The organism is Paraburkholderia sp. BL6665CI2N2 (genome assembly GCF_004366535.1).
Classification (GTDB): Bacteria; Pseudomonadota; Gammaproteobacteria; order Burkholderiales; family Burkholderiaceae; genus Paraburkholderia.
Map to the genome: position 1 here is coordinate 4,651,257 of NZ_SORC01000001.1, position 57,671 is coordinate 4,708,927.

The following is a 57,671-nucleotide window of genomic DNA, read 5'->3' on the forward strand; positions in this document are numbered from 1 at the left end:
CAAGAAAGAGCCCTTGCTTGCGTCGCGTGAGATGCACGAGCACGTGACGCTGCGGATCGAGCCAGCGCCGATACGCATCGGCGCATGCCGCACGAAACTCGCCGAGCGGCAAATGGAAGCCGGCCAGATCGCATTCACCGCGCGCAAGCGCGCTGACGGCGTCCGCGCTGTCGCGATACTTGATGTCGACCGGCAGCTCGTCGGCGACCAGCGCCGTCACGAGCGCGGCCACGGCGTAACCGTGCGACGCGAAAATCCGCACGTCGTCGGCGGGCGGCGCGAGCCAGCGGTTCAGATCGCTCGCCACTTCGCTGGCGAGCGCCTGCATATTGCCGTCGAGCCGCTCGCCGCAAAGACGCTGCGCACGCAAGACCGCTTGCCCGAGTTCGGACAGCACCGAGCCGCGGCCACGCTCTTTGGCGATCAGCGGACCGCCCAGACGCTCTTCGATGCTGCGCAGTAAACCCCACGCATGACGGTAGGACAAACCCTTAAGCGTCGCGGCCTGCGCGATGCTGCCGGATTCATTCACCAGCGCGAGCAACGGCACGACGTCCGACAGGCTTGCCTCGCGGCCGTCCGGACCCTTCACCACCAGTTGCGCCTGACACTCGATTCTGATCATATATGTTGAACTCTTTCCTATTGCAACGACCGAAATGCCCGCCTATTGTTCGGCTATCCCATATCGAATAAACGAAGCATAAGTGCACGCATTATGAATAACAAGTGCATATATGACTTTGGAGGAGCCCCCACTTGGACGATTCCATCGCCGTCGCGCCGGATCAACTCGTTGAGCGTCACGCGCAGCCGGGCGTGTCGCTGCTAGCGGTCTTGCACGCGATTCAGGACGAAGTCGGTTACGTGCCACCCGCCGCGGTCGCGCCGCTAGCGCGCGCCATGAACCTGTCGCGCGCGGAAGTGCACGGCGTCATCACCTACTACCACCACTTCCGCGCACAGCCGCCGGCGCCCGTCACGGTGCAGCTATGCCGCGCGGAAGCCTGCCGCAGCATGGGCACCGAAGCGCTCGCGCAACATATCGAGGCGCACACCGGTTGCCGCTTCGACGGCGAACATCAGCACGGCGCGACGGTGGAACTGGAATCGGTGTATTGCCTTGGCCAATGCGCGCTGTCGCCGGCGCTGATGCTCAACGGCACGCTGCACGCCAGAGTCACGCCGCAAAAGTTCGACGCGATCTTCGCGGCCGCCAGCAAGTGCGTGGAGGTGACGGCATGACGCGCATCTACGTTCCCCGCGATTCGTCGGCATTGGCACTCGGCGCTGACGCGCTCGCGCATGCAATCGAAGCCGAAGCGGCACGCCGCGGCGTCGCCGTCGAACTGGTTCGCAACGGTTCACGCGGCCTGCTGTGGCTCGAACCGCTCGTCGAAGTTCAGACACCTGAAGGCCGCATCGGCTACGCGAATGCCGAAGCCGGCGACGTCGCCGCTCTGTTCGACGCCGGCTTCCTCGAAGGGGGCGCACACGCAAACCGCGTCGGCGTGGTCGACGACATTCCGTATCTGAAGAAGCAGCAGCGCCTGACCTTCGCGCGCATCGGCATCACTGACCCGCTTTCAATCGACGACTACGTCGCTCACGGCGGCCTCGAAGGCTTGCGCCAGGCTCTGCAAACCGATGGCGACGCCGCCTGCGAAGCGTTGATCGAATCCGGCCTGCGCGGCCGCGGCGGCGCGGCCTTCCCCGCCGGCATCAAATGGCGCACGGTGCGTGGCGCCAAAGCGGCGCAAAAGTACATCGTCTGCAACGCGGACGAAGGCGATTCCGGCACCTTCTCCGATCGCCTCGTGATGGAAAGCGATCCGTACGTGCTGATCGAAGGGATGATCATCGCGGGCATCGTGACGGGCGCGACGGTCGGCCATATCTACGTGCGCAGCGAGTATCCGCATTCGATCGCCACGCTCGAAGCCGCCATCGCGAAAGCACGCGCCGCCGGCTGGCTCGGCGACAGCGTGCTCGGCTCAACGGCGCATCGCTTCGAACTGTTCGTCGCGAAAGGCGCCGGCGCCTATGTATGCGGCGAGGAAACGGCGTTGCTGGAATCGCTCGAAGGCAAGCGCGGCATTGTGCGCGCCAAGCCGCCGGTGCCGGCGCTCGTCGGCCTGTTCGGCCAGCCGACCGTGATCAACAACGTGATCACGCTCGCCACGGTGCCGATCATCTTCGCGCGCGGCGCGGCGTTCTACAAAGACTTCGGCATGGGCCGCTCGCGCGGCACGCTGCCGTTCCAGCTCGCGGGCAATGTGAAGCAAGGCGGCCTCGTCGAACTCGCGTTCGGCGTGACGCTGCGCGAATTGCTCTACGACTACGGCGGCGGCACGGCGAGCGGAAGGCCGGCGCGTGCGGTACAAGTGGGCGGCCCGCTCGGCACGTATCTGCCGGAAAGCCAATGGGACATTCCGATGGACTACGAGGCGTACGCGGCAGTCGGCGCGGTAGTGGGCCATGGCGGCCTGGTCGTACATGACGACACCTCGAATCTCGCCGAACTCGCGCAGTACGCCATGCACTTTTGCGCGCTCGAATCGTGCGGCAAATGCACGCCGTGCCGGATCGGCTCGACGCGCGGCGTCGAAGTGATCGGCCGGATTCGCAACGGCGACACGTCCACGCGGCAGGTGCAATTGCTGCGCGATCTGTGCGACACGATGGTGTCCGGTTCGCTTTGCGCGATGGGCGGCATGACGCCGTTCCCGGTGTTGTCCGCGCTCGATCATTTCCCCGAAGACTTCGGTCTCGCCGACGTATCTCATCACGCGCCGAAAGCGGCCTGACCCAGGAGCCCACCATGTCCGACGTGCTCAACTCTCCCACTGGCGGCTGCGGCTCCGGCAACTGCGCGTGCAAATCGCAAGCCCAGCAGCAACGCGCGCCCCGCTCCTTCTTCGACGACACCGATTTCGGCACGCCCGAGCGCCACGCCGATGTCGACGTCACGCTGGAAATCGACGGCCAGTGCGTCACGGTTCCCGCCGGCACCTCGGTGATGCGCGCCGCCGTCGAAGCGGGCGTCAACGTGCCGAAGCTCTGCGCGACCGATTCGCTGGAACCGTTCGGCTCGTGCCGTTTGTGTCTCGTGGAAATCGAAGGCAAGCGCGGTTATCCCGCGTCGTGCACGACGCCGGTCGAAGCCGGCATGAAGGTCCGCACGCAGACCGATCGTCTGCAGTCGCTGCGCCGCAACGTGATGGAGCTGTACATCTCCGATCACCCGCTCGACTGCCTCACCTGCCCCGCCAACGGCGACTGCGAACTGCAGGACATGGCGGGCGTGACGGGCTTGCGCGAAGTGCGTTATGGTTTCGACGGCGCGAATCACCTGAAGGACAAGAAAGACGAGTCGAATCCCTACTTCACTTACGACGCGTCCAAATGCATCGTCTGCAATCGCTGCGTGCGCGCGTGCGAAGAAACGCAGGGCACGTTCGCACTGACCATCGCCGGACGCGGTTTCGAATCACGCGTGGCCGCTAGCGAAAACGTGCCGTTCATGGAGTCGGAATGTGTATCGTGCGGCGCGTGCGTGGCCGCCTGCCCGACCGCGACCTTGCAGGAAAAGACCGTCATCATGCTTGGCCAGGCCGAGCATTCAGTGGTGACGACGTGCGCGTATTGCGGCGTCGGCTGCTCGTTCAAGGCGGAGATGAAGGGCAACGAAGTCGTGCGGATGGTGCCGCACAAGAACGGCCAGGCCAACGAAGGCCACGCTTGCGTGAAGGGCCGCTTTGCCTGGGGCTACGCAACGCACAAAGACCGCATCACCAAGCCGATGATCCGCGCGAAGATCACCGATCCGTGGCGCGAAGTCAGCTGGGAAGAAGCGCTCACGTATGCCGCATCGGAATTCCGCCGCATTCAGGCCAAACACGGGCGCGATTCGATCGGCGGCATCACGTCGTCGCGTTGCACGAACGAAGAAACGTATCTGGTGCAAAAGCTCGTGCGCGCCGCGTTCGGCAACAACAACGTCGACACCTGCGCGCGCGTTTGCCACTCGCCCACCGGCTATGGATTGAAGACCACGTTGGGCGAATCGGCGGGCACGCAGACTTTTGCATCCGTCGATAAAGCCGACGTGATCATGGTGATCGGCGCAAATCCGACCGACGGCCATCCGGTGTTCGGCTCGCGTCTGAAGCGTCGCGTGCGGGAAGGCGCGAAGCTGATCGTTGTGGATCCGCGCCGCATCGATATCGTCGATACGCCGCACGTGAAGGCGTCGCATCATCTGCAATTGCGGCCGGGCACCAACGTGGCTGTCGTCAACGCACTGGCGCATGTGATCGTCACGGAAGGTCTGGTCAACGAAGCGTTCGTAGCGGAGCGCTGCGAAACCCGCGCGTTCGAGCAATGGCGCGATTTCGTCGCGCTGCCCGAGAACGCGCCGGAAGCGACCGAAGCGCTGACCGGCGTGCCGGCTCAATCCGTGCGCGAAGCCGCCCGCATCTATGCGACCGGCGGCAACGCCGCGATCTACTACGGCCTCGGCGTCACCGAACACGCGCAAGGCTCGACCATGGTGATGGGCATCGCCAACCTCGCGATGGCGACGGGCAACATCGGCCGCGAAGGTGTGGGTGTCAATCCGCTGCGCGGCCAGAACAACGTGCAGGGTTCGTGCGACATGGGCTCGTTCCCGCACGAACTGCCGGGCTATCGCCACATCAGCGACACGGTCACGCGCACACTGTTCGAAGACGCCTGGAACGTCACGCTGCAACCGGAACCGGGCCTGCGCATTCCGAACATGTTCGACGCCGCCGTACACGGCACCTTCAAGGGTCTGTACTGCCAGGGCGAAGACATCGTGCAGTCGGATCCGAATACTCATCACGTGTCGGCCGCGTTGGCGTCGATGGAATGCATCGTCGTGCAGGACATTTTCCTGAACGAGACCGCCAAGTACGCGCACGTGTTGCTGCCGGGTTCGTCGTTCCTCGAAAAGGACGGCACGTTCACCAACGCGGAGCGCCGCATCTCGCGCGTGCGCAAGGTCATGCCGCCGGTGCCGGGCTACGCCGACTGGGAAGTCACGGTGATGCTCTCGCGCGCGCTCGGTTATGAAATGGACTACACGCACCCGTCGCAGATCATGGACGAGATCGCGCGTCTCACGCCGACCTTCCACGGTGTCTCGTACAGGAAGCTCGACGAGATGGGCAGCATTCAGTGGCCTTGCAACGAGAATGCGCCGGACGGCACGCCAACCATGCACATCGACAGCTTCGTGCGCGGCAAGGGCAAGTTCGTGATTACGAAGTTCATCGCGACGCCCGAGAAAGTCACGCGCAAATTTCCGATGCTGCTCACCACGGGCCGTATCCTGTCGCAGTACAACGTCGGCGCGCAGACACGCCGTACCGAGAACTCGCGCTGGCACGACGAGGATCGGCTGGAAATCCATCCGCACGACGCCGAAGAACGCGGCATCAAGACGGACGATTGGGTCGGCATCGAATCGCGCGCGGGACAGACCGTGTTGCGCGCGAAGGTGACCGAACGCATGCAGCCTGGCGTGGTCTATACGACGTTCCACTTCCCCGAGTCGGGCGCGAACGTGATAACCACCGATAGCTCGGACTGGGCCACCAACTGTCCGGAGTACAAGGTGACCGCGGTGCAGGTCATGCCGGTCGAACAGCCGTCGCAATGGCAGAAGGACTATTCGCGTTTCAACACCGAACAGCTCGATCTGCTGAAGCAGCGCGAGCTGGCCAACGCGACATCGGGCAAGTGAGGCCTGGCATGGACAATCAGAACCTGATCGACATGGCCAACCGGATCGGCGATTTTTTCGATTCGATGCCGGACCGCGAGGAAGCGCTCGCCGGCATCGCCGACCATATCCGCCGCTTCTGGGAGCCGCGCATGCGGCGCGCGCTGCTCGCTTCGCTCGATGAGCCGGATGCGAGCGGCATTGAGATGTCGGCTATCGTCGAGGAGGCGCTCGTTAAACATCGCGAGCAATTGACGCCGGCGGCGCCGACAACGGTGTAGCCGGGCGCAGCGGCTGCGGCTGCGGCTGCGGCTGCGGCTGCGGCTGTGCAGCCTGGCCGCTTGCTCCGCTGTCTCGCCATTCTCCGTGAACCGGTCGGCGGGCATCACTGCGCTTACCGTTCAAGGTCGGCAAGCCGCTCGCATCACAAAGCCGCCTGCTCCGGTATCTCACCATTCACCGTGAACCACGCTTCGCAATGCCGTAACAGGCCGTGCAGATCGGAACCGGTGCGTCCGCGCGCACTGATGTAACCGTCCGGCCGCACCAGATAGAACGACGGCCGCGTGCGCCCATACGATTCGGAGAGCGCTGGACCGCCATCGCCATTGGTATCCGTGATGCGCCAGATGCGCACCGCGCCCGGCAGCAATCGCTCGACTTCCGCCGCCACGCGCTCCATTTCCGCGTCCGGCGGCGGTTCATGCTTCGCTGCGGGATCGAGCGGCGTTTCGTCGACGGGCAACGGCGGCACCAGCAGGAACAGCGAGAAGAACGCCGGGTCGTGCAGATCGAAAACGCAGCCGACGCCGGGCGCGCGGCCCAGCGGTCCGTCCACCACATGCACCAGCGCATCGGGCGCGCGCTCGCCGGCACGCGGCCCGCCGTCGAGCACACGTTCGAGCGTCAGCGGACTGCGCCGGTACTGGATCGACAACTCGCTGATGGTGGCGCGCGCCGCGTCGCGCAGCGGACCCAGCGCGGCGAGCACCGGCATCACGCGTTCGCGCAGCAGCTTGAGCGGTCCGTGATCCGCCTCGGCCATATGCGTGATGAAACCGGTCTGCCGCAGCACGTCACGTTCGATCGGATGACGTTCGGTGTGGTAGGTGTCGAGCAGCCGGTCGGGCGCCGCGCTTTTCAGCACACGCGCCAGCTTCCAGCCGAGATTGAACGCTTCCTGAATGCCGGTGTTCATGCCTTGCGCGCCGGCCGGGCTGTGCACATGGGCGGCGTCGCCGGCGAGGAAGATGCGGCCGACGCGCAGCCGGTCCACCATACGGCTGTTCAGATGAAAATACGAGGACCACGCCAGGTCCGACACGTCGACCCGCTCGCGCACGCGCCGGGCGATCAGCGCCTTGCATTCCTCGAGCGACGGCGCCGGCACCTTGTTCAACGGCGGTTCACCCAGCACCGCAGGCGTCGCGGGCGGCGCGACGGCGGCAGGCTCGAGCGCATGATCCGCGATCAGGCGATGCCGGCCGTGGCCCATCGGAAATAGCGCCACCAGTCCTTCGCCAGACGCGAAGATATGAAATTCGTCTTCGGGCCAATCGGTTTCGGCGTGCAGATCGGCAAGCAGGAAAGTCTGCTCGAAGGTCTTACCTTCGAAGCCCAGACCCAGGCGATGACGGATCGCACTATGCGCGCCATCGGCGGCGATCATGTACGACGGACGCATCGTCTCCGTGTGACCGTCCGCGCGGCGCAGCGTCGCCTGAATGCTGGCGGAGCCTTGCGCGAACATGGTCAGTTCGACACCGCGCTCGACCGTCACGCCGAACGTGGCGAGATGCTCCGTCAGCAAGCGCTCGGTCACGGACTGATCGAGAAACAGCAGATAGGGATAGCGCGTGTGGAGAGGATCGAAATCGAGTTGCGCGAGGCGCATGCCGTTCGAAAACAGATTGGCGATGCGCGCGCGATGGCCGAGTTCGAGAAACGGTTCGACCAGCCGATGCTGCTCGAGCAACTCGAGCGTGCGCGCCTGGATGCCGATGGCCCGCGAATATGGGTTCGGCTGCATGGCTTTATCGATCAGGCGCACGGGGATGTGGGCACGCGCAAGACTCATCGCCGCGGCGAGCCCGGTGGGGCCGGCGCCCACGATCAGCACCGGCGACGCATCGTTTGCGGCAGCGTCCATGCGGAACTCCGGAAACAACAATGCGTTCTAGTGTACGCCCGGAGGAAGTCGGCCTGAAGCGCCGCTGGCGAGCCGCTGACGGTGCGCTGCATCAATCATGCGATTGGCCTGGGCTTACTGCGCACTCACGTTAGCCTCAATGCGCGTGCGGCGCATGATCCATTGCGCACCGATGATCCGTGGTGCCGAGGTCGACTTGCAGCGTGGCGTGATGCATCGAGAAATGTTCGCGCAGCGTGACGACGATCACGTCGAGCGACTCGTCGCCGGGGTGGCCGTCCGGCATCACCAGATGCGCGCTGAGCGCATTGCCGGTGGTCGATAAGGCCCACACATGCAGATCGTGCACATCGACGACGCCGGGCTGCTCCGCCAGATAATCGCGGATACTTTGCAGATCGACGCCGGGCGGCACGGCGTCGAGCGCAAGGCGCACCGAATCGCGTAACAGGCCCCACGTGCCGATCACCACGACCGCCACCACGAGCAGGCTCATGACCGGGTCGAGCCACGTCCAGTTGGTGTAGAGAATCACGAGGCCGCTCACCGCGACCGCCGCCGAGATGCCGGCATCCGCCGCCATGTGCAGGAAGGCGCCGCGAATGTTCAGGTCTTCCTTCTGCCCGCGCATGAAGAGCCACGCGGAAATCCCGTTGACCACCACACCGACCGTCGCGACGACGAACACCGCGAGCCCCGCCACCGGCGCAGGATTCATCAGCCGCCCGATTGCTTCGGCGACGATCACGCCGCACGCGAACAGCAGCAGCCCGGCATTGACGAGCGAGGCGAGAATCGACGAGCTGCCGTAACCGAACGTGTAGCGCGCCGACGGGCGACGGGTGGCGAGCCATGACGCGCCCCAAGCGAGCAGCAGTCCGAGCACATCGGAGAGATTGTGGCCGGCGTCGGCGAGCAGCGCGGTGGAATGCGCCAACACACCGTAGACGGCTTGCGCGATCACGATGGCGATGTTCAACACGACCGCGAGCGCGAACGCACGGCCGTGGCCTGCGACGGGAGCATGGGCGTGGTGATGGCCGGCGTGGCCGTGGGCGTGACTGTGGCCGCTATGACTGTGATCGTTGCCACTGTGATTGTGGCCGCTTTCACTGTGGCTGTGGGCGCCGTCCGCTTGACCGGCTTGGTCGGCGTGGCCCGAGGTGCGATCGTAACGGTCTGCAGCAACAGTGTTCGGAGTTTCCGGTTTCTTCATGACGGTTCCAGTGAATCATCGCCGGCCGGTTCGGCCACGTGTTCGAGCATGCCGGCCAGCATCGCGCTGATATGACGGTCGGCGGCGAGATAGAAGACCTGCTTGCCCTGTCGCTCCGCGCGCACGATCCGCGCCGCGCGAAGCAGCCGCAAATGATGGCTCACCAGCGACGGCGACAAACCCAGCGCCTCGGCAATCGCCCCGACCGCGCGCCGCTCGTCGAGGCACGCCAGTACGATGCGCAAGCGCGTGGGGTCGCCGAGAAGGCGAAACAGATCGGCAAGCGGCACGATCGTGTCCACCGAGCGATCGTCAACGCTCGCAGACGACGAGTTGGAAGCAAGGGAAGAAGCCATGGCAGGCGGCGCTGCGGAAGAACATATGAACACGTATTCATATGTTATAGATATCGAGACAATCGGTCAATTCGGAGCGCGGTCCGGCGAGTGTGGGAAAATGCGGCCTCTGCCTCACCCGAATGCCATCCCCCGTCATGCAACCTGTATTTGACCGCGCTTTCGCGGCGCATCGTGACGGCCGCCTCGACGACGCCGAACGCGGCTACCGCGCGACGCTCGACGGCAATCCCGCGCACGTCGATGCGTTGCACCTGCTGGGCGTTCTGCGCCACCAGCAGGGCCAGCACGCCGAAGCCGCCGAGCTCGTGCGGCGCGCGGTGAACCTGCGTCCGGAAGACGCCGCGCTGCAACTGAACCTGGGCAACGCGCTGAAAGCGCTGGGCCAGATCGACGACGCCATCGAACAGTTCCGCAATGCGCTGACGCTCGCGCCGTCGTTCCCGATGGCGCACTACAACCTCGGCAACGCGTACGCCGCCGCGGGCCGTCATGAAGACGCCGCCGACGCGTTCGAGAGGTCGTTGCGGCTGCAACCGGACGACGCTTCGTCGCACAACAATCTCGGCAATGCGCTGCACGCGCTCGGACGCCACACGGAAGCCATCGCCGCGTTCCGGCGCACGCTCGAACTGCGTCCCGGTCACGCCGGCGCGCTCAATAACATGGGCATGTCGCTGAACGCGCTCGGTCGCGCGGAAGAAGCGATCCCGTGTTTCGAGACGGCGTTGGCGGCCGAGCCGCGCTTCGTCGCCGCGCACTTCAATCTCGCCAACACCTTCGACGCCACCGGCCGCCACGCTGAGGCGGTCGCGTCGTTCAAGGCGGCGCTGAGCTTGCAGCCGAACCTGCCGCCGGCGATCTTCGGCATGGGGAATGCGCTCGCGGCACTGGGGCGCCACGCCGAGGCGCTCCCGTATCTGGAACGCGCCGTCGGTCTCGATCCGCAATTCGCGCTCGCGTGGCTGAGTCTGGGCACCGCGCACCAGGCGCTGGGCGCGCATGGCCCCGCCGTGCGCGCGCTGGATCAGGCGCTGCGTCTGCGGCCCGATCTCGCCTCCGCGCATATGAATCGCGCGCTCGCGTGGCTCGCGCTGCGCGATTTCGCGCGCGGGCTGCCGGAATACGAGTGGCGTCTGCAAACCATGGCGCAGCCGCTGATCCAGACGCTGCCGCGTTGGCACGGCGAGCCGATCGCCGAACGTACGCTGCTGGTTCACGCCGAGCAGGGTTTCGGCGACACGCTGCAATTCGTGCGCTTCGTCCCGCTGGTCGCGCAGCGCGCGGCGCGCGTGGTGCTCGAAGTGCAGCCGCAACTGCTGCCCTTGCTGGCTCCGGCCGCGCAAGCCTGGCGCGTGACGCTGATCGCCCAAGGCACGCCGCGTCCCGCCGCCGATCTGCAATGTCCGCTGCTGAGTCTGCCGCTCGCACTCGGCACGACCTTCGACACCATTCCGGACCGCACGCCCTATCTCAGCGTGCCGCCCGCCTACGGCCGCAAATGGCGCGGCTCGCTTGGCGGCCAGGCGAAGCGCAAGATCGGCATCGCGTGGTCGGGACGCATCCAGCAAAACGAAACGCGTTCGATGCCGCTCGCCGCGCTCGATCCGTTGTTCGCACTCGACGGCATCGACTGGATCGTGCTGCAGCCCGAGTTGAGCGCAGACGAACGCGTGGCGCTCGATGCGCATCCGCGCGCAGCGTCGATTCATCGCTTCGACAAGCGGATCGGCGACTTCGCGGACACGGCGGCGATCATCGAACGGCTCGACGCGGTGGTGTCGATCGATACGTCTATCGCGCACGTTGCCGGCGCGCTGCGCAAGCCACTGTGGTTGATGCTGCCGTTCGCGGCGGATTGGCGCTGGTTTGTCGGCGAAACACGCAGCCCCTGGTATCCGGGCGCGACGCTGGTGCGCCAGCCGCAACCCGGCGCGTGGGGTGATGTCGTCGAGGCCGTGGCGAACGAGTTGCGCAAGGGCTAGCGCGCACGCCGCCCGGCAAAGTCAGCCGTCGTCGCCGGGCACAAAACAAAAACCCCGCGTTCGTGAGAGCGCGGGGTTTTCTCTTGCCCGAATGAGTCAGGAAGTGTGAGGCTCAGGCCGTCCGATATTGATTGCGCGATTCCGGCGTGCGATACAGCACCAACGTCGCGATCAACCCGCAAATCGCCGCCATACCCAGGAACAGACCCGGTGCCGCCTTGTTGCCGGTGGAGTGAATCAGCAACGTCGAGATTGCCGGCGTGAAGCCGCCGATCGTCGTGGCGAGGCTGTAGGCGAGCGAGAAACCGGCGGTCCGCACTTCGACCGGCATGACTTCGGTCAGCGCCACGACCATGCCGCCGTTATAGCTGCCGTACAGGAACGACAGCCACAGTTCGACTTCCAGCAAGCGAGCGAACGACGGGTCCGCCACCAGCCACTGCAGCGCCGGATACGCGGTGATGATGGTGAGGATCGTGAACGTCAGCAACACCGGACGCCGCCCGATACGGTCGGACAACGCCCCCGCGAGCGGCAGCCAGATCAGATTCGACAGACCGATACAGACCGTGACGACCAGGGTATCGATCGACGACAGCTTCAATACTTCCTTGCCGAAGGTCGGCGTGTACGCCGTGATCATGTAGAACGACACCGTGGTCATGATCACCATGCCCATGCCGCCGAGCACGATGCCCCAGTTCGCGGCCATCGTCTTCATGATCTCGCCCATCTTCGGATGGTGCTTGCGCGCCTTGAACTCCTCGGTTTCCTGCAACGAACGGCGGATCAGGAACAGGAACGGCACGATCAGGCAGCCGATCAGGAACGGCACGCGCCAGCCCCAGGCGCTCATCTGGTCGGCCGGCAACATCTTGTTGAGGAACACGCCGATCAGCGCGGCGAACACCACGGCAACCTGCTGGCTGCCCGACTGCCACGCGCAGTAGAAGCCCTTGTTGCCCTTGGTGGCGATCTCGGACAGATACACCGACACGCCGCCCAGCTCGACCCCGGCGGAAAAACCCTGCAATAGCCGGCCGCCCAGAACGAGCACCGGCGCCAGCAAGCCGATCGTCGCGTAACCTGGAATCGATGCGACCGTGAGCGTGCCGAGCGCCATCAAGCCCAGCGTGAGGATCAGGCCTTTGCGCCGGCCGTGATGATCGATGTAAGCGCCGAGGACGATCGCGCCGAGCGGCCGCATCAGGAAGCCCGCGCCGAACACCGACAGCGACAGCATTAACGACGCGAATTCGTTGCCGTTTGGAAAGTAGGTCTTGGCGATCGCCGAAGCGTAATAGCCATAAACCATGAAGTCGTACATCTCAAGGAAGTTGCCGCTGACTACGCGGAAGACTGTCTTGACTTTGGATTCTTGCGATGTGGAAGTAGCGTGTGTCGCTGTTGACATGACATTCTCTGATAAGCCTGTCGCCACGCGGGAATCGGCGACGGCAGGCAATTGAAACGATCCACCGCGTTCGGCACGCGGACGCCTCGGACGGCTGCAAGAGAACGCGCCCGGGGCGCTGCATTCTCATGCTGAACGCATTGTTGCGATATCAGGGTAAACGCTGTGATTCACGTGGTAGCTGCTCCACGTAATGTTACCGTTGAAGCCGCTGTCGCGAAATGCATACAGTTTCCTTACATAGAATGGCCGGTCGTCGCGGTAAGATTTGCGGCCAGGCATTCCGTTGATCCCTACCCCGATGCGAACCACCCCCGCTCTTTCACTGCGCCCCGCCACGCTTGCGGATGCCGCGCTCATCGCTTCGATCCACACCACCAGCTGGCAGGCCACCTATCGCAACCTGTTGCCCGACGCATTTCTCGACGGCGAAGTGACGCGCGAACGTGCGGCCTATTGGGAAGCGCGGCTGAGCGCCCCCGGCGGTGAACGCCGCATCGTGCTGATCGCCGAACTCGCCGGCGAGCCGACGGGTTTTGTCTGCGTCGAACGTCAACCGGAGTCCGCGTGGGGCGTGCTGCTCGATAACCTGCACACGCTGCCGGGCTATCAGGGCATCGGTGTCGGCAAGCTGCTCATGCGTGCCGCCAAAGACTGGGCTCGCGCGCAAGGCGAAGCGCAACTCTATCTGTATGTGCTGGAAGGGAACGCGCCGGCAATCGGCTTCTATGAGCGGCAAGGCTGGCAGTTCGTCGGCGCCGAACCGGATCATATGGGCGGCGTGGATATTACAGCGTTGCGCTACGTCTACAGACTCGATCGATAGGACGAGCATGGCTCGCTTGAGCGATGTCGAGGCCCAACTCAAGCCAAGACGATTCGACACGACCATTCGGAAATTTCCGCACTCCAACTCGACTGCATCCCGGTAGCATCCTCCACACCCCTACGGCTTCACCGAGTGACACGCCCATGCGCCCGTGTGCTTGCCCAGCACAACGCGTGTGGTCGGCGTCGACGTACGGCGTGCATGTCTGGCGTTTCACGCGCATCGCACCGAGGCCTGAGTCCCCGCAGATCCCGTGACCGCCGAGCGGCGGCCCCTTTAAGAGGCGCTGGAAACGACCGATGTCCACCATTCCTTTCACCCCGATCCAGGGCTATCTGGCCATGCCGCGCCTGCGTCCGCTGGGTCATGTGCCGGCATCTTTCGGCCGGGACTGGGCACTGCTTCCGCCGGGCTACAGTTTGCGCACGGAACTCAAGGCACTCTACGCAGCCATGCTGCGCACGTTCTGCCTGAGCGACCAGGCCATTCGCTCGCTTTGCCGATGGTCGCAGTCGGAACAACCGCGCGCGACTACGGTGCCGGCTCCGGTCCTCGAAAAACCATTCGACGCGGCCGCGCAAATGGCTGCGGCCGCTGCGGCCGTCCCGCCAGTTCTGCCGCGTGCGTATGCAACGGCGGTACGCGGGTCCGGCCATCACTGGAGTGCGTTGGCAGGCGGCGCCTGCGTGCTCGGCGGCGCTGCGATGCTTGGATGGATCGGGTTCGATCATCTGATGCATCCTGGCACCGTCACTCATATGGATGCCGCGGGCAAGGTCTCGCACGAACGCGACTCGCGGTCAGTGAAGGCTCAGCCACGGGCAGGAGTCAACGCTGGCGCCGTGAATAACGTCGCGGCGAGCACGTCCGCGGCAGTCGCGGCATCAATGCCCGCGCTCTTGAATGCGGCGCCTGCGTCCAGCTCTGCGGCGGCAGCGGCGTCGGTGTCGGTGCCCGCTTCGAACTCTGCCTCCACATTGCGCTTCGCTTCGCCGCATGTCTTCGCCGATAAAGGCGTCTCACATCGCCGTCAGCTCGTCCGCGAGCAAAGCCGCAAGCAACACGGACAAATTCACCCGCGCGTCGCGCGTTTCGCCGTCGCAAACCGACCGTCGCACGCAATGGTTAGCGCCGCAGAGATGACACGCAGCGCGGCCCCACAGGTCGCAGCGAATGCGTCGCCAAAGCTGTCGGCTGCCGGAGCTTATTCGCCGGTCGCTCCGGCTCGACTTGGCGTCGACGAATACGCGGGTGTAACCCTGTCAGCTGCGACACATGTCCGCGATACCGTGCCAATGCCGCGCACCGGTTCGTCAAACAATGCGTCCGGCACCAGCGGGACCGAATGGATGAACCATCTTTCACATCGACGCGTGACCGACGTTCCGGATCAATTTGCGAAGTAAGCACCCACGCGACCGCATAGACTTCGCGTAGCAAAAAAGCCCGGCCAATTCATCCACGAATTGGCCGGGCTTTTTTACGTTCATACATTTACTTCTGAATCTTACTTCTGAATCGGCAATCCCATTTCGGTTTGCCGCTGAAGTTGCAGCACTTCGCCCTGCACCTGGCGCAGTTGCGCTTGCGCCCTTTCCTTTTCCGCGTGCAGCGTAGCCGCTTCGCCTTGCGTTTGACGCTGATAGTCGTTGACCTTGGCCTGCTGCGTGCGAGCCACTTCAAGATCGGCCTGCAAACGTTTCGCGCGATCTTCGGACATTGCAATCACGTCTTCGATGTACGCCTTCTGCGCCTGCAACTGTGTACGGCGTATCTCGACATCCGCGAGTTGCGCCGTCTGCTGGGCAAAGCCCGCATAGATCGCTTCCGCGCGCGCCATGTCCTCGGACTTGATCACACGCCAGAAATGCTTGTCCTGAAATAACGCGACGTAGTACGTCATTTCCCGCGGATGGAAAAACAGACTGGCGCCATAACTGCCGTTATACGTGGTGCGCAGTTCGCTGAGCTTCGCGTCGTGAATCATCTGCATCAGTTCGGCGACATTGCCTTGCGCATCGCCGGCCGTAGGCGACGTGGCCGACGCGGTTGATGCCGCGTTGCGCAGCGCCTCGGCGACAGGCTGCGGCGTCAGGGTATTGATGGCTGGCCGTGTACCGACCACCGGCGCGGCCTCGTCGCCTTGCGCGGCCAGCACGAAACCGCCCTGCTGCAATAGCGCACACGAGGTCGCGAGCAGCATGGCGCGCCGTATTAATAAGGGATACTTCATACGTGCATGCTCCATGCGAATCCAAAACAGCCGCAGATTATCGCGCGGATTCGCCGTTAAGCGAAGCATTCAAACGTCACGCCGACGGACTTTAAATCGAGATAAACGGCTGACGAATGATTTGATCAAGTCGCCGCGCCCGTCGCGAAATAAACGTATCCGGATACGACGAAAATGCGACGTTCCGCCTCGTGCGAATGACTTTTAATTTGCGTGACGGTTGCACGAACTCAGCCGTAAGCGGATGCGCAAATATGGAGATAGAGCGCCGGCAGCAAGATGCGCACAGTTCGATCAAGAAAAAACTCGCATTCCTGATTATCTATCTCGGCAACAGGATGTCTGCGACTTCAAAGAACTCGTACTGCCGTATGCATCGGCAGGCCGATGCGAGAGTCGAGCGAGAAACAAATCGGTAAAACAGCAGGGGAAAAACACAAGAGGCGCACCGTTGCCAACCGCAGCGGTGCGCCTCCAACCAACGACCTGCTCAGCGAGCGAACCCGCCTCGCCAGCCAGCGCGTCTTAAAACCTTGTCTCGCGCGCCACACGCAGGAATGTATCGAGCAACGGCGTGCAGTCGAGCAACTCCGGCCCGCCCGCGCGATGAAACTCAGGATGCCATTGCACGCCCATCACGAACGGCGCGCGCCGGTAGCGCACGGCTTCGATGATGCCGTCCGACGCCGACACCGCTTCGATATTGAGATCGCGGCCAAGCGTCTTGACCGCCTGGTGGTGAATCGAGTTGACGATCGCATCGCGCCGGCCCGGGAACATGTTGGCGAGCGTCGAACCGTCCGGGAAATGAATGCCGTGCCGATGCTGATCGTAGTTCTCGTTGACGTGCGTGGCCGCCGTCGGCACATCGGTGGCGATGTCCTGATACAACGTGCCGCCGAACGCCACGTTGATCAGTTGACAGCCGCGGCACACGCCGAGCACCGGCTTGCCCGACTCGACGAACTCATGCAGCAGTTCGAGTTCGTACATGTCGCGCACGCGGTCGCCCGGCCATTCGTGGCTGGTCGCCTGTTCCGCGTAGGACTGCGGCGAGACGTCGGCGCCGCCTTGCAGCAGCAGGCCGTCGAGATGCTTCGCGTAGTCGCGCAAACGGATATTGCTCGGATGCAGCATGCCCTGATGACCGACCGTCGGAATCATGAACACCAGCACGTCGCGCGACATCACCCAGTGCGCGATCGATTCCTCGAGATACTGCAAGGTCTTGCCGCGCAATCCCTTCGCACCCGGCTCGGGATGGAAGATACGCGCCGACACGCCGATGCGCAGCGTGCGCTGCGTGATCCGCTGGCCCGCGCGATCGAAAATCTGGCGCGCACGCGCCGCGACGATGCGGCCGAACACGGTCCACGCCGAATCGTTGTGCTTCAGATAGCGCGGCGGCGACGGCGGCAAGGCGTTGGGCGGCGGCGGGTTGGACGCGGTGAAGTCGGGCGCCGCGCCGAAACCGGGCGGCGGCGAGCCCGCCCGGCGCTCGGTGGAAGCCGGAATCTCTTCGTTCACTGTAACGTCTTCGACGGAGCTCACCAGCTCGCCGTCCGCGGGATCACTGCCGACAGTTGGCGACGGTCTCATCGCATGAACGCCGGCACGCCGCGCGTCCCGTTCATGAACTGCCGCTTCCTGCTTCGCGGTGGATGCCGCGGCCGCGCTGCGTGCTTCCGCCGCGTCGCGTTGCCGCGCCGTGTGCGGATCGGCGGGCGTGACCGCCGACGCGCTGTCGGGATCGTCCGTCGACGATCGCACGGCGGCCTCCTCGGCAGCCGGCGTCGCGGTGACCACAGCCGGCGTGGGCGTGGATGAAACATCCGGCGGCGTCACATCCTTGATCGGCGACTGGATGGCATCTTCGTGCGAGAGGGGTAGCGAGGCCGCCGGATCGGGCGGCACGGAGCCGGCTGTCGACGCACCGGGCGTAATGCCGGACGGCGCGGGCGACACCGAAGGCGGCGTGGGGTTGCCGGGCTTGCCGGCATTTTCAGGTTTGTTTTCGCTCATGACAGTCAGACAGGCGCCTTCCACGCGAACGAATGAATATGCCCTGATTATCCGCTAGCGAGCCAAGCGCCGCAAACCCGCACACAATTGCTCACATTGTCGCGGGCGCCCCGCGGAGTTCGGCCCGGAGAACCGCGAGGCAAGTCTGACTCAAGGATCCGGCTGCTCTTCGAACGTCTCACGCAAGGCGATCTGCATGGCCGCGTGGATTTTCACGCACCAGCGCCACACCAGCGCGAGCAGTAATGCGGCGCAAACCAGCACCGCGCCGAGCAGGCCGGTCGGCGGCAGAATGCCGCCCGAAAGCGCCGCGACCAGCAGAAACACGCCGACCATCGAGACCACCGGCACCAGATCGGAGATCGTGTAGCGGATCGCGCTCGTGAAGCGCCCCGCCGTCGCCGGTTGCACGCTGACCTCGGCAAGCAGCAAGGCAAGCGACTTGAGCTTGCGATACACGGCGACGAGAAACGGCAGCGACACGACCAGCGCGACGCTCCATAGCACCACGCGTTGCATCGGCTCCGAACTCACCCAATGTGCGAGCCACGCACTGGTATAAGGCGCGCTATACGTCACGATCAAAAATATCGCGGCGACCAGCGCCAGATTGACGGCGATCTGCAAAATGATCCGCCGCGTCATGCTGAACAGCGTGGGTTCGCCGCTTCCCGTGCTCAAGCTGCGCAACCATTGCCCGTACATGCCGAATACGTTCGCGAGCGTGCGCGGCATGGCGTGACCGAGGCGCTGCGTCAGCGGATCGGCCGCGCGGATCAGATACGGCGTGAACAACGTGGTCAACGCCGACACCGCCACCGCGATCGGATATAGAAACGCGCTGGTCACCTTCAGCGTCAAGCCGAGCGACGCGATGATGAACGAGAACTCGCCGATCTGCGAAACGGTCATGCCGACACGCATCGCCGTGCGGCCGTCCTTACCGGCGAGAAAGGTGCCGAGCCCGCACGACACGATCTTGCCGACGATCACCGCCACCGTGATCACCGCGATCGGCCATGCGTAGTCGACCAGCACGGCCGGGTTCAGCATCAACCCGATCGTCACGAAGAAGATCGCGGAAAAGGCGTCGCGCAGCGGCGCGATCAGATGCTCGATCCGATGCAGATGGCGCGATTCGGCCATGATCGCGCCGATCAGGAACGCGCCGAGCGCGATGCTGTAGTCGAGCTTCACGACCAGCAGACAAAAACCGAAGCAGAAGCCCAGCACGGAGACGAGCAGCATCTCGTCGCTCTTCGCGCGCGCCACGTAGTTCAACGCGCGTGGCACGACCAGAATGCCGACCACCAGCGACACCGTCATGAACAGCAGCAGCTTGCCGAGCGTGACCACGGCGACGCCCGCGCTCAACTGCCCCGTCTGCGCAATGCCCGACAGCAGCACCAGCATGGCGATGGCGAGAATGTCCTCGACGATCAGAATGCCGAACACCAGTTGAGCGAAACTCTCGCGCTTCAGGCCCAGTTCGGAGAGCGCCTTGACGATGATGGTGGTCGACGAGATCGCGAGGATCGCACCGAGGAACAGCGAATCCATCGAACTCCAGCCGAACGCGCTGCCGATCTCGTAGCCGATCCATAGCATCAGCACGATCTCGGAGAGCGCCGCGACGATCGCCGTCGCGCCGACCTTGAAGAGTTTGCGCAGACTGAATTCGAGGCCGAGCGAAAACATCAGGAACACCACGCCGAGTTCGCCGAGCGTCTGGATGGTCTGCTCGTCGTGGATCAACTGGAACGGCGGCGTGTACGGCCCGATGATCACGCCGGCCGCGATGTAGCCGAGCACCACCGGCTGTTTCAGGCGATGGAACAGCACGGTGACGACGCCGGCGAGCGCCATCACGACCGCCAGGTCCTGAATGAAGCCGATGCCATGGTGCATGGATACGTCCCTTACAAAAAGTAATATTGAAAACGCAGTTTAGCAAAGGAACGCGGCACCCCGCCGCACGTCGGCGCTCGAAGAAATGGCATTGGCGGCAAGCCGCGCCCCTCACCCGCGGCGTCCGCAAGAATGTTTTTGGCGTGCTGGACTCCTGTGAAATATCACAATAATATTTGCAGAATATTTTCTCTGGAGTTGAGTAATGCAGCAGGTGTCCTTCAATGTTGTAGACCGTTCCGGCGGTAGCTGCGCCGCGATCGCCGAGGTGAATCGCCTGACCATTGCCGGCTGGGCTGGGCGCGATCAGGCCGCGATCGAGCATCACATCGCCGAACTGGCTGAACTCGGCGTGAAGCGGCCGTCCACCACGCCGTGCTTTTACCGCCTCGGCGCGGAACTGCTGACACAGGCCGAGCTGATCGACGTGGTCGGCGTGAAGTCGAGCGGCGAAGCCGAATGCGTGCTGGTGCAGACAAAGACGGGCTTGCTCGTCACCGTGGGTTCGGATCACACCGACCGCGAAGTCGAGGCCTACGGCGTGACCGTCTCCAAACAGGTCTGCCCGAAACCCTTGGCGCGCGACGCCTGGCGTTTCGACGATGTGGCCGGCCACTGGGACCAGCTTGAGCTACGCGCCTTCGCAGTCACCCGCACCGGCGAGCGTCGCGTCTATCAGCAGGGCAGCGTGGCATCGCTGCTGCCGGCCGCCGATCTGCTCACGCGCGCGCCGCTCGCGCAAGGCGCGGCGATGTTCTGCGGCACGCTGGCGGTACAGGGCGGCATCGTCGGCATGGCCGACGGCGATGCGCTCGAACTCGAATTGCACGATCCCATCCTGAACCGCACGCTGCGCCACGCCTATCGCGTGCGCGCGCTACCTATCGTCGAATGAGGCATTCATGAGCTCCCCTTCGCTATCCGCCGCCGACGCGTCTTCCGACGCCTGGCTCGAAGCCGCCGCCCTGCGCAAAATCACCTGGCGCATCATGCCGTTCCTGTTTCTCGTCTACGTGCTGTCGTATCTGGACCGCGTCAACATCGGTTATGCGAAGCTGCAGTTCACCGGCGACCTCGGCTTGTCGAACGCGGCGTACGGACTCGGCGCGGGGATCTTTTTCTTCGGCTACTTCGTGTTCGAAGTGCCGAGCAATCTGCTGCTGAAGAAGTTCGGCGCGCGCGCCACGATCGCCCGCATCACGATGCTGTGGGGCCTGCTGTCGTGTCTGATGATGTTCGTACGTACGGAAACGATGTTCTACATGCTGCGCTTTTTCCTGGGCGTCGCCGAAGCCGGGCTGGTGCCGGGCGTGGTGCTCTATCTGACCTTCTGGTTTCCGTCGGACCGCCGCGCGCGCATGGTCGCCGTGTTCATGGCGGCGATTCCGGTGGCCGGCATCATCGGCGCGCCGTTGTCGGGCTTTCTGATGTCGGCGCTGCATGAAGCGCACGGCTTGCGCGGCTGGCAGTGGATGTTCCTGATCGAAGGCATTCCGTCGATCCTCGCCGGCTTCTGGGCGCTCGCCGTGTTGCGCAACACGCCCGCCGAAGCCGCCTGGTTGAGCGAGGAGGAAAAGCGCGTGATTCTCGGCCGTCTTGCGCGGGAAAACAGCGCGGCCGCAGCGGCCGGCGCCGAGCATAGCCTCGCCGTGGCGTTGCGCTCGGGCCGCTTCTGGCTGCTCACGCTGATCTATTTCTGCCTCGTCACCGGCAATGCGGGCTTTTCGTTCTGGCTGCCGCAGATCGTCAAGGATCTCGGCGTGACGAACCTCGTCACCAACGGTTTCGTCACGGCAATTCCGTATCTCGCGGCGGGCATCGGCATGATCCTGATCGGGCGCTCGTCGGACATCACCGGCGAGCGGCGCTGGCACTACGCCGTGTGCTGCTTCATCGGCGCGGCGGGTTTGCTCGGCAGCGCCTCGGTAACCAACTCCATTCCGCTCGCCGTCACCGGTTTGTCGATCGCGTACATCGGCATTCTCGCGGGCTTCGGCATTTTCTGGTCGATGTCGACAACCTTCCTGCAAGGCACGGCCGCGGTCGCCGGAATCGCGGTGATCAACTCGATTGCGAATCTCGCGGGGTATGTGAGCCCGTATGTGCTCGGCATCGTCAAGGACGCGACGCAGAGCGTGACGTTCGGGCTTGTGTTGATCGCGGGGGCGCTGATCGTCGGCGGGCTGGTTACGCTGATGATGCCGCGCGTCAAGGTGCAGCATGCGGCGGCGGTCGCGCCGAGCCGCGCCTGACAGACGGCGATGGACGCGATCTGGCGACGCGCCTGCGGAGAATACGCGCGTCGTGCGAAACGAAAGCGAGCGCGGGACCGCGTTCCATGCGCGCCGCGTCTGGAGAGCGCGGGCTGATCGCCCACCAGCCGCGGCGCGCAGCCGGCCCGCGTCGCGCGCGCAAAACCTTGCTCTACAATGCGGACGACATTGTCCGCTGCCACTTCACATGACGCTTTTGCAGACCGCCCGCCCTTCCACGCCCGCCCGCGCGACCGCCGCCGCGAGTCTCGCCGAGCAGGCGTATGCGTTCGTCAAGCGCGAGATCATCACCATGCGCCTGCGGCCGAGCGAGGTGCTCAACGAAGCGGAACTGATGGCGCTGACCGGCATCGGCAGGACGCCGGTTCATCAGGCGCTGCATCGGCTGGTGCACGAAGGCATGCTGACCATCATGCCGCGCAAGGGCATCATGGTCCGCCCGGTTTCGCTCGACGACGTGCTGGCGATCATCGACGTGCGTCTCGTGAACGAAAGCTACTGCGTCGAACTGGCCGCACGCCACGCGCAACAGCACGACTATGACGCGATGCAGGCGCTGCTGGACCGCTCGGCCGTGTGCGTCGCCGCGCACGATATCGAAGGCATGATGGATATCGACCGCGAGTTTCATCTGGCGATTTCGGCCGCCTCGCGCAACCCGGTGCTCGCCGACATCCTGCGCGGGCTGCATGAGCGCTCGCTGCGCTTCTGGTTCATTTCGCTGTCCGAGCCGCATCATCTGGAGGACGTGCACGAGGAACATCTCGAACTGTTTGGCCTGCTGCGCGAACGCGACGCCGAAGGCGCGCGCCAATCCGTGCAAAAACATATCGAAGCGTTCCGCGCCACGCTTTTCAACCGCATCTGATTAGTCGCATCTGATCGAGCGCATTCGAGCCCGCCCATCCAGGCTCACGCATTTAGCCCAACGACCGGCTTCGCCCGGTTCAACCGGATTTCTACCGACATCATGGCCACTGAATTCACGCCCTTTCCGCCGCTAGCCCAGCTTGCCGCCGACCTCGCCGCCGGACGCACCACGAGCCGCGCGCTTGTCGAGACCGCGCTCGAACGGATCGCCGATCCGGCCGGCCAGGGCGCCGCCGTCTTCATGCATGTCGACGCCGACAGCGCTCGCACCGCCGCCGACGCGCATGACCGTCTGCGCGCCGCCGGCACCCTCCTCTCGCCGCTCGCAGGGATTCCGGTGTCGGTCAAAGACCTGTTCGATATTGAAGGCCAGCCGACCCGCGCCGGTTCCACCGTGCTCGCCGACGCCCCCGCCGCCAAGGCGGACGCCGTCGCGGTCGCGCGTTTGAAGCGGGCGGGCGCGGTGCTCGTCGGCCGGACCAATATGAGCGAGTTCGCGTTTTCCGGACTTGGCCTGAACCCGCACTACGGCAATCCGCTGTCACCGTACCAGCGCGGTGTGAAAGGCGATGAGCGGATTTCGGGCGGCTCGTCGTCGGGCGCGGCGGCTTCCGTTGCGGACGGCATGGCGGCCGTTGCGCTCGGCACCGACACCGGCGGCTCGATCCGCATTCCGGCTGCCCTGTGCGGCCTGACCGGCTTCAAACCGACCGCCGACCGGATTCCCAAACAGGGCGGCGTGCCGCTTTCGACGACCCTCGATTCGTTCGGGCCGATCGGCGTTTCGGTGGCGTGCTGCGCGCTGGTGGACCGCATGCTGGCCGGGCTCGAGCCGCGCATTCCGGCCGCCCGGCCGCTGGAAGGCGTGCGCCTCGGTGTGCTCACCAATTTCGTTACCGACGGCGTCGAGCCGGCGGTCGCCGCGGCAATCGACACGGCGCTCAAGCATCTGGAAGCGGCTGGTGCGATCGTCAGCGAAGTGCGGTTCGCGCCGCTCGACCGTTTGCCTGAGATCAACCGCTTCGGGTTCTCGCCGATCGAAGCGTACGCGTGGCATCGTCCGTTGCTGGAAAAGCATCGCGAGCAATATGATCCGCGTGTGCTGGTGCGCATTCTGAAGGGCCAGCCGGCCAGCGCCGCCGACTATCTGGACCTGCTCGCCGAACGCGAGGCGATGTTGGCCGAAGCCGCCCGCACGCTGTGGCAACGTTTCGACGCGGTCGTCGCGCCCACGGTGCCGGTGGTGCCGCCGCGCGTCGCCGATCTGGTCGACGACGATGACGCCTTCGGCCGCACCAACGCCTTGATCCTGCGCAACCCGAGCGTGTTCAACTTCCTCGACACCTGCGCGCTATCGCTGCCGTGCCATCTGCGCGGCGACGCGCCGGTCGGCCTGATGCTGGCCGGCGCGCCGCACGCCGACGACGCGCTGCTAGCCATCGGCCGCGGCGCCGAAGCGGTGCTCAAGGCGATTCGCTGACCGAGCAACGCCAACGCGCTCGATCGGGAAATACGCCGTAAAAGCAGGATAAGCGGCAGGGCGGGGGTTCGCGCTAGAATCGCGGGCACCCGCCCTTTCCGTTTCGAGACAGCCACACGATCCATGAATAACGACACTGCAATGCTGCGCCGCGAGCGCTCCCTGCTGGTTCTGCTTGGCCTGATCTGCGTTGCCCTCGTGGGCGGCGCGCTGTATCTGCAGTATTTTCTGCACGAAGACCCGTGCCCGTTGTGCATCATCCAACGGTATTTCTTCCTGCTGATCGCGATCTTCGCGTTCCTCGGCGCGCGTTTCAACCACTGGCGCGGCGTGCGTCTGCTGGAAGTGCTGGCGGCCTTGTCGGCGCTGGCCGGCATCGTCACGGCCGCGCGTCATGTGTATGTTCAGGCGAATCCGGGCTTTAGCTGTGGCTTCGACGCACTGCAGCCGTTGGTCGACAGTTTGCCGCCCGCGCACTGGCTGCCGGGCGTGTTCAAGGTTGCCGGGCTGTGTGAGACGGCCTATCCGCCCATCCTGGGCCTGACGCTGCCGCAATGGTCGCTGGTCGCGTTCGTGGTCGCTTTCATCCCCTTGGCGCTGACGCTGGTTCGCAACCGCCGCCGGATTGCCTGACCGGCGTTCTGCCGCCCCGCGTTCACCACCCTGAACGACTAAAGCCGGATTTTGTGCCGCCGAACGCGACGGCGCGAAATCCGGCTTTTTTTCGTCCCCAAGCCACGCCGTTTCTGGCCCGCCAGACCATCTCTTTCCCCCGAAACGCCCCATCCCGTCTGGCTTTCAGACTTCCGCCGGCTCACGCAACTTCCCGCCCTGGCGCGAATCGTACTTATCTCATGACCGCATCCGAATAAGCTTCATGCGAGATGGGAAATCTTTTTGGGACAAGGTAATGCTATCTTCGGAACTGGATGGCGATCTACGTGCGCGAGGCCGGCTTCGGCGCGACCCCATGCGTAACGCGCGCCCGGTCCGCACTGTCTTTCGGATTCGCCATGACAACGCAAACCATCCGCTTTTATCACCAGGGGTCCGTCCGTGAGGTTGAGGGCGTGCCTGCGTCGCGCACCGTGCTTCAGCACCTGCGCGAAGATCTGCATTGCACCGGCACGAAAGAAGGCTGCGCGGAAGGCGACTGCGGCGCCTGCACGGTGGTCATCGGCGAACTGGACGCGCACGGTGGCCTCGCGCTGAAAGCGGTCAATGCCTGCATCCAGTTCCTGCCGACGCTCGATGGCAAGGCGCTCTTCACCGTCGAAGACCTGCGCGCCGCCGACGGCGCCCTGCACCCCGTGCAACAGGCCATGGTCGATTGCCACGGTTCGCAGTGCGGCTTCTGCACGCCCGGTTTCGTGATGTCGATGTGGGCGCTGTATGAAAACCAGCCGGCCGCCGCCGGCCTGCCCACCCGCGATGAGATCAACGCCGCGCTCTCCGGCAATCTGTGCCGCTGCACCGGCTACCGGCCGATCGTCGACGCGTCGCAGAAAATGTTTGACTATCCGCAATACCCGCGCGTGACGCTCGACCGCAAGGCCGTCGCGGATCACCTGCGCGAACTGCAACGGCGCGACACCTTCGATTATTGTGCGCCCGACACGCGCGGCGCCGCGTTCGGTTCACCCACCTTTTATGCGCCGATCTCGGTCGATGCGTTCGCCAGACTCCGCGCCGACCATCCGCACGCGCGACTGCTGGCCGGGAGCACCGACGTGGGCCTGTGGGTCACCAAGCAATTCCGCGATCTCGGCGACATTCTGTACATCGGCAACGTCGCCGAATTGAAGACGATCGAGCGCGATGCGCAGACGCTGACGATCGGCGCCGCCGTCACGCTCGAAGAGGCGTATGCGGCACTCGCCGTCGACTACCCCGAACTCGCCGAACTGTGGACGCGTTTCGCGTCGCTACCGATCCGCAATGCCGGCACGCTTGGCGGCAACGTCGCGAACGGCTCGCCGATCGGCGATTCGATGCCGGCGCTGCTCGCGCTCGGCGCCGAAGTCGTGCTGCGTCACGGCCCAAAAACGCGCACGCTGCCGCTCGACGCCTTTTACCTCGGCTACCAGAAGACCGCGCTCGCGGCCGGCGAATTCGTCGCGGCGCTGCGCGTGCCGCGGCCGGCCGGCAATCTGCGCTTTCGCACCTACAAGGTGTCGAAGCGCTACGACCAGGACATCTCGGCCGTTTGCGCGGCGTTCGCGCTGCACCTCGGCGAAGACGGCGTGATTCAGCAAGCCCGCATCGCGTTCGGCGGCATGGCGGCCACGCCGAAGCGGGCCGCGCAGACCGAAGCCGTGCTGAATGGCGCAAGCTGGGACGAAAGCACCGCGCGGCAAGCCATGAATGCGCTCGTCGCCGATTACCAGCCGCTCACCGACATGCGCGCGTCGAGCGCGTATCGACTGAAGGTGGCGCGCAACGTGCTTTGGCGCTTCCACCTCGAAACGCGCGATGACGCGCCGCTCGCGCTCTTCGACGTGAATGCGTTCGCGTTCGAAGCCGGCGCGCCGGACGCCGCCGTTGCGAAGGAGCCGTCGTGATGAACCGTACCGATGCTTTTGTCGAACATGCCGCGAGGCACGTCGCACACGCAAGCGACGCGGCCATCGGCGTGTCGCTGCCGCATGAATCGGCCGCGCTGCACGTGAGCGGCGAAGCGACCTACACGGACGACGTGCCCGAACTGCAAGGCACGCTGCACGCGGCGCTCGGCCTGTCGCGGCATGCGCATGCGCGGATCGTGTCGATGGATCTGGACGCGGTCAGGAAAGCACCGGGCGTGATCGCCGTGCTGACCGCGGAAGACATCCCCGGCGAGAACAATTGCGGCCCGGTGCTGCACGACGACCCGATTCTCGCCGTCGATGACGTGCTGTACCTCGGCCAACCGGTGTTCGCCGTGATCGCCGAAAGCCATGACCTCGCCCGCCGTGCCGCCGCGCTCGCAAAGAGCGACGACGTGATCCGCTACGAACCGCTCGAAGCCATCCTCACACCCGCCGAGGCCAAAGCCGCGAAGCAGTTCGTGCTGCCGCCGCTGCATCTGAAACGCGGCGAGCCGGATGCAAAGATTGCCGCAGCGCCGAACCGGATCAGCGGCACGTTCGAAGTCGGCGGGCAGGAACAGTTCTATCTGGAAGGCCAGATTGCATACGCGGTGCCGAAGGAACTGGACGGCATGCTCGTCTACAGTTCGACGCAGCACCCGAGCGAGATGCAGCAGGTGGTCGCGCATATGCTCGACTGGCCGCAGCACAATGTGGTGTGCGAATGCCGCCGCATGGGCGGCGGCTTCGGCGGCAAGGAATCGCAATCGGCAGTGTTCGCCTGCGTGGCCGCACTCGCCGCGAAACTGCTGCGCCGCCCGGTCAAACTGCGCGCCGACCGCGACGACGATTTCATGATCACCGGCAAGCGCCACGACGCGGTCTACGCGTACGAAGCCGGCTTCGACGACAGCGGTCGCATTCTCGGCGCGCGCGTCGAAATCGCGTTGCGCGCGGGCTATTCCGCTGATCTCTCCGGCGCGGTCGCCACGCGCGCCGTCTGCCATTTCGACAACGCGTACTACCTGTCCGATGTCGACATCGTCGCGCTGTGCTGCAAGACCAACACGCAATCGAATACCGCGTTTCGCGGCTTCGGCGGTCCGCAAGGCGCGCTCGTGATGGAAGTGATGCTCGACAGCATCGCGCGTCAGTTGAACTGCGATCCGCTCGACGTGCGCCTCGCCAACTACTACGGCATCGGCGAGCGCGATACGACGCCGTACGGACAGCGCGTCGAGGACAACATCATCGCGCCGCTGACCGATGAACTGCTCGGCACCAGCGACTATCGCGCGCGCCGCAAAGCGATCGCGGCGTTCAATGCAGGCAGTCCGGTGCTCAAGCGCGGCATCGCGTTTTCGCCGGTGAAGTTCGGCATTTCGTTCAACGTGCCGTTTCTGAATCAGGCTGGCGCGCTGGTGCACGTGTACAAAGACGGCTCGGTGCTCGTCAATCATGGCGGCACGGAAATGGGCCAAGGGCTCAACACCAAAGTCGCGCAAGTGGTCGCCAACGAGTTCGGCTTGCCGCTCTCGCGCGTGCGGGTCACGGCAACCGATACTTCCAAGATCGCGAACACGTCGGCAACCGCGGCTTCCACCGGCAGCGATCTGAACGGCAAAGCGGCCGAAGCCGCGGCAAAAACGATTCGCGCGCGGCTCGCTGAACTCGTCGCCAAACAACTCGGCGGCACGGCGAACGACGTGCAATTCGCCAACGGCGAAGTGTCGGTGAACGGTGGCGCGATGCCGTTCGAACAGCTGGTCGGCGCCGCGTATCTGGCGCGCGTGCAGTTGTGGTCGGACGGTTTCTACACCACGCCGAAAGTGCATTGGGATGCGAAAACGCTGACCGGTCACCCGTTTTATTACTTCGCGTATGGTGCGGCGGTCTCGGAAGTCGTGATCGATACGCTGACCGGCGAATGGAAACTGGTGCGAGCGGACGTGCTGCACGACGCCGGGCAATCGATCAATCCGGCCATCGACATCGGTCAGGTGGAAGGCGGCTTCATTCAGGGCATGGGCTGGCTCACCACCGAAGAACTCTGGTGGAACCGTGACGGCCGCCTGATGACGCACGCGCCGTCCACCTACAAGATTCCCGCGGTCAGCGACACGCCCGCCGCGTTCCACGTGCAGCTCTATCAGAACCGCAACGCCGAGCCGACCGTGTTCCGCTCGAAGGCCGTCGGCGAGCCGCCGTTGCTGTTGCCATTCTCGGTGTTTCTGGCGATTCGCGACGCGATCGCGGCCGCGGTGCCGGATGCGCAGGAGGCGCCGCAGTTGCGCGCGCCGGCCACGCCCGAAGCGATTCTCGACGCATTGGACGCCTTGCAGCCGCCGTCCGCGCCCCCGCCGGCAACGGAACCCGCGACGACCGACACGACCGCGTGAAAAGATAACCCCACGGCCTGACGCGACACGAACGCGCCAGGCCACACTCAACCAGCCGCACGGACACCCCGCGCGGCCACGCATGGAGAACGCCGGATGCAAGCCTGGCTGCCTGACCTGCAACAACTGCTCGCGCACGGTGACGCCGCCGTGCTGGTGACGGTCGCGCGCGTCGAAGGTTCGGCGCCTCGCGAAGCCGGCACCAAGATGATCGTCACGCGCGATTCGGCGAAACATACCATTGGCGGCGGACACCTCGAATGGAAGGCGATCGAGACCGCGCGCCAGGTGCTGCGCGACGGCATGCGCTCACCGCATATGCGCCGGCTGGAGCGTTTCGCGCTCGGCCCGAGTCTCGGCCAATGCTGCGGCGGCGCGGTGATTCTCGCATTCGAGCGGCTCGATGTGGGCGACCTCGGCTGGATCACGACGCTCGCGAAGCGCGTGGCCGCGGGCCAGTCGACGGTGCGTAGCGTATCATTCGGCCCCGCACCGGATGCGGTGATGCTGTCCGACCCCGAGCCGGGCGTCGACGCCGCCGACTGCCTGCTGTGGGACGGCGCCGGTTTCGACGACAGCGGCGCGCTGCTCACCGAAACCATCGCGCCAGGCGACTTCTCGGTCGTGCTGTTCGGCGCCGGCCACGTGGGCGCCGCGCTGGTTCGCGTGCTCGCCACGCTGCCGTGCGCGGTTCGCTGGGTCGACGAACGCGACGCGCAATTTCCGCCCGCCGAAACGCTGCATGCGCCGAACGTGAAGATCGACCCGAACGACGCCCCCGACGAAGCCATCGACCAGGCCGCGCCGAATACGTACTTCATCGTGATGACGCACAACCATGCGCTCGATCTCGAACTGGCCGAGCGCATTCTGCGGCGTGGCGACTTCGCGTTCTTCGGCATGATCGGCTCGCATAGCAAGCGCAAGCAGTTCGAACACCGGCTGGCCGCGCGCGGGATCGATCCGTCGCTGATCGCGCGGATGAAGTGCCCGCTCGGCGTGGACGGCATCGTCGACAAGTCGCCGGAGATCATCGCGATCTCGGCGGCGGCGCAGGTGCTTCAGGCCGTCGAGCAGAACGCGGGCGTGCATCACGCCACGCAGACGGTTTGATGAGCGGCGCGTGTTCGACACAACGCTCACGCATCCGGCGCGCGAAGACTCCAAAAGCGATTCAACAAACTCCTGACCGACCATGACTACAACGACTGTTACCCCCACGCCGCTGGCCGAAAAAACCGCGCTGGCACCGAAGGCCGAGTTGCACATCCATATTGAAGGTTCGCTCGAACCCGAACTGATTTTCGCGCTCGCCGAGCGCAACGGCGTGAAGCTCGCGTACGACTCGATCGACGCCCTGCGCGCCGCATACGCGTTCACCGATCTGCAATCGTTCCTCGACATCTACTATGCGGGCGCGAGCGTGCTGCTGCACGAGCAGGACTTCTACGACATGACGATGGCCTATGTCGAGCGCTGCCTCGCCGACAACGTGATTCACAGCGAAATCTTCTTCGACCCGCAGACGCACACCGAACGCGGCGTGCCGATCGCGACCGTCGTGGCGGGCATCGAACGCGCACTCGCCGACGCAGAAAAGCGCGGCATGACGAGCAAGCTGATTCTGTGCTTCCTGCGCCATCTGTCCGAAGAAGACGCGCTCGCCACCTTCGAAGAAGCGCGGCCGTTGTTCGAGCAATACAAGCATCGCCTGATCGGCGTCGGTCTCGATTCGTCGGAACGCGGCCATCCGCCTTCAAAGTTCGAGCGCGTTTTCGCGAAAGCCCGCGCGCTCGGCCTCAAACTCGTGGCGCACGCCGGCGAAGAAGGCCCGCCCTCGTATATCTATGAAGCGCTCGATCTGCTGAAAGTGGACCGCGTCGATCACGGCGTGCGCAGCATCGAAGATCCGGCACTCGTCACGCGTCTGGCCGATTCACGCGTCGCGCTGACCGTGTGCCCGCTGTCGAACCTGAAGCTGTGCGTGTTCGACGACCTGACCAAGCACACGCTGAAGGACCTGCTCGATCGCGGCGTGGCCGTCACGGTGAATTCCGACGATCCCGCTTACTTCGGCGGCTACGTGAACGCCAATTATTTCGCCACCATCGACGCGTTGAAGCTCAACGATGCCGAGGTCTACACGATCATCCGCAACAGCTTCGAAGCGTCGTTCGTCACGCCCGAGCAACGCAGCGAACTGATCGCGAAGCTCGACGCGCACTGGCACCCAAGCGGTCCGCACTGACGGGCCGAGATATCGCAGCCGGCGGCGGCACGGGCTCATGAGTGAGCCGAGGTGTTAACCGTCGTCCGGACTGTGCAGCTTTCCACAATCGGAGACGGTTTTTCCATGACTCAATCTGCCAACCCGGCAAAAGCAGCCCAATCGGCCCAAGCGGCATTCCGCGCGCAATTGCTGACCTTCAACGGCGATCCCGCGCAATCGCCCAACGCGGCGGTCTTCAACGAAGACGGTTTGTTGATCGTCGAAGACGGTCATGTCGTTGCGGCGGGCGCGTATGCCGCCCTCGCGCCGCAACTCGCGCCCGGTACGCAAGTGCAGGAAATGCGCGACAAGCTGATCGTGCCGGGTTTCATCGATACGCACATTCACTATCCGCAGACGGACATGATTGCCTCGCCGGCGCCGGGTTTGTTGCCGTGGCTCGAAACGTACACGTTCCCGACCGAGCGCCGCTTCACCGATCCGGCCTACGCGCGCGACACCGCGAGCTTCTTCGTCGACGAACTGCTGGCGTGCGGCACGACCACCGCGCTCGTGTATTGCACAGTCCATAAGGAATCGGCCGACGCGCTTTTCACCGAGAGCGAAGCGCGCAATCTGCGCATGGTGGCCGGCAAGGTGCTGATGGACCGCAACTGCCCCGAATTCCTGCGCGACACCGCGCAATCGGGCTATGACGACAGCGCCGAGTTGATCGGCCGCTGGCACAATCGCGGCCGCCAGATGTACGCGCTCACGCCGCGTTTCGCGCCGACTTCGACCGAAGCGCAACTGGAAGCGTGTGGCGTGCTGGCGGGCAAGAACCCGGACATCTTCATCCAGAGCCACGTCGCGGAAAATCACGACGAAGTGAAATGGGTCGCCGATCTGTTCCCGGGCCACCGCAGCTATCTGGACATCTACGATCACTACGGTCTGCTGCGCCGTCGCGCCGTGTACGGCCACTGCATCCACCTCGACGAGGAAGACCGCAAGCGCATGGCGCAAACCGGCACAGTCGCCTCGCATTGCCCGACCTCGAACCTGTTCCTCGGCAGCGGCCTGTTCGATTTCGACAAGGCCGATGCCGCCGGCATGCCGGTCGCACTGGCCACGGACGTCGGCGGCGGCACGTCGTTCTCGATGCTGCAGACCATGAACGAGGCGCACAAGGTGGCGCGGCTGGGCGGCCATCATCTGACGGCCACGCGCATGTTCTACCTCGCTACCGCCGGCGCGGCCGAAGCGCTCGATCTGGCGGACAAGGTCGGCACGCTGAAGCCGAAGTCGGAAGCGGACTTTGTCGTGCTCGATCCGAGCGCAACGCCGCTGCTCGCGCGCCGCACCGCGCGCACTGAAACGCTGGAAGAGTTGCTGTTCGCGTTCGCGCTGCTCGGCGACGATCGCGCGATCTATGAGACGTATGTGGCCGGCAAGCGCGTGCACCGTCGTGATGATGCGCGGCAGGCTGCATCATCGGGCGCAGCGAGGATCGCGGCTTGATCTGCTTGATTGACGCGGCTGAATGATGAAACGGCGCTTCGATAACGAAGCGCCGTTTTTATTGGTCTATGCCCCTGATAGCGCAGTTAGCCGTGGTCTACGCGCTCACCACCCGGAATAGCTATTCGTAACCGCCGAGGTCGTCGACTTTGATGACTTTCCACTGACCGTCAGGTTGTTTTCGCATAAACGCCAAGACCGTCTGAAGCGTGGCCTTGGTGTCACGTCCAAGGACGACCGGAACAACAGCAGTATCGCCGAACATCAGGGCTGGGCGCGCTTCAATGTGTGCGGCCCAGTCCTTCTCGTCGTAATCCTGAACTTTCGTGAACGGATCGCTGTCTCCAGCGAACTTGTTTGCTTTGTACTCCGCGCGCAAGAAATCGACCGTCGGCTTTGCCACGTATCGATAGATTTCTTTATCCAACAAGGGAAAACCTCGATTTTCCGAATCGCGCTTGATGTACCACGTGTAAAAAGCTGTCGCACTTGCCTCAGGCGTGACCGGGTCTCCGTGCGCCATAGCCACCGGGTGAAAAAGCACGCCAAGCACCATGCTTAGGACGAGGCTTAACACTGCCAGATATTTTTTCATGATCTCTGTTCAGTTGTGGCGGTAGATTTTGTATGGCGGCTGAGCAGTCCGGTATTGCTGGTTCGGGTAGAGCCCGTAATATTGCTTGAAGTCCGACACCCAGATTTGCCCATCGAACATTGCCATGTGCCCCGCGGGATGGTTTGCAATTGGCTGAATCACAACGACGTCTCCCTTTTGAAGGTAGGCGAAATTGACTTCATAAAACCCGGCGCTGATCAAAGATTGTCCATAGTCTTTCGCGTCGCGTGTTCGCTCAATGACGATTCCGCCTCTCTCTATCGCCAACCGCACGAACCTCGCGCAGTGTCCCGTGCTCATCGGTGCTGCGTGGGAGTTAACATAGTTGGCAGCGCTGAATCGATCATATGCAGGCATTCGCGTGTCTCCTTCTTTTGATGGAAGTCCAATGCTAAGGATCGACGCTCATCCTGAAATTATTCGTTAACAGTTGTTTTCGATTCATACGCAAAAAACGGCGCTTCGATAACGAAGCGCCGTTTTTATTCGTGCCTAATTCGTGCCTAATTCGTGCCTAATTCGTGCCTAATTCGTGCCTAATTCGTGCCTACCGTGCAGCCCGCGCCGCACAGCCTTATCAACGCTGCTGCATGCACACCTCATGCAACGCATTCAACCGCCGCACCGGATCGGCGACATATGGGTTCGACTCATCCCACGCATAACCCGCCAGCACCGAACTGATCATGCGGCGAATCGACGGCGTCTGCTCCGGATAGAAAATAATGTCCTGCAACGCACCCGAATACCAGCGCTCCACAAAAGCGCGGAACGTATCGATGCCCTTGCGCAACGGCACGTCGTAAGCGGCCGACCAGTCGACCTGTTCGCCGTCCAGTTGACGATTCAAGGTTTCCACCGCGAGATGCGCCGAGCGCAACGCAATCGTCACGCCGGACGAAAACACCGGATCGAGAAACTCGCCCGCATTGCCGAGCAGCGCGTAACCCGGCCCATGCAGACGCTCCACGTTCGCCGCATAGCCGCCGATGTGGCGGACCGGCATCAGGAACGGCGCGTTGCCGATCAAACGATTCAGCGTCGGCTCCTGCTGGATCAGCGCGCGCAGCTTCGCGTCGCGCTCCGCATCCGGCACGTCGAGAAAACTCGCCTCGGCGACACACCCCGCCGACGAACGTCCGCCCGCCAGCGGAATCATCCAGAACCACACGTCGCGGTGCTCCGGGTGCGTCGCCACGCAAATCTTGTTGCGGTCGGTCACGCCGAATGGAATGCCGTCCTGCACGTGCGTGAAGATCGCGGCGCGCGTGGGCATGCGCGTCGGCGCTTCGAGGTTCAGCAGGCGCGGCAACACGCGGCCGAAGCCGCTTGCGTCGAACACGAAACGCGCTTCGATCTGATACGCGTGATCCGCTTCGTCGATCACATCGACCAAAGGTATGGCGCCGGTATGAACCGCGCGCACCGCGTGGCCGAAGCGCACCTCGGCGCCCTGCTCCGCCGCGCAGCGGATCAGAATGTCGTCGAATACCGCGCGTTCGACCTGGTAGGTGGTGCCCCAGCCCGGGGAGTGCTTGTCGCGGAAGTCGAACGCCGACGACTGGTCGCGATACACGAAATGCGCGCCATTCTTGTACTGGAAGCCCGCTTCGACTACGGCCTGCAGCATGCCGGCCTCTTCGAGATAGGCCATGCTTTGCGGCAGCAGGCTCTCGCCGATGGAAAAGCGCGGGAAGTGCTGGCGTTCCAGCACCAGCACGGAGCGCCCGGTCTTGCGCAGCAAGGCCGCCGCAACCGCGCCCGCCGGCCCGGCGCCGATGATCACGACATCGACTGTCGTGCGCTTTGAAGAATGTGTACTCAAAATTGCCTCAATCGTTTGGCTTGCCCGGAGCAGCGTTTCGCTGCATCCTTACGTCTCGTTACAACTACGCTTTAACGCCTCGAAGGATGTCTTCAGGGCGGGTACAGCAAGACGCCATTTCGCGGGGAGCCCAGCGTGTCGCCATCCGAAACATCCAGTGTGCCTTTCGTGCCGGAAACGGCTTTCGGGATCTGGTTCCTGCGTACCTATACCTGGGAACACCATGTGCTGCGGGTCGCGATCAACGACCTCAAACGCCTGATCGATACGCCCTTGCCCGAGGCGCCGGTGATCGTCGACGTCGGCTGCGGCCAGGGCATTTCCTTCCGTCTGCTCGCGCAGGCGTTCAAGCCGCGCCGCCTTGTCGGCATCGACTTCCACGAGCCGTCGCTGGCGCTTGCCGCTCAGGCCGCGAGCGCCTGCCGTGACAAGCTGGCGGATATCGAACTGCTGCACGGCGACTGCGCGAAACTGCCGCTGCCCGACGCAAGCGCCGATATCGTGTTCTGCCATCAAACTTTCCACCACCTCGTCGAGCAGGACCGCGCGCTCGCCGAGTTCCACCGCGTGCTCAAACCGGGCGGCGTGTTGCTATTCGCCGAATCCACCGACGCGTACATCAAATCGTGGGTGATCCGGCTGCTGTTCCGTCATCCGATGCACGTGCAAAAGAGCGCCGACGGCTACCTCGACATGATCCGGCGCGGCGGCTTTCACTTCAGCGACCGCAACGTGTCCCTGCCCTATCTCTGGTGGAGCCGCGCGAAAGACTTCGGTTTGTTCGAACGGCTCGGGCTGTCTCATCCGCAACCCGGCAAGCGTCGCGAAACGCTGGTCAATGTCGCGGCGGTCAAAGCCAGTTAATGCGCAGCAAGGCACGCGCCTGATGCGATAAAACAGCGCAAGGCGGCGTACACCGCCTTCCTGCTTACCTCGCGCGCATGCGCACTTCTCCGCGCTGATTTGCGCGGACCCATTCTTACTTGCGCAGCGTCACCACTTCGCCCGTCAACGCGACGCCGGCAACCACCGCGCCGGCGCCGCAAGTGTACTCGGTGGCGCTCTCACGCAATTCGTTCTTGTAGTTGCTCTTGATGTTGATCACGGCGTTGCCGCCTTCCTTGCGCGCGCGTTCCTGCAACTCGATCACCGCGGAGAGAAACACGTGCTGGCAGGCTTGCAAATCGCTCTTGCCGAACGCGTTGGTCTTCTTGTTGGTGGCGAATTCGCCTATCGTCTTCACGACAGCCGGATGGCGCTGGCCCGCGAAATACAGCCCGATGTCTTCGCTCACTTTGCCCGGTTCGCTTTGCAAGGCCTGCTCGACCGGAAAGTAGCTGACCGTATCGCGAGCGAAAGCCGGCGCAGCGCTCAGCGTGGCAAACGAAGCAAACAATGCAGCAAACAGCAGATGGCGTTTCATTGAGACTCCTTGGTGGTTGTTGTTGCTCTGTGAGTTCTATTTCAATCAGCCTGGTTCGGCTCAGTTCGATTCCAGCACGACGAGCTGACCGCTCACCGCAATCGCGGCGGCGCTTGGACTCACGCCGCAGGTGAATTCCGTCGACGAGTTGCTCTCGTTGCTATGAAAACGCGTCGACACATGGATCACGGCATTGGCGTGGCGTTCGTTGGCCGCCGCGCGCAGTTTGCGCACCGCTTCGACAAGCGCTTCGTGGCAGGCGTCGTCGGGATCGGCGACCTTGCGCGCGATCCGCACGGAGTACGACACGTCGCCCAACCTGCTCTTGACCGCCGGGTGATCCTGCTGACCGAAGTACACCGGCACGTTGCCGCGCGATTCGCCGCCGGCCGCGGCGAGAGGCAGCGACTTCACCTGCGTGGCGCAACCCGTCAGCGTCAGCGCCATGACTGCCAGCGCACCCAATACACCTGTTCTTTTCATTCTTATCACCCTCGTTTTATTAAAGTCGCGACCGTTTCAGCCGCCCTGCCATGCTTCGAACACCAAACTCGCGCAACTGCCGCCGAACCCGTATGACACCGACATCGCCGTGCCGATGCGCGCGTCGCGCGTCGTGCGCACGAGCGGCATGCCGTCGAGCGCCGGCTCCGGCGTGTCGATATCCGTCGTACCCGCAATGAAGCCGCCGCGCATCATCAGCAGTGTGTAGATCGCCTCGTGCGCGCCGCAAGCGCCAAGCGGATGCCCGGTCATGCCCTTGGTCGACGAAAACGCCGGTACGCGATGGTCGAACGCCGCGCCGAACACCTCCTTCAACGCGTGCAGTTCTTCCAGGTCGCCAAGCGGCGTCGACGGTGCGTGCGTGTTGATGTAGTCGGGCCGCTTGCCCGCTTCGTTCAGCGCGCCGCGCATGGCGCGCGCAATCCCCGCCGCGCGCGGCGTGACCATGCCTGCGCTGTCCGTGCAGTCGCCGAATCCCGTCAGCTCCGCGTAGATCCGTGCGCCGCGTGCGAGCGCGTGATCGAGTGCTTCGAGCACCAGCACGCCGCCGCCCGATGCGATCACGAAACCGTCGCGCTCCGTGTCGTAGGGGCGCGATGCCGTCTGCGGCGTGTCGTTGAAGCCGCGCGACAATGCGCCCATCGCGTCGAACATCAGCGTCATGTTGTCGTGCAACGATTCGCTGCCGCCGGCGAGCACGATCTGCTGGCGGCCGGTCTGGATCAGCTGCATCGCCTGGCCGATCGCGAGCGCCGAAGTCGTGCACGCCGACGACGGCGAGTAGCTCACACCTTCGAGGCCGAACACTTGCGCGACGTTGGCCGACGCGGTGCTGCTCATCGCATGCGGCACGACGTAGGGCGGCACCTTCTCGACGCCGCGTGTGTTGGCGACAGTCATAGCCGCGTCGTAGCTCAGCATGTTGCCGACGCCCGAACCGATCACCGAGCCCGCGCGCGGCGAGCGCAAGTGCGCCGGGTCGAGCCCGGCGTCGTTGATCGCTTTGCGCGCTGCGTGACAGGCGAACCGCGCGGTATCGCCCATGAAGCGTTCGAGCTTGCGCTCGAACGGCGTCTCATGCGCGACTGACGCAACGGCCGCGACCTGCGAGCCGAAGCCGCGCTCGCGCCATGCCTCGATCCGTTCGATTCGCGAGCGGCCCGCGCGCAAGGCAGCGGAGACTTCATCGAGCGTATTGCCGAGACACGACACGATGCCCATGCCGGTCACGACCACGCGCTGCATCGCGACGCTCATCGAACGCGCCTGAAAATCAGCGACGTGTTGATGCCGCCGAACGCGAAGTTGTTGCTCATCACATACTCGGCGTCGATTTCGCGGCCCGTGCCGACGATGTAATCGAGCGGCGCGCAGCCTGGATCGACATTCTCCAGGTTCAAGGTCGGCGCATACCAGTTGCGCTTCATCATCTCGATGGTCCACCACGCTTCGAGCGCGCCGCACGCGCCGAGCGTGTGGCCAACGTAACTCTTGAGCGAGCTGATTGGCATGCGCGCGCCGAAGGTCTGCGCGGTCGCATGGCTTTCGGCAATGTCGCCGCGATCCGTCGAGGTGCCGTGCGCGTTCACGTACGCAATCGCTTCGGGTGGCAGTTGCGCGTCGTCGAGGGCGAGCCGCATCGCGAGCGCCATGGTTTCGGCGGTCGGCTGGGTCATATGCGCGCCGTCCGAGTTGCAGCCGAAGCCGACAATCTCCGCGTGAATCCGCGCACCGCGCGCCACCGCATGCTCGTATTCTTCGAGCACCAGCGTGGCCGCGCCTTCGCTGACCACGAGGCCGTCGCGTGCGGCGTCGAATGGACGCGGCGTCAGATGCGGCTCGTCGTTGCGCGTGCTGGTGGCGTACAGCGTGTCGAACACGGCGACCGCCGGCCCCGACAATTCCTCCGCGCCGCCCGCCAGCATCAGCGTCTGCTTGCCGCTCTGGATCGCTTCATACGCGTAGCCGATCGCCTGGCTGCCCGACGCGCACGCGCACGAGGTCGGAATGATCCGCCCTTTCAGATCCCAGAACAGGCTGACGTTGACCGCAGTGGTATGCGGCATCATCTGCACGTAGCTGTTCGATGTGACGTCGCTCATCGAGCCGGTTTCGAGCATCGTGCCGAACGCGCGGATCGGCTGCACCGAGCCCGACGATGAACCATACGCGACGCCCATGCGGCCGTCCTTGATGGTGTCGTCGTCGGCGAGGCCCGCGTCGGCGAGCGCCAGTTCGCTGGCGCGCACCGAGTACATCGACACCGGACCCATCGAACGCGTCTTCTTGCGCGGATAATGCGCGGGCGTCGTGAAGCCTGGCAGCGGACACGCGAGCCGCGTATGCAGCGATTCGAAGTAATCCCACTCGGGCATGCGACGCACGGCGTTCACGCCGCTCTTCAAGCGCGCTTCGATCACGTCCCAGCTATCGCCCAACGCCGTGACGCCGCCCATGCCGGTAATGACGACGCGCTTCATCAGATCATCCCGCCGTTGACGCCGATCACCTGACGCGTGACATACGAGGCCGCATCCGACATCAGGAAGCTGACCACGGACGCCACTTCGGCAGGCTGGCCGACGCGGTTCATCGGCACCGTCTTGAGCGCCTGCTCGAGCGGCATTTCATCGAGCATGCCGGTCTCGATCAGACCCGGCGCCACGCAATTGACGGTGATGTTGCGCGACGCCAGTTCGACGGCGAGCGCCTTGCTCGCGCCGATCAGGCCGGCCTTCGCCGCGCTGTAGTTGACCTGGCCGCGATTGCCCATCACGCCGGACACCGAAGCGATCGTGACGATGCGGCCACCCTTGCGGGCGCGCACCATCGGCATGGTCAACGGATGGACCACGTTATAGAACGAGTCGAGACCGGTTTCGATCACGATGTCCCAATCTTCTTCGGTGAGCGCGGGGAACGCGGCGTCGCGCGTCACGCCCGCGCTGCACACGATGCCGTAATACGGGCCGTTCGCCGCCACGTCCGCTTCGAGCACTTCGCGGCACACCGCGCGCTCGCGCACGTCGAATTGCAGCACGCGCGCCGTGCCGCCTTGAGCGGCGATGCCCGTCGCCACCGCATCGGCTTCGCTGCGCCCCGTGCGGCAATGCACGGACACCGCGAAACCGTCGGCGGCCAACTTGTACGCAATCGCGCGGCCGATGCCGCGGCTTGCGCCGGTAACGAGAACACGCCGGCTCATGAACTGAAACTCCCTTCGATGAATGACTGAAAATCGCGCGGTTGAAAGACCTTGATGACGGCTTCGGCGCACACCGCGTCGCCGTGCCGGATCATGCATTCGTAGGCGCCATGACCCTCTTCGCTGCGCAGCAGTTCCACCACGTGGACCGACAACTGCGCGCCGCCCTCGAACGACGGCTGCAATGCCTTGTAGCTGCGCGAGCCGAGCAGCACGCCGGGCCGCGCGCGGCCGCCGCCGCGCATGGCCAGCAACGCGACGTGCGCGGCGATCGCCTGCGCCATCAGTTCGATGCCGATCCACGCGGGCATCGCGCCATCGGCGTCGGCATACCAGGCGTCGGCTCGCACCGTGGCGCGTGCGGTCAGCGTTTCTTCGCTGAACGTGTCGACCGAGTCGATCAGCAGCATGGTGCCGCGATGCGGGATGATCGCTTCGATCGGCTGCTGGACCAGTTCGTCAACGGTGGGCGTCGGGTTCATCGCTTGGTTCATCGGCTGGCTCATCGGCTGGCTCATCGGGCAAGAACGAGGCTGACATTGCTGCCGCCGAAGGCAAATGAATTGCTCATCGCGTATTGCGCGCCACCTTGTGGCATGAAGCGCTCGCTAACGACGAGGTCCAGCGCGGGCAACGCGGGATCAGCCTCGCCGTCCCACAGATGACGCGGCAGCGGTACGTCGTCATGCGCCAGCGGGAGCCACGTGAAGGCCAGTTCGGTGGCGCCCGCCGCGCCGAGCTGGTGGCCGGTCAACGGTTTGGTGCCGCTCGTCGCCACGCCTTGTGGAAACACGCGCGACATCAAAGCCGCTTCCATTTCATCGTTCTTGCGGGTGGCGGTGGCGTGCAGATTCACGTAACCGATCGCCGACGACCCGATGCCCGCATCGGCAAGCGCCGCGCGCAAAGCGAGTTCGCCGCCCACCCCTTGCGGGTCCGGCGACGAAATGTGATGCGCGTCGCTCGATTCGCCGACTCCCGCAAGCCGCACCGCCGCTTCGTCGCGGCTCATGAGGAACACGGCCGCGCCTTCACCGACGTTGATTCCACAACGGTTGCGGCTCATCGGATTGCTGCGCACGTTGCTGGTCGATTCGAGCGATGCGAAACCCTGCACTGTCAGCTCGCACAGCGAATCGACGCCGCCCACCACGACGGCGTCGCACAGTTGCAATTGCAGCAACCGGCGCGCCGACGCGAAAGCCTTCGCGCTCGACGTGCACGCGGTCGAGATGGTAAACGCTGGTCCATGCAGACCGAGCGCAGCGGCGGCGAACGGCGCGGCCGTGCCGATTTCCATCTGCCGATAGTTGAAGTTCGCGGGCAGATCGCCCGCTTGCGCCTGATAGACGAACGCGGCTTCGGCGGCCTCGATACCCGACGTGCTGGTGCCGAGCACCACACCGATGCGATGCGCGCCGTAGCGCTCGCGCGCCGCCTCGACAACGGGTCCGATCTGCGTCAGCGCGGCGAGCAGCAAGCGGTTGTTGCGGCAGTCGTAACGGGCGAGTTCGGCGGGCGGCGCAAGGTCCAGCGGCGCGAGCACGCTGCCGACGAACGCCTCGCCGATTCCCGTATGCGCGTTCGCCATACCCGGCGAACGAGCGGCGGCGAGCGCCGGGACAATGCTCTCGAGGTCGCCGCCGAGCGCGTTGATCATGCCGAGCGCGTGCAAATAGACTGATGGCGCTTTCATGCGGCCCTCCTTGATTCCGATGGCATGCCGATCGGCGCGAGCAGCACCGAGACCGCGATGCCGAGCGCGAGTGTCGCGCCGAAACTCTTCAGCGCAGGCATTGCGCTCATGCCGAGCATGCCGAACGATAACAATGTCGTGGCCGCCGAGAGCAGCACGCCCGTCCATACCGCGCCGAGGTCCGCGTCCGCGCGCAGGCAGCCTTCGCGCAGGAACACGGCATAGTTTGCGCCCACGCCGAGCACGAGCATCAGCGCGAGCCAGTTGAACAGATTGAGCGGTACGTGGGCGTAGCCGAACACGGCCAGCGTGACGCCCACCGCGAGCAGCACCGGCAAGGTCACGGCAACGCCGCCGCGTACTTTGTAGCGCAGCATCAGCAGGACGAGTACGAGTGCAAGCGCGCCGCCGAGCCACCAGCCGCTATCCACGCGATACGCGCCGAACAGCTTCGACACGCTGGCGGCCTTGTCGACGAACACGACACCGGGCAAGCCTTGCGCGGTTGCGATCAAGGCGGGTTCGTTCTGCGGCGTCACGCCTTGCGGAATGACGACCGCCGCATAGGCTTTCGTCGATGAATCGACTTCACCGAGCCACAGGTGTTTGTACGGTCGCGACCACGGCGCCGCGAGCCACGTATCGATCGTGAGCGGCGCTTGTGGTTTGGCGTACGCAGCGAGCCAGGCGTCGGCGACTTCGTCCTTGAAACCGGCTTGCAAGAGCGTGGCGCGCAACGCTGCGCGATCATTGAACACATGCTGCGCAAGCAACGCGCGGTCTTCATTCTGCTGTTTCGCGGACGGCACGAACTGCGCGACCGATTGATAGCCGCCGACCTTGTTCGCGGTGCCGTTCAATGCATCCAGTTTTGTGCCCAAGGCTTCCGCGCGTTGAAGTACGACCTCGGGCGTCTCGCCGCGCACGACGAAAAACTGCGCACTGTTATCCACGCCGACCGCCGCACGCACTTTGTCTTCCTGCGCGACGAGCGCCGGATCGCGCTGGATCAGCAGATGGATATCGTCGTCGCTGGTCAGACGCAGCCAGCCGGGAATCGCGAGCAGCAGCAACAGCGCCGCCACGAACCACGCCCGCTTGCCGCCGATCGTGCGATGCCACACTGTCAGCACGCCCGCCGCACCTGCAAACACGCGCTTGGGGCTGCGTTTGGGCGCGCGCGTGAGCAACGCGGGTAGCAGCCACAGCACCGAGGCGAACGCCGTCGTGATACCGGCAATCGCGAAACAGGCAATCTGCTTGAGCGCGGGAAACGGCACCCATGTCAGGATCGCGTAGCCGAGCAGACTCGTCGCAAGCGCCACGCTCAACGCGGGACGCACCGCGCGCGCGCCGCGCCGCGCGTCCCAATCGCGTTGCGCGCCGAGATACACGACGAAGTACTGAATCGAATAGTCGACGGCCTCGCCGATCAGGCTGGCGCCGAACACGAGCGTCAGCAGATGCAGCTTGCCGAATATCAGCATCGTGACCGCCAGCGCGCAGACAATGCCGAGCGCGGTCGACACGAAGCCGAGCAGCAGCAGACGCGGCGAACGGAACACCCACATCATCAACAGCGCGACGCCGCACAGCGACGCGACGCCGATCAGATGCACTTCATGTTCCGACGCGCTGCGCGCCGATTCCGCGTAGAACACGGCGCCGGTTCGCGCCACGGAGACATCGGGGAACGACTGCTTCAACGCGCTTTCGCCTTGGGCGAGTGCCGCGAGTACCGCGTGCTGCGTTTTGGTTTCGTAGGCGGAGCCCGGCAGCGTCGCAACGATCAGCACGCTGGTGGCCGCACCTCGATGCGCAACCAGCAGGTTGTCTTCGAGTTCGAGATTCGATGTGGCCAGCGGCAGTCCGCCGAGCCAGTGTTCGAGCCAGCCGAAGGGATCGTCGGCGAGCGGCGTGGTCAGTCCGCCGCGCAGCGGACTATAGATGCGCTGCGCGAGCGCGTCATGCAGGCTGGCGCCAACCGTGCCGCTCGCGAGCACCGCGCGATCCGCGGGCGCCAGCAAGCCGAAGCGATACGGCATGTACAGCGACGCGATCTGCGACAGATCGAACGGCGGCAACTCCGCCGTCACCGAGCCGAATGCACCGCTCTTTTGCAAGGACGCGCCGAGTTGTTTCGCCGCGACTTTCGCGTGCGCGTCGTCGTTACTGGTGACTAGAAAAACAGTGCGGTCGCCCAGCGCGCTCGCCAGCGTATCGACCGCCTTTTCCGCGATCGGGTCGGCCTCAGTCGCGGGCAGCAGCGCGAGCAGATTGGTTTGCAACGGCGACGACCCCGCGAATCGCCAGCCGCAATAGAGCGCCGCAACGAGCGCGAGCAGCAGCCACGCGGCGCGCACGCCCCACGCCTGTTTCGCGGATCGCTGTTGCAGCATGTCCACTACGGCGCTCCGAGCAGACCGCGTTCAGCCGCGGTGAGTTCGGTCACGGCCGCGCTCTTCGTGAAGTCGAGTTGGGTGATGTCGCCGTTCGCGAGCGTAATGCGCAAGCGCTGCAGATAGTCGCCGCCGTTCATCTCCAGACCTTTGATCGACTGCGCGATCTGCGGCTGATTCGGCGTGAGTTGCATGCGCCATTGCGCGGCGCTGCCCTCGGCCTGCACGTCGAATTGCGAGTACAGCGCCGATAGATCGCCGCCGAGCATCGCGCGCATCATCTTCGAGACTTGCGCGACACCGCGCGTGCCCTGCGCGCTGTGAGCCGTGACGCGCTCGCCGTTGGCGTTGACTTCGGTTACGCCGGCATCGGTGATTACGTAGGTGGCTTTGTACGGCGTGTCGATCTGCCAGATCACGCCGCGTTCGCGGAAGAACAGCAGCGAGCCGGTGCTCACGAGCGGCTGCTTCATTGCGGCGAGGGTTTGCGTCTGCGTGAATTGCGCACGCACGCCCTTTGCTTGGGCGAGGTGCACGGCGATCTGCGAGACGAGCGCGGGATTGCCGGACGTGGCTTCTTTCGTCGAGACAGGCGACGCGGCCGACGCGGGCTCCGTCGATACGACGGTCGCCGCGAGCACGCTCAGCGCGCTCAATGCCCCCGCGACCACGACGCGGAAATTCATTGTCCCCATACGCGCTCCAGCTTCTCGAACACAACCGGCGGCGAGACGAACTGCAACTCCTGGGTAGCGGCATCGACCGCGACCTGGATCGTATAGCCCTTGGTCAAGCGCGTGCCGGTCGCGCAATCGACGATTTCATAGCCTATCTTCAGGCGGTTTTCGTGTTCGAGCAGTTGCGTGCGCACTTCGATCTGCTGACCGTAGGTGGCCGGCTTCACGTACTTGAGATGCGCTTCCACGATCGGCCACAGATAACCCGACGCCTGCATCTCGCGATAGTCGTAGTCGAACGCGCGCAACAACGCCGCGCGGCCGATCTCGAAGTACTTCAGGTAATGGCCGTGCCAACAGACGTTCATCGCGTCGACATCGTGGAACGGCACTTCCACCGTCGCGCTCGCGCTCAGCACTTTGCGGGGATCGGTCATGCGTTCGATCCTCCGCGATAGTCGCTCGCCAGATCGCACGCGGCAATGCGCGCGGTCAGCGCACGCAGTTCATGTTCGAGCGCGCGGTCTTCGTCGACGAATGGCGACTGTGCGCTTACGCTGTCCATGAACGCCTGCAGCCGCGCCGGCACCGGCGTCGCGCTGTCGATCTTCAAGCGCAGACGCGCTGCTTGCACGGTGGCGAGCGTATGCGCGGCGGCGACCTGCTCGGTCAGTTCGAGCACGCGCAGGCAGTCGCGCGCGGCGATCGTGCCCATGCTGACCTTGTCCTGGTTGTGCGCCTCGGTGGAACGCGAAAAGACGCTCGCGGGCATCGTGTTCTTCAACGCTTCCGCAGTCCACGCGGACGACGAAATCTGCACCGCCTTGAAGCCGTGATTGATCGCGGCGCGCGCGGGCGCGGCGCCCGACAGATTGCGCGGCAAGCCGTTGTTGAAATTCACGTCGACCAGGAGCGCGAGTTGTCGGTCCATCAGATCGGCGAGATTGGCGACCGCGACCTTCAGCGAGTCCATCGCGAAAGCAATATGGCCGCCGTAGAAGTTGCCGCCGTGCAGTACGCGTTCATTGTCCGGATCGATCAGCGGGTTGTCGTTCGCGCTGTTCAGTTCGTTCTCGACATCGCGACGCACCCACGACAGCGCATCGCGCGCCACGCCGATCACATGCGGCGCGCAGCGAATCGAATAACGGTCTTGCAGACGGTGGCCCGGCGTGTCGTCGCGGCCTGACAGGTCATCGCGAATCCATGCGGCGGCTTCCGCCTGGCCGGCATGCGGCTTCACTTCGAAGAGCATCGCGTCGAAGTGTGCGGCGCGGCCGTCGAGCGCGACGGTGCACAGCGCAGTCAGACGTGCGGTAAGCCGCGTGAGATGATCGGCGCGCGCGAACGCGAGACAGGCGAGGCCCGTCATCACGGCCGTGCCGTTCATCAGCGCGAGCCCTTCTTTCGGCGCGAGCGTGAGCGGCGCATGGCCGAGTTCGGCCCACACTTCGCGCACGTCACGCAAACGCCCTTCGAACATCACGTCGCGTTCACCCGCGAGCGCGGCGGCCACATACGAGAGCGGCGTGAGATCGCCGCTCGCGCCGACCGAGCCTTCCGACGGAATGCGCGGCAGCACACGATGATTGACCAGATCAGCCAGACGTTCGAGCAACACGGGACGCACGCCGGAAAAACCATAAGCGAGCGAGTTTAGCCGTGCGGCGATCACCGCGAGTGTTTGCGCGTCGTCGAGATACTGGCCCATGCCGCAGCCGTGATAACGCGTGAGTTGCAGCGGCAAGGCTTCGACGAGTTCCATCGGCACGTCGACCACGCAGGCGTCGCCGTAACCGGTGTTGACGCCGTACACCGTCGCGCCCGCGGCCAGATGGCGGCGTAGAAAATCCGCACCGCGCTGGATGCGCGCGCGCCATGCCGGATCGTCGCTCAAGGCGACCGGCGCGCGATGCTGCGCAATCGCGACGACCTCTTCGATCGTCAGCTTGCGGCCGCCGATCACCACAGCCGCGGTGTTCACGTTCGCGCCGGCGTTCGTCACATCGTTCAGATCATGTTCGGCCATTCGCGCCTCGCTTGGGGCTGGCCCAGAAATCGAAGAAATTGAACCATTGATAAGGTGCCTTGCGGCAATAGTGTTCGAGACGCGCGGCATAGCGCTGTGCCCACGCAGCGAGATGCTGCGCGCGTTCGCGGCGCGGCAATTCGATGCGCTCGGCAAACGGTTCGAAATACAGACGGTAGCCGTCGCGCTCTTTCAGACAGAAGAACAGATAGACCGGACAGCCCAACGCATGCGCGAGCACATATGGACCTTGCGCGAACGGCGCGGTCGAGCCGAGAAATTGCGCTTCGGTCGTGCGGCCCGCTTCGTGCGCCGGCACGCGGTCGCCGACGATCACCAGCAGCTCGCCGGCATCGACGCGCTCCTGCATCATCATCGCGGTCTCGGGACCGAAGTCGCTGACTTCGAGCAGATGCTTCGCGAACTCGCTATTGGCCGAGGCCAGCACGCTGTTAAAGCGGCGCGCGTGTTCCGTATAGACGACCGCCGTGACCTTCGCATAAGCGCCCTGCGCGGCGAGTGCGCGAGTCATTTCCAGATTGCCGAGATGCGCGCCGATCACGAGCGCGCCTTTGCCGCTCGCCACCAATGCTTCGAATGCCGAAGGATCTTCGAATTTGACGTCGGCGTTGTTCACGCGGCCCGACCATGCTGCGAGTTTGTCGAAGCCCGACTGTGCGAACGCCAGCATATGACGATACGCGGACAGCCAGCCAGGACGCGGAGTGTCCCCGTGCGGCGCGGCCTCGCCGAGATGCTTGAAATAGTTGCTGGAAGCTTCGCGTGCGGCGCGGCCCGTCAGCAGAAAATACGCGACGATCGGATGCAGCCACAGCGCGGTGAAACGTCGGCCGAACAGCTTGCAACTCAACGCGAGCAGCGACATGCCCAGATGGCTGCCGCGTTCGGCAATGCGCCACCAGTCCTGTTCGTTTTCTTTGCCCTGCTCGCCTGCAAGTGCGGAGCGGCGCGGCATGACCTTATGCGCGAGCAGCATCGGCAGACGCCACAACATGCCGAACACGAGTCGCGTATGACTGCGGCTGATGCGTACGTTGTCCCACAGCACGTCGAAATGCGAGACGCCGTCGCTCGCATACGTGACGCGCGTCGGAATCGAGCGGAATGCCGCGCGCCGCCAATACAGGCGAACGAGGATCTCGATGTCGAAGTCCATGCGCGTGGGCAGTTGCACGCTGTCGATCAGATTGCAGGCGAGCGTCAGCGGATAGAGGCGAAAGCCGCACATGGAGTCGCGGATCGTTAGCGAAAGCGTTTCGATCCAGACCCACACGTGCGTCAGATAGCGGCCGTAGAGACGCGCTTTCGGCACGCTTTCGTCGTAGACCGGGCGGCCGAGAATCACCGCGCCCGGTTCGGCGCGCGCCGCTTCGATGAAACGCGGCACGTCCGTGGCATCGTGCTGGCCGTCGGCGTCGATCTGCAACGCGTGCGTGTAGCCCGCCTTGCGCGCGGCGTGCAATCCCGCCATCACGGCCGCGCCTTTGCCGCCGTTCACCGGCAGGCGCAGCAGCGTGAGTTGCCCCGCGTACTGTTGCGCGAGCGCGGCGAGCACCTGCTGGGTGGCCTCGTCGCTACCATCGTCGACGACGAAAAACGGCAGGCCGTGCACCGCCAGATGCGCAACGGTCGCGCCGATCGCATCCTTATGGTTGTAGATCGGAATGACGATGCAGGGGGAGACAGTCATCACGCGGACTCCCCGTAGACGATCACGCCTGACGCGCAATCACGGCCGTTCACGCGGTACGCGAACTGCACGCGACGGCGCGTCGCGTCGTGAGCGAGCGTGAGCTTGAGCACCGCGCCCGGCGAGACCGGCGCCATGAACTTCAGACGATCGATCGACGCCACCGCGCGTGCCGCCGGCACGTGCTCGGCGGCCAGACGCACCGCCCAATCGACCTGCACCACGCCGGGAAGAATCGGCAGCCCGGGAAAGTGGCCGGCAAAATGCACGAGCGTTGGCGGCACGCGCAACTCGTAATGCAGCGTGTCGCCGCTACGCGCTTCGGACAGCACTTCCATGCCTTCGACGCGCGGTTCGAACGCGGCCGCCACGGCGGCCACCGGCAGCTTGCCGCGCGCGTCGAACGGCAGCGTGACGCGAAAACGCCAATGGCGCGGCAGCACCACGACATCGAAATATTCGGCGAGATGCCGGCGCAGCACTTTCGCCAGCGCCACGCGGCCTTCGTCGCGCAAAGCCGCGCCGCCCGCTTCGGTCAGCGCTACGACCGCGCCGACGCGCTCGCGCGACGCGCCGGCGAGGGGCACGAGCGCCGCTTGCGCCACATACGGATGCAGCGCGAGGCGCGCTTCCAGTTCCGGCAGCGAGACGCGTTTGCCGTCGAGCTTGAGCACGCGGTCGAGCCGGCCTTGCAGGCGGAAACGGCCCTCGGCGTCGAAGGCGATCTTGTCGTCGGTGCGATGCCAGCCGGCGTGATCGAGATGCGGCGAGCGGACATTCAACGCGCCGTCTTCGTCGCGGCGCACTTCGATGCCGGACACCGGTTGCCAGGCGTCGGTCTGATCCTGGCGCCGCCACGCGATGCCGCCGGTTTCCGTGCTGCCGTAGATTTCGAGCGGCGCGGCGCCGTAGGCCGCGGCGTATTCCTGCGCGGCTTCGAGTGCGAGCGGACCGCCCGATGAGAAAAATGCGCGCGGCGCCGGCGTCAGGTCGGCGAAACCCGGCAACGCGGGCCAGCGCGATAGTTGCGCAGGTGTCGAGACGATCACCGCTGCGCCGCCGTGGTCGATCTGCGTTTGCAGATGCAACGGCTCGATGCTCACCGCGCGATCGAATGCGCGACCCGCTGCGAGCGGCCAGAGCACGCGGAACAGCAAACCGTAGATGTGGTGATGCGGCACGCTCGCGAGCATCGTCGCGTCGCCGACTAGCGCGCCCCACTGCTTTTCGAGCGTGTGCACTTCGGCGTTGAATTGCGCGAGCGTCTTGCGAATCGGCTTGGGGCGGCCGCTGCTGCCGGAGGTGTAGAGCGTGAGCGGGGCTTGGGGGTCGATCGTGTGGGCGGAGTGGTTCGTTAGCGCTGAAGCCGCTTCGGCGCTGGCGTTCGGGACGGCATTAGCGTCGGCGTCGGCTCCGGCATTGGCTGTAAATACGGCGTTGGCGTTGGAGTCGGAGTTGCCGGGGCCGTTGCCGAAAGCGCCGCCGGTGGCCTCGGCCGCACCGCCAGCATCTACCGCAAACGCGAACGGCGGCAAGTCCGCGTCCGTCAGCACGACTTCATACGCATCGGCGAGATCGGCGAGATAACCCGGCGTCGAGTTGGCCGGAATCACCGGCTCCTTGCCGCACGCGAACAGCGCGAATAGCGCGCAGGCAAAATCGAACGGATCGTCGATGCACAGCGCGTAGCATTGCGCGTCTTGCATTTGCACGAGTGCGACGAGCGCAGCGACGCGCGCGCGAAACGCCGCGCGATCGAGCACCGCGGCACCGTCCCGGCATACGGGTGCAGGCACCGCGCCAGCCTCATCGGCCACCGACAACAGATCATGCAACGCGATCATGCCGCCTCCGAACGCGCGGCGCGCGGCAGCACGACCAGATAACGCCAGATGACCTCGGCCACCAGCAGCACGCCGATCAGCACATAGGCGATCGCGCCGTTGTAGAGCGACCAGCTCGCCCGGCTCCAGTACACCGCCGTGTATGCGGAAAACACGCCGTTCAGCGCGAAGAACGCGCACCACACCTGAGTCACGCGCAGCGTGTGGCGCACCGCGCCCGGCGGCAGATTCGGATTGCCGAGCCGCGCGAATTTTTCGATCATCGACGGCCCGCGCACTAGCGTCGCCCCGAACGCGATCAACAGGCCCAGGTTGACGAGCGACGGATAGAGACGCAGCAGCAGCTCGCTATTGGTCAACACGATCGCCGCCGACGCGCAACTCAGCAAGCCGACCACGCTCCAGTCGATCGAGGAAAGCCGCCGCAGCGAGGTCGCGACTGGCCCGCTGCCGGCCCAGCGCTGCAGCCACAGGATCGCGAACAGCATGCAGCCGACGTAGCGCGGCGTGTCCCATTTCCACGCGCACAGAATCAGCGCGGGGTAGGCAAGCTTCAAGAGCACCTGCACGACGGTTTTGCCCAGGTGGCGCTCGGTGCCGGGCGAGGCATCGGCGGCCCGATCCGCCGCCGCTTGCGTTCGCGAGCGCGCGGCGGCCATCAGCCCTGTGCCGCCAGCAGCGATTCGACCGCACCAATCACGTCGCCAACGGTGCGCACCGACTTGAACTCTTCCGGCTTGATGCGGCGCCCGGTCATTTCCTGCAGCTTGATCGCGAGGTCGACGGCGTCGATGCTGTCGAGATCGAGGTCTTCGAATAGATGCGCCTCGGGCGTGACGCGCTCGGGCTCGATCGCGAAGTTCTCTTTAAAGATGGCGCGGATGCGCTCCAGAATCTCTGCCTCGGACACGATTTACTCCCCCTTTCTGGTTGTTTCGTTCACAGCGTGCACCGCTTCGCGCTGGCTCGCCACCAGCGCCGCCAGCGTGCTGATCGAGCGAAAGTGTTCGCGCGTGCGCTCGTCGTTCGCTGCGATGGTCAGTTGGTATTGTTTGCGCAGCACGATGCCGATTTCGAGCGCATCGATCGAATCGAGGCCGATGCCGTCGGTATCGAACAACGGTGCATCGTCGTCGATATCGGCCGGGCTCAGGTCTTCCAGATCAAGCGCTTCGATCAGGAGCTGTTTAATTTCGAGTTTTAAAGAATCCATAATCGAACAGGTGCTGGGTAATGTGGGCTTCGACGGCGCTCGTCACGCGGCGCGCCGCGAGAGCCGGTGGAGTGTCATGGGCCGCGAGCTGGTCGACGCCGAGCGGCTCGAGCACGTTCACGCGTATTCTGAACGCGCGCGCCGGCACGTCGTACCAGCGCATCTGCTTGGTGAATGCGGGCGGATCGCAATCCATCAGCACTGGGACGATCGGCGCGCCGACCTTCAGCGCCATGTGCGCGAAACCGCGCGAAAACGCGTGCAGCCGGTTCGGCGCCGGGCTGCGCGTGCCTTCCGGAAAAATGATCATGGTATAGCCCGCGGCCAGTTGCTTCGCGCCGGCCTCGACGAGTTCGGCGGGATCGGCATTGCTGACGTATTCCGCCGAGCGCACGATGCCCCAGAAACACGGGTTGCTCCAATGCGCGTTTTTCACCACGCAGCAGGCATGCGGCGTGAGCGACAGCAGCACCATCACGTCGAGATAGGTCGGGTGATTCGCGACCACGATCGCCGGGCCGCCCGCGCGCAAGGCCTGCACGCCGGACACTTCCAATTCCATCACGCCGATGCGTTGCAATACCGCGACCAGTGCGCGGAAAAACCAGTGAATCACGCTCGTCACCGCGAATTGGCGTGAGGCGCGGTGCGGCCACACCCATGCGAGCGGAAACACCACCACGGAAAACAGCACGCCGCACACCCCGAAGACCACGAAAGCCATGCCGGTCGCGCAGAATCGCCAGAAGTAATCAAGCCGCGCGGCCATGCCACCTCCAATGCCACGTGGCGCCGGAGTTTTGCCAGGCGGTGGGCAGGCCGGTTTCCAGACAGTGCTGCAGCGCCTGGCTCTGGGTCGCGAAGAAGGTTTCCGGGACGACGCTATTTTTGCCGCCTGTTTCGCCTGTTTCGCCTGTTTCGCCTGTCTTGCCTGTCTTGCCTGTCTTGCCTGTCTTGCCTGCGCGGGCTTCGCCCGCTGGCGCGGAGTCCGATTGGTCTGCGCGCGACACCGCGCACTCCAGCTCGCCCGTCGCCGTTTCGCTATCGAGCAGGAGCGCGAACGCGCCGCCCTGCACTTCGTCTTCGATCGTGCCGTATGCCGGATCGGCCGGTTCGTCCGCGTACACCAGCAGCGTCGGCGAATCCGGCTGCGTGGCGTATTGCGCATGCGCTTCCAGAAGCGCGTAACCCAGCGTTTCCGCGCCGGCCGAGATCGCGCTCGCCGCGGAGCGGTCGCCGCGCGCAATGCCGAACACACCGGTCATGGCATTGAGCACGGAGAGGCTGAAGGCAGTCGGCGAGACCGGCTCGCCCGCGCTGATGGCGCGCAAGATATCCGTGGTGCGCCGCAATTCTCCGTGGCGCGAGGCGAACACGACCCGCACTGCGTCCCGGGCGACACAGTCGTGCGCAACCTTCAGCGCCACTCTGGAGAGAGTGCTCAGACGACGCCGCACGATCGGCTCGATGAAGCCGATATCGGGTGAGGCAGATGCGGCAGCAGGCCAGCTAGACCAGCGAGCGACCGGAATGGTCCAGTGCAGATCGGGCATATCGGGTTCGCGCGTAGAAGCAAGGAGAGGCTGAAGCGCCTGACGGAATACGGCACCGTCACAGCGTTCACGCGCCGCGCGGACCGGCAAGCTCCAGCCGGGGTCGATCCAATCTTCTAATAGGGTTCAACGGATTAACGGCACATGGCCCCCGATTATTTAGGCGCCTTTTGTCAATTCGTCTGAAGGATAGTCGCGAGCCCTAGGGTCGGCAGAATCATACTGAATATTCTCGGATAAATCAGCTTCAAAAGACGTATCCATCTGTATCCGTATCTCTCATACGACGCCCGGCTGAAAAGCGTAAGCGGAGGCCCCCGGCGCCATTTTCCAGCTTGCAAACGAACCCTTTACCCGTTAGCAGCGCGGCTGCCGCCGATTCTGAAGTCGGAACCATTTCGCCGAAATACGGCAATACTTTCAATTTACTTTCTTAAAAAGTGTTTCAGATTGGAAGGCACTTGCGTTGTTTGCCGACCTCTTTCTGAACTCGCGACGCACGGTCAACTCGGATGTGCCCTTTGAGAAATGCAGATGTCCGAGTGCGGTATTGGACGTAGAGCTTCACGCCCGCCGACGCTGAAAAGCAAAAACGGCCCGGCAGGGTGACCTGCGGGCCGCTTAACCTGCACCGACACCGCCGATTCGACGCGTCGTCAGCCAGGTACTATTTACTGCACGACTTTCGCGCCGGACGCTGGCATTGGCGCGGCGGCGGGCGCCGTGCCGGTCGCCACCATTTCGTTCGACGGGCCACTCGTACCCACCGGAATCTTTACCGTGTGAACCACACCGTTGCCGAGTGGGAAATCGGCCAGCGCGCTACGCGCCAGATACGGCATGGCCCGAACCAGCGAGGACTCGCCGCCCGTATTGCGCGCCGTCACGTTGTAGACCTCCTTGCCGCTCGCGCGCTCGGTAATCCGCACGCCCAGCAGGTGGGTGAAAATCGGATAGCTCTGGTTCACGTAAGTGGCCGGAAGTGCGCCCCACGGGCCCCACGGATCGAACGGCCGGCCATAACCCCAGTACGGCGCCGGCCATGGGTTGTAATACACCGGCTCCGCAACCGTCACCAGGTCCGAACGAATCCCATAGGACAGTCCGACCAGATAGCGCGCCTGCGCGCTGTCGACCTGACGGAACGAATGCGTGGCGAGTTCGTTCGCGACCAGGCGCTCGTAGGTGCTGAGTTCGAGATTATTCTGCTGGTCCGCCGCCCGCGTGAACGCATAGGTGCGCGTGGCGTCACTGCCGCTCCAGTCTGAGAAGGCCGTGACCTGGGTGGTAACGTAGGTCGTGCAGCCGGAAAGCAGCACCGCCAGTGCGCCCAGCAGCAGCGTGGCGTGGCGGGTCCATCGATCGATTTTCATGGTCTACCTCGTGAAGCTTCCAAGTTGCTTCTGTATTGTCCGTCAAACTTGTCCGTCAAACCCGGCCCCGTCGACGCACGGGCATTCCCGCACTCGGGCGCCCGATAATACGCTGACCAGCCGACCCGGTAAAAAGTTCGCTCCGCACAATTCGCCGAGGCTTTGTACAATGGCTCGACATGCCCGGCCCGCGCGCCAGAAGCGCGCTCGCCGGCTCGAGTTCCAACACTACAGAACACCATGGCCGATACCGCAACGCCCAATGTGATTCGCCGCGCCGACTACGCGCCGCCCGCCTTCCTGATCGACACCGTTGCACTGGAGTTCGATCTGGTCCCCGAACGCACGGTTGTCCGAAACACGATGCGCGTGCGTCGCAATCCGGAGGCGTCGCGCGCCGCGCATCTGGAGCTGATGGGCGAACAACTGGAGTTCGTCGGCGCCGAGATCGACGGCCAGCCGTTCGCCCACGCCCACGCGCACGAACACGGCTTGCGGCTCGACAACGTGCCGGATCAGTTCGAACTGACGCTCACAAGTATCTGCAATCCGGCTGACAACACGACGCTGTCGGGCCTTTACGTGTCCGGCGGCAACTTCTTCACGCAGTGCGAGGCCGAGGGCTTTCGCCGCATCACTTACTTCCTCGACCGTCCGGATGTGATGGCGACCTTCACGGTCACGCTGCGTGCCAATAAAGCCGATTATCCGGTGCTGCTGTCGAACGGCAACCTGCTCGAGGAAGGCGATTTGCCGGACGGCCGCCACTTCGCCCGCTGGGAAGATCCGTTCAGAAAGCCCAGCTATCTGTTCGCGCTGGTCGCGGGCAAGCTGGTCGCCCTGGAAGAGCGCGTGAAGAGCGGCTCGGGCAAGGAAAAGCTGCTGCAGGTGTGGGTCGAACCGCACGACCTCGACAAGACCCGCCACGCAATGGATTCGCTGATCCATTCGATCCGCTGGGACGAGGAACGCTTCGGGCTCGAACTCGATCTGGACCGCTTCATGATCGTCGCGGTGAGCGACTTCAACATGGGCGCGATGGAGAACAAGGGGCTCAACATCTTCAACACGAAGTACGTGCTGGCGAACCCGGAAACGGCAACCGACACCGACTTCGCGAACATCGAGGCCGTGGTCGGCCATGAGTATTTCCACAACTGGACCGGCAACCGCGTCACGTGCCGCGACTGGTTCCAGTTGAGCCTGAAAGAAGGCCTGACCGTGTTCCGCGATCAGGAGTTCTCGGCCGACATGGCAGGCGGCGCCACGGACGAAGCCGCGCGCGCCACCAAGCGCATCGAAGACGTGCGCGTGCTGCGCCAGATGCAGTTCGCCGAAGACGCGGGTCCGATGGCGCATCCGGTGCGCCCGGAAAGCTACGTCGAGATCAACAACTTCTACACGATGACGGTCTACGAGAAAGGCTCGGAAGTCGTGCGGATGTATCAGACGCTGTTCGGCCGCGACGGTTTCCGCAAGGGCATGGACCTGTATTTCAAGCGTCATGACGGCCAGGCCGTGACCTGCGACGACTTCCGTCACGCGCTCGCCGACGCCAACGGCCGCGATCTCACGCAGTTCGAGCGCTGGTACAGCCAGGCCGGCACGCCGCGCGTGTCCGTGCGCACGCAATACGACGCCGCGCAGCAACGCTACAGCGTGACGCTCACGCAAGGCTACGGCGAAGGCGCGCCGGCCGCGCGCGAAACGCAAAAAGGCCCGCTGCTGATTCCGTTCGCGATCGGTTTGATCGGCAAGGACGGCCGCGACCTGCCGCTCCAATTGCAAGGCGAAAATACGGCCTCGGCCTTCACCACGCGTGTGCTTGAATTCACACAGACCGAGCAGACCTTTACGTTCGTCAACGTGGTGCAGGAGCCGCTGCCCTCGCTGCTGCGCAATTTCTCGGCGCCGGTGATCGTCGAATACGACTACTCGGCGGATCAGCTTGCGTTCCTGCTTGCTCATGACAGCGATCCGTTCAACCGCTGGGAAGCCGGCCAGCGGCTCGCCACGCGCGAACTGCTCACGCTTGCAGGACGCGCCGCCACCGGCGTGCCGCTGCAACTCGACGACTCCGTGGTGGCCGCGTTCGCCCGCGTGCTGACCGACGAAACGCTCTCGCCTTCGTTCCGCGAACTCGCGCTGATGCTGCCTTCGGAAGCGTATCTCGCCGAGCAGATGGCCGAATCGAATCCGGCCGCTGTGCACGCCGCGCGGCAGTTCGTGCGCAAGCGTCTTGCCAATGCGCTCAGGGGCGACTGGCTCAAGGTGTACGAGCAGCATCGCACGCCGGGTGCGTATGAAGCCACGCCCGAAGCGGCGGGTCATCGCGCGCTGAAGAATCTCGCGCTGTCGTACCTCGCGGAACTCGACGATCCTGCCGAAGCCGTGCGTCTCGCGTCCGCGCAATACGATGCGGC

Annotated in this window: 49 protein-coding genes (2 of these 49 cut by a window edge); 19 read left to right on the top strand and 30 right to left on the bottom strand. The window is 64.5% G+C overall.

Annotated elements, in window-relative coordinates:
* A protein-coding gene (locus B0G81_RS20730) for a substrate-binding domain-containing protein (protein WP_134138172.1) crosses the window boundary here: on the bottom strand, positions 1–625 show its 5' portion. The gene continues 455 nt to the left of window position 1, outside the view; only the first 625 of its 1,080 coding nucleotides appear in the window; it begins with the start codon at positions 623–625; its stop codon lies off the left edge, out of view.
* 134 nt (positions 626–759) lie between these two features.
* On the opposite strand from B0G81_RS20730, the gene B0G81_RS20735 reads away from it, so the two are divergent.
* From B0G81_RS20735 to B0G81_RS20750, 4 genes are read left to right on the top strand one after another with little or no spacing between them, the layout of a single operon-like run.
* Complete coding sequence (locus B0G81_RS20735) at positions 760–1,245, top strand: NAD(P)H-dependent oxidoreductase subunit E (protein WP_134138173.1); 486 nt, start codon at positions 760–762, stop codon at positions 1,243–1,245.
* Positions 1,242–2,807: a formate dehydrogenase beta subunit gene (locus B0G81_RS20740; RefSeq protein ID WP_134138174.1), complete on the top strand. Its 1,566-nt coding sequence runs from the start codon at positions 1,242–1,244 to the stop codon at positions 2,805–2,807. Before B0G81_RS20735 ends, B0G81_RS20740 begins: the two co-directional genes overlap by 4 nt.
* Before the next feature lie 14 nt (positions 2,808–2,821).
* Positions 2,822–5,770, top strand: coding sequence for a formate dehydrogenase subunit alpha (gene fdhF / locus B0G81_RS20745; RefSeq protein WP_134138175.1), 2,949 nt, complete (start codon positions 2,822–2,824; stop codon positions 5,768–5,770).
* A gap of 8 nt (positions 5,771–5,778) precedes the next feature.
* Positions 5,779–6,030, top strand: coding sequence for a formate dehydrogenase subunit delta (locus B0G81_RS20750; protein WP_106283278.1), 252 nt, complete (start codon positions 5,779–5,781; stop codon positions 6,028–6,030).
* A gap of 143 nt (positions 6,031–6,173) precedes the next feature.
* On the opposite strand, the gene B0G81_RS20755 is transcribed toward B0G81_RS20750, so the two are convergent.
* From B0G81_RS20755 to B0G81_RS20765, 3 genes are all read right to left on the bottom strand, one after another.
* Positions 6,174–7,898 (bottom strand): FAD-dependent monooxygenase, encoded by a 1,725-nt coding sequence (locus B0G81_RS20755; RefSeq protein WP_106283279.1) that lies wholly within the window; start codon positions 7,896–7,898, stop codon positions 6,174–6,176.
* A gap of 136 nt (positions 7,899–8,034) precedes the next feature.
* Positions 8,035–9,114, bottom strand: a complete 1,080-nt coding sequence (locus tag B0G81_RS20760; RefSeq protein WP_116118038.1) for a cation diffusion facilitator family transporter — start codon at positions 9,112–9,114, stop codon at positions 8,035–8,037.
* Positions 9,111–9,470, bottom strand: coding sequence for a metalloregulator ArsR/SmtB family transcription factor (locus B0G81_RS20765; RefSeq protein WP_134138176.1), 360 nt, complete (start codon positions 9,468–9,470; stop codon positions 9,111–9,113). The genes B0G81_RS20760 and B0G81_RS20765 overlap by 4 nt, the downstream gene beginning before the upstream one ends.
* Before the next feature lie 137 nt (positions 9,471–9,607).
* On the opposite strand from B0G81_RS20765, the gene B0G81_RS20770 reads away from it, so the two are divergent.
* The gene (locus B0G81_RS20770; RefSeq protein ID WP_134138177.1) at positions 9,608–11,455 is read left to right on the top strand and encodes a tetratricopeptide repeat protein; all 1,848 of its coding nucleotides are present in this window, start codon (positions 9,608–9,610) and stop codon (positions 11,453–11,455) included.
* A gap of 112 nt (positions 11,456–11,567) precedes the next feature.
* Here B0G81_RS20770 and B0G81_RS20775 read toward each other — a convergent pair whose 3' ends face one another.
* Positions 11,568–12,869 carry an MFS transporter gene (locus B0G81_RS20775; protein ID WP_134138178.1) on the bottom strand — a complete coding sequence of 434 codons (1,302 nt, stop codon included), beginning with the start codon at positions 12,867–12,869 and terminating at the stop codon, positions 11,568–11,570.
* A gap of 301 nt (positions 12,870–13,170) precedes the next feature.
* On the opposite strand from B0G81_RS20775, the gene B0G81_RS20780 reads away from it, so the two are divergent.
* Positions 13,171–13,695 carry a GNAT family N-acetyltransferase gene (locus B0G81_RS20780; RefSeq protein WP_116118042.1) on the top strand — a complete coding sequence of 175 codons (525 nt, stop codon included), beginning with the start codon at positions 13,171–13,173 and terminating at the stop codon, positions 13,693–13,695.
* A gap of 302 nt (positions 13,696–13,997) precedes the next feature.
* A complete protein-coding gene (locus tag B0G81_RS20785; RefSeq protein ID WP_134138179.1) occupies positions 13,998–15,104 on the top strand; it encodes a hypothetical protein in 1,107 nt (368 codons plus the stop codon).
* A gap of 101 nt (positions 15,105–15,205) precedes the next feature.
* On the opposite strand, the gene B0G81_RS20790 is transcribed toward B0G81_RS20785, so the two are convergent.
* From B0G81_RS20790 to B0G81_RS20800, 3 genes are all read right to left on the bottom strand, one after another.
* Positions 15,206–15,931, bottom strand: coding sequence for a DUF2968 domain-containing protein (locus B0G81_RS20790; protein WP_134138180.1), 726 nt, complete (start codon positions 15,929–15,931; stop codon positions 15,206–15,208).
* Between the two features lie 525 nt (positions 15,932–16,456).
* Entirely contained in the window at positions 16,457–17,953 is a 1,497-nt protein-coding gene (locus B0G81_RS20795) for a type 1 glutamine amidotransferase (RefSeq protein ID WP_134138181.1), read from the bottom strand.
* Between the two features lie 150 nt (positions 17,954–18,103).
* Positions 18,104–19,861, bottom strand: a complete 1,758-nt coding sequence (locus B0G81_RS20800; protein ID WP_134138182.1) for a cation:proton antiporter — start codon at positions 19,859–19,861, stop codon at positions 18,104–18,106.
* 205 nt (positions 19,862–20,066) lie between these two features.
* Here B0G81_RS20800 and B0G81_RS20805 point away from each other — a divergent pair, with 205 nt between their 5' ends.
* The 10 genes from B0G81_RS20805 (at position 20,067) to guaD (ending at position 33,180) form a co-directional block, all read left to right on the top strand.
* Positions 20,067–20,756: a DUF2848 domain-containing protein gene (locus B0G81_RS20805; protein WP_134138183.1), complete on the top strand. Its 690-nt coding sequence runs from the start codon at positions 20,067–20,069 to the stop codon at positions 20,754–20,756.
* Between the two features lie 7 nt (positions 20,757–20,763).
* Positions 20,764–22,113 (top strand): MFS transporter, encoded by a 1,350-nt coding sequence (locus B0G81_RS20810; RefSeq protein WP_134138184.1) that lies wholly within the window; start codon positions 20,764–20,766, stop codon positions 22,111–22,113.
* A gap of 208 nt (positions 22,114–22,321) precedes the next feature.
* Positions 22,322–23,002 (top strand): GntR family transcriptional regulator, encoded by a 681-nt coding sequence (locus B0G81_RS20815; RefSeq protein ID WP_134138185.1) that lies wholly within the window; start codon positions 22,322–22,324, stop codon positions 23,000–23,002.
* Between the two features lie 102 nt (positions 23,003–23,104).
* Positions 23,105–24,484: an amidase gene (locus B0G81_RS20820; RefSeq protein ID WP_134138186.1), complete on the top strand. Its 1,380-nt coding sequence runs from the start codon at positions 23,105–23,107 to the stop codon at positions 24,482–24,484.
* Positions 24,485–24,607: 123 nt separating this feature from the next.
* Positions 24,608–25,117: a disulfide bond formation protein B gene (locus tag B0G81_RS20825; protein ID WP_106283292.1), complete on the top strand. Its 510-nt coding sequence runs from the start codon at positions 24,608–24,610 to the stop codon at positions 25,115–25,117.
* A gap of 380 nt (positions 25,118–25,497) precedes the next feature.
* Entirely contained in the window at positions 25,498–27,045 is a 1,548-nt protein-coding gene (xdhA, locus tag B0G81_RS20830; RefSeq protein WP_208328546.1) for a xanthine dehydrogenase small subunit, read from the top strand.
* A complete protein-coding gene (xdhB, locus tag B0G81_RS20835; RefSeq protein ID WP_134138188.1) occupies positions 27,045–29,450 on the top strand; it encodes a xanthine dehydrogenase molybdopterin binding subunit in 2,406 nt (801 codons plus the stop codon). Before xdhA ends, xdhB begins: the two co-directional genes overlap by 1 nt.
* Before the next feature lie 96 nt (positions 29,451–29,546).
* The gene (xdhC, locus tag B0G81_RS20840) at positions 29,547–30,563 is read left to right on the top strand and encodes a xanthine dehydrogenase accessory protein XdhC (protein ID WP_106283295.1); all 1,017 of its coding nucleotides are present in this window, start codon (positions 29,547–29,549) and stop codon (positions 30,561–30,563) included.
* Between the two features lie 82 nt (positions 30,564–30,645).
* Complete coding sequence (locus tag B0G81_RS20845; RefSeq protein ID WP_106283296.1) at positions 30,646–31,698, top strand: adenosine deaminase; 1,053 nt, start codon at positions 30,646–30,648, stop codon at positions 31,696–31,698.
* Between the two features lie 105 nt (positions 31,699–31,803).
* Positions 31,804–33,180 carry a guanine deaminase gene (guaD, locus tag B0G81_RS20850; protein WP_134138189.1) on the top strand — a complete coding sequence of 459 codons (1,377 nt, stop codon included), beginning with the start codon at positions 31,804–31,806 and terminating at the stop codon, positions 33,178–33,180.
* Between the two features lie 121 nt (positions 33,181–33,301).
* On the opposite strand, the gene B0G81_RS20855 is transcribed toward guaD, so the two are convergent.
* The 3 genes from B0G81_RS20855 to B0G81_RS20865 all read right to left on the bottom strand — a co-directional run bounded on the left by B0G81_RS20855 (position 33,302) and on the right by B0G81_RS20865 (position 35,621).
* Positions 33,302–33,775, bottom strand: a complete 474-nt coding sequence (locus tag B0G81_RS20855) for a DUF3828 domain-containing protein (RefSeq protein WP_134138190.1) — start codon at positions 33,773–33,775, stop codon at positions 33,302–33,304.
* A 9-nt stretch (positions 33,776–33,784) separates the two neighbouring features.
* Positions 33,785–34,153, bottom strand: coding sequence for a CHAP domain-containing protein (locus B0G81_RS20860; protein WP_134138191.1), 369 nt, complete (start codon positions 34,151–34,153; stop codon positions 33,785–33,787).
* A 220-nt stretch (positions 34,154–34,373) separates the two neighbouring features.
* Positions 34,374–35,621 carry an NAD(P)/FAD-dependent oxidoreductase gene (locus B0G81_RS20865; RefSeq protein WP_134138192.1) on the bottom strand — a complete coding sequence of 416 codons (1,248 nt, stop codon included), beginning with the start codon at positions 35,619–35,621 and terminating at the stop codon, positions 34,374–34,376.
* Between the two features lie 135 nt (positions 35,622–35,756).
* On the opposite strand from B0G81_RS20865, the gene B0G81_RS20870 reads away from it, so the two are divergent.
* Entirely contained in the window at positions 35,757–36,485 is a 729-nt protein-coding gene (locus B0G81_RS20870) for a class I SAM-dependent methyltransferase (RefSeq protein WP_134138193.1), read from the top strand.
* A 115-nt stretch (positions 36,486–36,600) separates the two neighbouring features.
* On the opposite strand, the gene B0G81_RS20875 is transcribed toward B0G81_RS20870, so the two are convergent.
* The 19 genes from B0G81_RS20875 to B0G81_RS20965 form a co-directional block, all read right to left on the bottom strand.
* Complete coding sequence (locus B0G81_RS20875; protein WP_116118055.1) at positions 36,601–37,044, bottom strand: excinuclease ABC subunit A; 444 nt, start codon at positions 37,042–37,044, stop codon at positions 36,601–36,603.
* Between the two features lie 60 nt (positions 37,045–37,104).
* Positions 37,105–37,527, bottom strand: coding sequence for a signal peptidase (locus tag B0G81_RS20880; protein WP_134138194.1), 423 nt, complete (start codon positions 37,525–37,527; stop codon positions 37,105–37,107).
* A 36-nt stretch (positions 37,528–37,563) separates the two neighbouring features.
* The gene (locus B0G81_RS20885) at positions 37,564–38,805 is read right to left on the bottom strand and encodes a beta-ketoacyl synthase N-terminal-like domain-containing protein (protein WP_134138195.1); all 1,242 of its coding nucleotides are present in this window, start codon (positions 38,803–38,805) and stop codon (positions 37,564–37,566) included.
* Complete coding sequence (locus B0G81_RS20890; RefSeq protein WP_134138196.1) at positions 38,802–40,028, bottom strand: beta-ketoacyl-ACP synthase; 1,227 nt, start codon at positions 40,026–40,028, stop codon at positions 38,802–38,804. Before B0G81_RS20890 ends, B0G81_RS20885 begins: the two co-directional genes overlap by 4 nt.
* A complete protein-coding gene (locus tag B0G81_RS20895; protein ID WP_106283304.1) occupies positions 40,028–40,753 on the bottom strand; it encodes a 3-ketoacyl-ACP reductase FabG2 in 726 nt (241 codons plus the stop codon). Before B0G81_RS20895 ends, B0G81_RS20890 begins: the two co-directional genes overlap by 1 nt.
* A complete protein-coding gene (locus tag B0G81_RS20900) occupies positions 40,750–41,235 on the bottom strand; it encodes a hotdog family protein (protein ID WP_106283453.1) in 486 nt (161 codons plus the stop codon). Before B0G81_RS20900 ends, B0G81_RS20895 begins: the two co-directional genes overlap by 4 nt.
* Before the next feature lie 32 nt (positions 41,236–41,267).
* Positions 41,268–42,449 (bottom strand): beta-ketoacyl-[acyl-carrier-protein] synthase family protein, encoded by a 1,182-nt coding sequence (locus B0G81_RS20905; RefSeq protein ID WP_134138197.1) that lies wholly within the window; start codon positions 42,447–42,449, stop codon positions 41,268–41,270.
* Entirely contained in the window at positions 42,446–44,854 is a 2,409-nt protein-coding gene (locus B0G81_RS20910; RefSeq protein ID WP_134138198.1) for an MMPL family transporter, read from the bottom strand. Before B0G81_RS20910 ends, B0G81_RS20905 begins: the two co-directional genes overlap by 4 nt.
* On the bottom strand, positions 44,854–45,543 hold the full coding sequence (locus B0G81_RS20915) for an outer membrane lipoprotein carrier protein LolA (protein WP_134138199.1): 690 nt from the start codon (positions 45,541–45,543) through the stop codon (positions 44,854–44,856). The genes B0G81_RS20910 and B0G81_RS20915 overlap by 1 nt, the downstream gene beginning before the upstream one ends.
* Entirely contained in the window at positions 45,531–45,962 is a 432-nt protein-coding gene (locus B0G81_RS20920; RefSeq protein WP_134138200.1) for a thioesterase family protein, read from the bottom strand. Before B0G81_RS20920 ends, B0G81_RS20915 begins: the two co-directional genes overlap by 13 nt.
* Positions 45,959–47,554, bottom strand: a complete 1,596-nt coding sequence (locus B0G81_RS20925; RefSeq protein WP_134138201.1) for an aromatic amino acid ammonia-lyase — start codon at positions 47,552–47,554, stop codon at positions 45,959–45,961. The genes B0G81_RS20920 and B0G81_RS20925 overlap by 4 nt, the downstream gene beginning before the upstream one ends.
* On the bottom strand, positions 47,541–49,265 hold the full coding sequence (locus B0G81_RS20930; RefSeq protein ID WP_134138202.1) for a glycosyltransferase family 2 protein: 1,725 nt from the start codon (positions 49,263–49,265) through the stop codon (positions 47,541–47,543). Before B0G81_RS20930 ends, B0G81_RS20925 begins: the two co-directional genes overlap by 14 nt.
* Entirely contained in the window at positions 49,265–51,109 is a 1,845-nt protein-coding gene (locus tag B0G81_RS20935) for an AMP-binding protein (RefSeq protein ID WP_134138203.1), read from the bottom strand. The genes B0G81_RS20930 and B0G81_RS20935 overlap by 1 nt, the downstream gene beginning before the upstream one ends.
* On the bottom strand, positions 51,106–51,768 hold the full coding sequence (locus tag B0G81_RS20940) for a hypothetical protein (protein WP_134138204.1): 663 nt from the start codon (positions 51,766–51,768) through the stop codon (positions 51,106–51,108). Before B0G81_RS20940 ends, B0G81_RS20935 begins: the two co-directional genes overlap by 4 nt.
* Positions 51,768–52,019, bottom strand: coding sequence for an acyl carrier protein (locus B0G81_RS20945; protein WP_007180827.1), 252 nt, complete (start codon positions 52,017–52,019; stop codon positions 51,768–51,770). Before B0G81_RS20945 ends, B0G81_RS20940 begins: the two co-directional genes overlap by 1 nt.
* Positions 52,020–52,022: 3 nt before the next feature.
* On the bottom strand, positions 52,023–52,322 hold the full coding sequence (locus B0G81_RS20950) for a phosphopantetheine-binding protein (protein ID WP_106283313.1): 300 nt from the start codon (positions 52,320–52,322) through the stop codon (positions 52,023–52,025).
* On the bottom strand, positions 52,297–53,091 hold the full coding sequence (locus B0G81_RS20955; RefSeq protein ID WP_134138205.1) for a lysophospholipid acyltransferase family protein: 795 nt from the start codon (positions 53,089–53,091) through the stop codon (positions 52,297–52,299). Before B0G81_RS20955 ends, B0G81_RS20950 begins: the two co-directional genes overlap by 26 nt.
* Positions 53,075–53,875, bottom strand: coding sequence for a beta-ketoacyl synthase chain length factor (locus tag B0G81_RS20960; protein ID WP_134138206.1), 801 nt, complete (start codon positions 53,873–53,875; stop codon positions 53,075–53,077). Before B0G81_RS20960 ends, B0G81_RS20955 begins: the two co-directional genes overlap by 17 nt.
* A gap of 671 nt (positions 53,876–54,546) precedes the next feature.
* Entirely contained in the window at positions 54,547–55,248 is a 702-nt protein-coding gene (locus B0G81_RS20965) for a DUF4136 domain-containing protein (RefSeq protein WP_134138207.1), read from the bottom strand.
* A 240-nt stretch (positions 55,249–55,488) separates the two neighbouring features.
* On the opposite strand from B0G81_RS20965, the gene pepN reads away from it, so the two are divergent.
* Positions 55,489–57,671 carry the 5' portion of an aminopeptidase N gene (pepN, locus tag B0G81_RS20970; RefSeq protein ID WP_134138208.1) on the top strand. Its footprint extends 514 nt past the window's final position, so 2,183 of the gene's 2,697 nt are visible here — the first part of the coding sequence; the start codon lies at positions 55,489–55,491; its stop codon lies beyond the right edge, outside the window.

Bases quoted from the DNA above. Each gene is read 5' to 3' on its own strand.
- B0G81_RS20855 (WP_134138190.1), bottom strand. From the start codon at position 33,775: ATGAAAAAATATCTGGCAGTGTTAAGCCTCGTCCTAAGCATGGTGCTT.
- B0G81_RS20925 (WP_134138201.1), bottom strand. From the start codon at position 47,554: ATGGCCGAACATGATCTGAACGATGTGACGAACGCCGGCGCGAACGTG.
- B0G81_RS20750 (WP_106283278.1), top strand. From the start codon at position 5,779: ATGGACAATCAGAACCTGATCGACATGGCCAACCGGATCGGCGATTTT.
- B0G81_RS20880 (WP_134138194.1), bottom strand. From the start codon at position 37,527: ATGAAAAGAACAGGTGTATTGGGTGCGCTGGCAGTCATGGCGCTGACG.
- B0G81_RS20845 (WP_106283296.1), top strand. From the start codon at position 30,646: ATGACTACAACGACTGTTACCCCCACGCCGCTGGCCGAAAAAACCGCG.
- B0G81_RS20810 (WP_134138184.1), top strand. From the start codon at position 20,764: ATGAGCTCCCCTTCGCTATCCGCCGCCGACGCGTCTTCCGACGCCTGG.
- B0G81_RS20885 (WP_134138195.1), bottom strand. From the start codon at position 38,805: ATGAGCGTCGCGATGCAGCGCGTGGTCGTGACCGGCATGGGCATCGTG.
- B0G81_RS20935 (WP_134138203.1), bottom strand. From the start codon at position 51,109: ATGATCGCGTTGCATGATCTGTTGTCGGTGGCCGATGAGGCTGGCGCG.
- B0G81_RS20960 (WP_134138206.1), bottom strand. From the start codon at position 53,875: ATGCCCGATCTGCACTGGACCATTCCGGTCGCTCGCTGGTCTAGCTGG.
- B0G81_RS20765 (WP_134138176.1), bottom strand. From the start codon at position 9,470: ATGGCTTCTTCCCTTGCTTCCAACTCGTCGTCTGCGAGCGTTGACGAT.
- B0G81_RS20790 (WP_134138180.1), bottom strand. From the start codon at position 15,931: ATGAAGTATCCCTTATTAATACGGCGCGCCATGCTGCTCGCGACCTCG.
- B0G81_RS20805 (WP_134138183.1), top strand. From the start codon at position 20,067: ATGCAGCAGGTGTCCTTCAATGTTGTAGACCGTTCCGGCGGTAGCTGC.
- B0G81_RS20930 (WP_134138202.1), bottom strand. From the start codon at position 49,265: ATGACTGTCTCCCCCTGCATCGTCATTCCGATCTACAACCATAAGGAT.
- B0G81_RS20780 (WP_116118042.1), top strand. From the start codon at position 13,171: ATGCGAACCACCCCCGCTCTTTCACTGCGCCCCGCCACGCTTGCGGAT.
- B0G81_RS20770 (WP_134138177.1), top strand. From the start codon at position 9,608: ATGCAACCTGTATTTGACCGCGCTTTCGCGGCGCATCGTGACGGCCGC.
- B0G81_RS20965 (WP_134138207.1), bottom strand. From the start codon at position 55,248: ATGAAAATCGATCGATGGACCCGCCACGCCACGCTGCTGCTGGGCGCA.
- B0G81_RS20860 (WP_134138191.1), bottom strand. From the start codon at position 34,153: ATGCCTGCATATGATCGATTCAGCGCTGCCAACTATGTTAACTCCCAC.
- B0G81_RS20785 (WP_134138179.1), top strand. From the start codon at position 13,998: ATGTCCACCATTCCTTTCACCCCGATCCAGGGCTATCTGGCCATGCCG.
- B0G81_RS20760 (WP_116118038.1), bottom strand. From the start codon at position 9,114: ATGAAGAAACCGGAAACTCCGAACACTGTTGCTGCAGACCGTTACGAT.
- B0G81_RS20825 (WP_106283292.1), top strand. From the start codon at position 24,608: ATGAATAACGACACTGCAATGCTGCGCCGCGAGCGCTCCCTGCTGGTT.
- B0G81_RS20890 (WP_134138196.1), bottom strand. From the start codon at position 40,028: ATGAAGCGCGTCGTCATTACCGGCATGGGCGGCGTCACGGCGTTGGGC.
- B0G81_RS20740 (WP_134138174.1), top strand. From the start codon at position 1,242: ATGACGCGCATCTACGTTCCCCGCGATTCGTCGGCATTGGCACTCGGC.
- B0G81_RS20915 (WP_134138199.1), bottom strand. From the start codon at position 45,543: ATGGGGACAATGAATTTCCGCGTCGTGGTCGCGGGGGCATTGAGCGCG.
- B0G81_RS20920 (WP_134138200.1), bottom strand. From the start codon at position 45,962: ATGACCGATCCCCGCAAAGTGCTGAGCGCGAGCGCGACGGTGGAAGTG.
- xdhC (WP_106283295.1), top strand. From the start codon at position 29,547: ATGCAAGCCTGGCTGCCTGACCTGCAACAACTGCTCGCGCACGGTGAC.
- B0G81_RS20755 (WP_106283279.1), bottom strand. From the start codon at position 7,898: ATGGACGCTGCCGCAAACGATGCGTCGCCGGTGCTGATCGTGGGCGCC.
- B0G81_RS20940 (WP_134138204.1), bottom strand. From the start codon at position 51,768: ATGGCCGCCGCGCGCTCGCGAACGCAAGCGGCGGCGGATCGGGCCGCC.
- B0G81_RS20775 (WP_134138178.1), bottom strand. From the start codon at position 12,869: ATGTCAACAGCGACACACGCTACTTCCACATCGCAAGAATCCAAAGTC.
- B0G81_RS20895 (WP_106283304.1), bottom strand. From the start codon at position 40,753: ATGAGCCGGCGTGTTCTCGTTACCGGCGCAAGCCGCGGCATCGGCCGC.
- B0G81_RS20815 (WP_134138185.1), top strand. From the start codon at position 22,322: ATGACGCTTTTGCAGACCGCCCGCCCTTCCACGCCCGCCCGCGCGACC.
- xdhA (WP_208328546.1), top strand. From the start codon at position 25,498: ATGACAACGCAAACCATCCGCTTTTATCACCAGGGGTCCGTCCGTGAG.
- B0G81_RS20795 (WP_134138181.1), bottom strand. From the start codon at position 17,953: ATGAGCGAAAACAAACCTGAAAATGCCGGCAAGCCCGGCAACCCCACG.
- xdhB (WP_134138188.1), top strand. From the start codon at position 27,045: ATGAACCGTACCGATGCTTTTGTCGAACATGCCGCGAGGCACGTCGCA.
- B0G81_RS20950 (WP_106283313.1), bottom strand. From the start codon at position 52,322: ATGGATTCTTTAAAACTCGAAATTAAACAGCTCCTGATCGAAGCGCTT.
- B0G81_RS20905 (WP_134138197.1), bottom strand. From the start codon at position 42,449: ATGAAAGCGCCATCAGTCTATTTGCACGCGCTCGGCATGATCAACGCG.
- B0G81_RS20800 (WP_134138182.1), bottom strand. From the start codon at position 19,861: ATGCACCATGGCATCGGCTTCATTCAGGACCTGGCGGTCGTGATGGCG.
- B0G81_RS20900 (WP_106283453.1), bottom strand. From the start codon at position 41,235: ATGAACCCGACGCCCACCGTTGACGAACTGGTCCAGCAGCCGATCGAA.
- fdhF (WP_134138175.1), top strand. From the start codon at position 2,822: ATGTCCGACGTGCTCAACTCTCCCACTGGCGGCTGCGGCTCCGGCAAC.
- B0G81_RS20875 (WP_116118055.1), bottom strand. From the start codon at position 37,044: ATGAAACGCCATCTGCTGTTTGCTGCATTGTTTGCTTCGTTTGCCACG.
- B0G81_RS20820 (WP_134138186.1), top strand. From the start codon at position 23,105: ATGGCCACTGAATTCACGCCCTTTCCGCCGCTAGCCCAGCTTGCCGCC.
- guaD (WP_134138189.1), top strand. From the start codon at position 31,804: ATGACTCAATCTGCCAACCCGGCAAAAGCAGCCCAATCGGCCCAAGCG.
- B0G81_RS20955 (WP_134138205.1), bottom strand. From the start codon at position 53,091: ATGGCCGCGCGGCTTGATTACTTCTGGCGATTCTGCGCGACCGGCATG.